At 67.1% G+C, this 55,241-nt stretch carries 51 protein-coding genes, 1 tRNA gene and 1 pseudogene (1 of these 53 running past the window's edge); 26 read left to right on the forward strand and 27 right to left on the reverse strand.

Going from position 1 to position 55,241, the window contains the following annotated elements:
- Positions 1–3: 3 nt before the first annotated feature.
- Positions 4–79 (reverse strand) — tRNA-Ala (locus AC3WMR_RS16465).
- A gap of 381 nt (positions 80–460) precedes the next feature.
- Here AC3WMR_RS16465 and AC3WMR_RS16470 point away from each other — a divergent pair.
- A complete protein-coding gene (locus AC3WMR_RS16470) occupies positions 461–1,516 on the forward strand; it encodes an aldo/keto reductase (protein ID WP_492264152.1) in 1,056 nt (351 codons plus the stop codon).
- Positions 1,517–1,651: 135 nt separating this feature from the next.
- Here the strand turns inward: AC3WMR_RS16470 and lnt are convergent, their stop codons facing one another.
- The 5 genes from lnt to miaB form a co-directional block, all read right to left on the reverse strand.
- Positions 1,652–3,286: an apolipoprotein N-acyltransferase gene (gene lnt / locus AC3WMR_RS16475; protein WP_492264151.1), complete on the reverse strand. Its 1,635-nt coding sequence runs from the start codon at positions 3,284–3,286 to the stop codon at positions 1,652–1,654.
- Positions 3,283–4,173: a CorC family transporter gene (locus AC3WMR_RS16480; RefSeq protein WP_492264150.1), complete on the reverse strand. Its 891-nt coding sequence runs from the start codon at positions 4,171–4,173 to the stop codon at positions 3,283–3,285. Before AC3WMR_RS16480 ends, lnt begins: the two co-directional genes overlap by 4 nt.
- Before the next feature lie 153 nt (positions 4,174–4,326).
- On the reverse strand, positions 4,327–4,800 hold the full coding sequence (gene ybeY, locus AC3WMR_RS16485) for an rRNA maturation RNase YbeY (RefSeq protein ID WP_175194078.1): 474 nt from the start codon (positions 4,798–4,800) through the stop codon (positions 4,327–4,329).
- Positions 4,790–5,815 carry a PhoH family protein gene (locus AC3WMR_RS16490; RefSeq protein WP_025137311.1) on the reverse strand — a complete coding sequence of 342 codons (1,026 nt, stop codon included), beginning with the start codon at positions 5,813–5,815 and terminating at the stop codon, positions 4,790–4,792. The genes ybeY and AC3WMR_RS16490 overlap by 11 nt, the downstream gene beginning before the upstream one ends.
- Complete coding sequence (gene miaB / locus AC3WMR_RS16495; protein WP_492264149.1) at positions 5,812–7,251, reverse strand: tRNA (N6-isopentenyl adenosine(37)-C2)-methylthiotransferase MiaB; 1,440 nt, start codon at positions 7,249–7,251, stop codon at positions 5,812–5,814. Before miaB ends, AC3WMR_RS16490 begins: the two co-directional genes overlap by 4 nt.
- A 166-nt stretch (positions 7,252–7,417) precedes the next feature.
- On the opposite strand from miaB, the gene AC3WMR_RS16500 reads away from it, so the two are divergent.
- Positions 7,418–8,179 (forward strand): phosphatase PAP2 family protein, encoded by a 762-nt coding sequence (locus tag AC3WMR_RS16500; protein ID WP_492264148.1) that lies wholly within the window; start codon positions 7,418–7,420, stop codon positions 8,177–8,179.
- Positions 8,180–8,286: 107 nt separating this feature from the next.
- Here the strand turns inward: AC3WMR_RS16500 and AC3WMR_RS16505 are convergent, their stop codons facing one another.
- The 5 genes from AC3WMR_RS16505 to yajC all read right to left on the reverse strand — a co-directional run bounded on the left by AC3WMR_RS16505 (position 8,287) and on the right by yajC (position 13,424).
- Positions 8,287–9,000 (reverse strand): alanyl-tRNA editing protein, encoded by a 714-nt coding sequence (locus AC3WMR_RS16505; protein WP_492264147.1) that lies wholly within the window; start codon positions 8,998–9,000, stop codon positions 8,287–8,289.
- A 60-nt stretch (positions 9,001–9,060) separates the two neighbouring features.
- A complete protein-coding gene (locus AC3WMR_RS16510) occupies positions 9,061–9,738 on the reverse strand; it encodes a VOC family protein (protein ID WP_492264146.1) in 678 nt (225 codons plus the stop codon).
- A gap of 365 nt (positions 9,739–10,103) precedes the next feature.
- On the reverse strand, positions 10,104–11,039 hold the full coding sequence (gene secF / locus AC3WMR_RS16515) for a protein translocase subunit SecF (protein ID WP_492264145.1): 936 nt from the start codon (positions 11,037–11,039) through the stop codon (positions 10,104–10,106).
- 51 nt (positions 11,040–11,090) lie between these two features.
- Positions 11,091–12,971, reverse strand: a complete 1,881-nt coding sequence (gene secD / locus AC3WMR_RS16520) for a protein translocase subunit SecD (RefSeq protein ID WP_492264144.1) — start codon at positions 12,969–12,971, stop codon at positions 11,091–11,093.
- A gap of 111 nt (positions 12,972–13,082) precedes the next feature.
- Positions 13,083–13,424: a preprotein translocase subunit YajC gene (gene yajC, locus AC3WMR_RS16525; protein ID WP_006390891.1), complete on the reverse strand. Its 342-nt coding sequence runs from the start codon at positions 13,422–13,424 to the stop codon at positions 13,083–13,085.
- 382 nt (positions 13,425–13,806) lie between these two features.
- On the opposite strand from yajC, the gene relB reads away from it, so the two are divergent.
- Together relB and AC3WMR_RS16535 are read left to right on the forward strand one after the other, a co-directional pair.
- On the forward strand, positions 13,807–14,103 hold the full coding sequence (relB, locus tag AC3WMR_RS16530; RefSeq protein ID WP_492264143.1) for a type II toxin-antitoxin system RelB family antitoxin: 297 nt from the start codon (positions 13,807–13,809) through the stop codon (positions 14,101–14,103).
- Positions 14,090–14,370, forward strand: a pseudogene (locus tag AC3WMR_RS16535) (type II toxin-antitoxin system RelE/ParE family toxin). Before relB ends, AC3WMR_RS16535 begins: the two are co-directional and overlap by 14 nt.
- Positions 14,371–14,443: 73 nt before the next feature.
- Here the strand turns inward: AC3WMR_RS16535 and tgt are convergent.
- The 3 genes from tgt to AC3WMR_RS16550 form a co-directional block, all read right to left on the reverse strand.
- On the reverse strand, positions 14,444–15,580 hold the full coding sequence (gene tgt, locus AC3WMR_RS16540; RefSeq protein WP_025137318.1) for a tRNA guanosine(34) transglycosylase Tgt: 1,137 nt from the start codon (positions 15,578–15,580) through the stop codon (positions 14,444–14,446).
- A complete protein-coding gene (gene queA / locus AC3WMR_RS16545) occupies positions 15,577–16,632 on the reverse strand; it encodes a tRNA preQ1(34) S-adenosylmethionine ribosyltransferase-isomerase QueA (protein WP_492264142.1) in 1,056 nt (351 codons plus the stop codon). Before queA ends, tgt begins: the two co-directional genes overlap by 4 nt.
- Before the next feature lie 180 nt (positions 16,633–16,812).
- Complete coding sequence (locus AC3WMR_RS16550) at positions 16,813–17,649, reverse strand: IclR family transcriptional regulator (protein WP_492264141.1); 837 nt, start codon at positions 17,647–17,649, stop codon at positions 16,813–16,815.
- Positions 17,650–17,727: 78 nt separating this feature from the next.
- Here AC3WMR_RS16550 and AC3WMR_RS16555 point away from each other — a divergent pair, with 78 nt between their 5' ends.
- The 5 genes from AC3WMR_RS16555 (at position 17,728) to upp (ending at position 22,955) form a co-directional block, all read left to right on the forward strand.
- Positions 17,728–18,741, forward strand: a complete 1,014-nt coding sequence (locus tag AC3WMR_RS16555; protein ID WP_492264140.1) for an LLM class flavin-dependent oxidoreductase — start codon at positions 17,728–17,730, stop codon at positions 18,739–18,741.
- An 81-nt stretch (positions 18,742–18,822) separates the two neighbouring features.
- Entirely contained in the window at positions 18,823–19,329 is a 507-nt protein-coding gene (locus AC3WMR_RS16560) for a flavin reductase family protein (protein ID WP_492264139.1), read from the forward strand.
- A 65-nt stretch (positions 19,330–19,394) separates the two neighbouring features.
- Positions 19,395–20,546: an ABC transporter substrate-binding protein gene (locus AC3WMR_RS16565; RefSeq protein WP_492264138.1), complete on the forward strand. Its 1,152-nt coding sequence runs from the start codon at positions 19,395–19,397 to the stop codon at positions 20,544–20,546.
- 180 nt (positions 20,547–20,726) lie between these two features.
- The gene (gene dacB, locus AC3WMR_RS16570) at positions 20,727–22,175 is read left to right on the forward strand and encodes a D-alanyl-D-alanine carboxypeptidase/D-alanyl-D-alanine endopeptidase (protein ID WP_492264137.1); all 1,449 of its coding nucleotides are present in this window, start codon (positions 20,727–20,729) and stop codon (positions 22,173–22,175) included.
- Positions 22,176–22,316: 141 nt separating this feature from the next.
- On the forward strand, positions 22,317–22,955 hold the full coding sequence (upp, locus tag AC3WMR_RS16575) for a uracil phosphoribosyltransferase (protein ID WP_175194101.1): 639 nt from the start codon (positions 22,317–22,319) through the stop codon (positions 22,953–22,955).
- A gap of 113 nt (positions 22,956–23,068) precedes the next feature.
- Here upp and cysG read toward each other — a convergent pair whose 3' ends face one another.
- Positions 23,069–24,484, reverse strand: coding sequence for a siroheme synthase CysG (gene cysG / locus AC3WMR_RS16580; protein WP_492264136.1), 1,416 nt, complete (start codon positions 24,482–24,484; stop codon positions 23,069–23,071).
- Between the two features lie 522 nt (positions 24,485–25,006).
- Here cysG and AC3WMR_RS16585 point away from each other — a divergent pair.
- The 7 genes from AC3WMR_RS16585 to AC3WMR_RS16615 all read left to right on the forward strand — a co-directional run bounded on the left by AC3WMR_RS16585 (position 25,007) and on the right by AC3WMR_RS16615 (position 30,225).
- Positions 25,007–26,317: a CmpA/NrtA family ABC transporter substrate-binding protein gene (locus AC3WMR_RS16585; RefSeq protein ID WP_492264135.1), complete on the forward strand. Its 1,311-nt coding sequence runs from the start codon at positions 25,007–25,009 to the stop codon at positions 26,315–26,317.
- Positions 26,318–26,405: 88 nt separating this feature from the next.
- Positions 26,406–27,248, forward strand: a complete 843-nt coding sequence (gene ntrB / locus AC3WMR_RS16590) for a nitrate ABC transporter permease (RefSeq protein WP_492264228.1) — start codon at positions 26,406–26,408, stop codon at positions 27,246–27,248.
- Positions 27,249–27,252: 4 nt separating this feature from the next.
- A complete protein-coding gene (locus AC3WMR_RS16595; protein ID WP_492264134.1) occupies positions 27,253–28,125 on the forward strand; it encodes an ABC transporter ATP-binding protein in 873 nt (290 codons plus the stop codon).
- Positions 28,126–28,255: 130 nt separating this feature from the next.
- Positions 28,256–28,981, forward strand: a complete 726-nt coding sequence (locus AC3WMR_RS16600; protein ID WP_492264227.1) for a hypothetical protein — start codon at positions 28,256–28,258, stop codon at positions 28,979–28,981.
- Positions 28,982–29,064: 83 nt separating this feature from the next.
- Positions 29,065–29,382 (forward strand): ElaB/YgaM/YqjD family protein, encoded by a 318-nt coding sequence (locus AC3WMR_RS16605; protein WP_025137331.1) that lies wholly within the window; start codon positions 29,065–29,067, stop codon positions 29,380–29,382.
- A 69-nt stretch (positions 29,383–29,451) separates the two neighbouring features.
- Complete coding sequence (locus AC3WMR_RS16610; RefSeq protein ID WP_025137332.1) at positions 29,452–29,865, forward strand: phage holin family protein; 414 nt, start codon at positions 29,452–29,454, stop codon at positions 29,863–29,865.
- 3 nt (positions 29,866–29,868) lie between these two features.
- Positions 29,869–30,225: a hypothetical protein gene (locus AC3WMR_RS16615; RefSeq protein ID WP_025137333.1), complete on the forward strand. Its 357-nt coding sequence runs from the start codon at positions 29,869–29,871 to the stop codon at positions 30,223–30,225.
- A 122-nt stretch (positions 30,226–30,347) separates the two neighbouring features.
- Here the strand turns inward: AC3WMR_RS16615 and ubiD are convergent, their stop codons facing one another.
- Positions 30,348–31,892 (reverse strand): 4-hydroxy-3-polyprenylbenzoate decarboxylase, encoded by a 1,545-nt coding sequence (gene ubiD, locus AC3WMR_RS16620; RefSeq protein WP_025137334.1) that lies wholly within the window; start codon positions 31,890–31,892, stop codon positions 30,348–30,350.
- An 82-nt stretch (positions 31,893–31,974) separates the two neighbouring features.
- On the opposite strand from ubiD, the gene AC3WMR_RS16625 reads away from it, so the two are divergent.
- Positions 31,975–32,790, forward strand: coding sequence for a lytic transglycosylase domain-containing protein (locus tag AC3WMR_RS16625; RefSeq protein WP_175220510.1), 816 nt, complete (start codon positions 31,975–31,977; stop codon positions 32,788–32,790).
- A 254-nt stretch (positions 32,791–33,044) separates the two neighbouring features.
- Here the strand turns inward: AC3WMR_RS16625 and AC3WMR_RS16630 are convergent, their stop codons facing one another.
- Positions 33,045–34,205 carry a pyridoxal phosphate-dependent aminotransferase gene (locus AC3WMR_RS16630; protein WP_492264133.1) on the reverse strand — a complete coding sequence of 387 codons (1,161 nt, stop codon included), beginning with the start codon at positions 34,203–34,205 and terminating at the stop codon, positions 33,045–33,047.
- 44 nt (positions 34,206–34,249) lie between these two features.
- Here AC3WMR_RS16630 and AC3WMR_RS16635 point away from each other — a divergent pair, with 44 nt between their 5' ends.
- The 4 genes from AC3WMR_RS16635 to AC3WMR_RS16650 all read left to right on the forward strand — a co-directional run bounded on the left by AC3WMR_RS16635 (position 34,250) and on the right by AC3WMR_RS16650 (position 39,252).
- On the forward strand, positions 34,250–35,149 hold the full coding sequence (locus tag AC3WMR_RS16635; protein WP_492264132.1) for an FAD-binding protein: 900 nt from the start codon (positions 34,250–34,252) through the stop codon (positions 35,147–35,149).
- Between the two features lie 137 nt (positions 35,150–35,286).
- Complete coding sequence (locus AC3WMR_RS16640) at positions 35,287–37,575, forward strand: NADP-dependent malic enzyme (RefSeq protein WP_492264131.1); 2,289 nt, start codon at positions 35,287–35,289, stop codon at positions 37,573–37,575.
- Complete coding sequence (locus tag AC3WMR_RS16645; protein WP_492264130.1) at positions 37,556–38,788, forward strand: patatin-like phospholipase family protein; 1,233 nt, start codon at positions 37,556–37,558, stop codon at positions 38,786–38,788. The genes AC3WMR_RS16640 and AC3WMR_RS16645 overlap by 20 nt, the downstream gene beginning before the upstream one ends.
- Positions 38,785–39,252, forward strand: a complete 468-nt coding sequence (locus AC3WMR_RS16650; RefSeq protein WP_025137340.1) for a barstar family protein — start codon at positions 38,785–38,787, stop codon at positions 39,250–39,252. Before AC3WMR_RS16645 ends, AC3WMR_RS16650 begins: the two co-directional genes overlap by 4 nt.
- A gap of 86 nt (positions 39,253–39,338) precedes the next feature.
- Here AC3WMR_RS16650 and AC3WMR_RS16655 read toward each other — a convergent pair whose 3' ends face one another.
- Positions 39,339–40,070 (reverse strand): 16S rRNA (uracil(1498)-N(3))-methyltransferase, encoded by a 732-nt coding sequence (locus AC3WMR_RS16655; RefSeq protein WP_492264129.1) that lies wholly within the window; start codon positions 40,068–40,070, stop codon positions 39,339–39,341.
- 71 nt (positions 40,071–40,141) lie between these two features.
- A complete protein-coding gene (locus AC3WMR_RS16660; RefSeq protein ID WP_492264128.1) occupies positions 40,142–40,582 on the reverse strand; it encodes a hypothetical protein in 441 nt (146 codons plus the stop codon).
- Between the two features lie 248 nt (positions 40,583–40,830).
- Here AC3WMR_RS16660 and tkt point away from each other — a divergent pair, with 248 nt between their 5' ends.
- The 4 genes from tkt (at position 40,831) to AC3WMR_RS16680 (ending at position 47,122) form a co-directional block, all read left to right on the forward strand.
- Positions 40,831–42,867 (forward strand): transketolase, encoded by a 2,037-nt coding sequence (tkt, locus tag AC3WMR_RS16665; protein ID WP_175219147.1) that lies wholly within the window; start codon positions 40,831–40,833, stop codon positions 42,865–42,867.
- Between the two features lie 15 nt (positions 42,868–42,882).
- A complete protein-coding gene (gene gap / locus AC3WMR_RS16670; protein WP_183004509.1) occupies positions 42,883–43,893 on the forward strand; it encodes a type I glyceraldehyde-3-phosphate dehydrogenase in 1,011 nt (336 codons plus the stop codon).
- Positions 43,894–43,988: 95 nt separating this feature from the next.
- Positions 43,989–45,182 (forward strand): phosphoglycerate kinase, encoded by a 1,194-nt coding sequence (locus tag AC3WMR_RS16675; RefSeq protein ID WP_175194123.1) that lies wholly within the window; start codon positions 43,989–43,991, stop codon positions 45,180–45,182.
- Between the two features lie 248 nt (positions 45,183–45,430).
- Positions 45,431–47,122, forward strand: a complete 1,692-nt coding sequence (locus AC3WMR_RS16680) for a SulP family inorganic anion transporter (RefSeq protein WP_492264127.1) — start codon at positions 45,431–45,433, stop codon at positions 47,120–47,122.
- Positions 47,123–47,185: 63 nt separating this feature from the next.
- On the opposite strand, the gene fabI is transcribed toward AC3WMR_RS16680, so the two are convergent.
- The 8 genes from fabI to AC3WMR_RS16720 all read right to left on the reverse strand — a co-directional run bounded on the left by fabI (position 47,186) and on the right by AC3WMR_RS16720 (position 54,800).
- Positions 47,186–47,959, reverse strand: coding sequence for an enoyl-ACP reductase FabI (fabI, locus tag AC3WMR_RS16685; protein WP_492264126.1), 774 nt, complete (start codon positions 47,957–47,959; stop codon positions 47,186–47,188).
- Entirely contained in the window at positions 47,956–49,140 is a 1,185-nt protein-coding gene (locus AC3WMR_RS16690; RefSeq protein WP_492264125.1) for an acetate/propionate family kinase, read from the reverse strand. Before AC3WMR_RS16690 ends, fabI begins: the two co-directional genes overlap by 4 nt.
- Before the next feature lie 54 nt (positions 49,141–49,194).
- Positions 49,195–50,139, reverse strand: a complete 945-nt coding sequence (locus AC3WMR_RS16695; RefSeq protein ID WP_492264124.1) for a phosphate acetyltransferase — start codon at positions 50,137–50,139, stop codon at positions 49,195–49,197.
- Complete coding sequence (locus AC3WMR_RS16700) at positions 50,136–52,592, reverse strand: DUF3141 domain-containing protein (protein WP_492264123.1); 2,457 nt, start codon at positions 52,590–52,592, stop codon at positions 50,136–50,138. Before AC3WMR_RS16700 ends, AC3WMR_RS16695 begins: the two co-directional genes overlap by 4 nt.
- Before the next feature lie 185 nt (positions 52,593–52,777).
- Complete coding sequence (locus AC3WMR_RS16705; RefSeq protein ID WP_492264122.1) at positions 52,778–53,176, reverse strand: VOC family protein; 399 nt, start codon at positions 53,174–53,176, stop codon at positions 52,778–52,780.
- Between the two features lie 19 nt (positions 53,177–53,195).
- A complete protein-coding gene (yfcF, locus tag AC3WMR_RS16710; protein WP_175219155.1) occupies positions 53,196–53,831 on the reverse strand; it encodes a glutathione transferase in 636 nt (211 codons plus the stop codon).
- 94 nt (positions 53,832–53,925) lie between these two features.
- The gene (locus AC3WMR_RS16715; protein WP_025137354.1) at positions 53,926–54,255 is read right to left on the reverse strand and encodes a DHCW motif cupin fold protein; all 330 of its coding nucleotides are present in this window, start codon (positions 54,253–54,255) and stop codon (positions 53,926–53,928) included.
- A gap of 59 nt (positions 54,256–54,314) precedes the next feature.
- The gene (locus AC3WMR_RS16720) at positions 54,315–54,800 is read right to left on the reverse strand and encodes a GNAT family N-acetyltransferase (protein WP_025137355.1); all 486 of its coding nucleotides are present in this window, start codon (positions 54,798–54,800) and stop codon (positions 54,315–54,317) included.
- Between the two features lie 213 nt (positions 54,801–55,013).
- On the opposite strand from AC3WMR_RS16720, the gene AC3WMR_RS16725 reads away from it, so the two are divergent.
- Positions 55,014–55,241, forward strand: partial view of a DnaJ C-terminal domain-containing protein gene (locus AC3WMR_RS16725; RefSeq protein WP_492264226.1) — the 5' portion only. Its footprint extends 720 nt past the window's final position; 228 of the gene's 948 nt are visible here — the first part of the coding sequence; it begins with the start codon at positions 55,014–55,016; its stop codon lies off the right edge, out of view.

Here is a 55,241-nt window from a genome sequence, read left to right on the forward strand (position 1 = left end):
GACTGGTGGAGGTAAGCGGGATCGAACCGCTGACCTCTTGCATGCCATGCAAGCGCTCTCCCAGCTGAGCTATACCCCCTGGTCACAACCGGCTCTAAAATCCTTCAACGTTTTCACGATTTCTGGCGCTTTTCAGTGCCGTTTTTCGTGGTTCGTTGCCGGTTTTGTTTAGTGCCGTTGGCGAAGAAACGAGATTATGCACGAACTAAATGGGGTGTGCAAGTCGATGTGATGCAAAAAATGAAAAAGTTGAGAGGTTTTTTGATTCAAGGGGACGTATGAGTGGCGACCGCGTCCCGATCGATGCGCATCGGCGGCGTTTCCTGGCGTTCGGAAACGCCCGCGGATGCCGCGATGATCCCCGGAAAATCAAGGGCTTGGCCGAGTGCTATCGTGGATGCTGGGGGCCAGCGGTGTCCGGCCCCGCCATGATGTCTTGCCGGCAGGAGATTTTTTTCGCATGAGCACAAAGACTTCTTTTCCCACGCGTCCGTTGGGGCGCAGCGACATGTCCATCACCCGCATCGGGTTGGGCGCCTGGGCCATGGGCGGCAACGACTGGGCGATCGGCTGGGGGCCGCAGGACGACACGGATTCCATCGCGGCCATCCGCTTGGCAGTCGATCGCGGCATCAACTGGATCGACACCGCCGCCGTTTACGGACTGGGGCATTCCGAGGAAATCGTCGGGCGCGCGCTGGCGCAGATGAGTCCCGGCGAGCGGCCCTACGTGTTCACCAAGTGCGGCCTGACGTGGTCTGCCGACCAGCGGCAGGCGACTCCGCGGCGCAACGGCGCGCCGGCCAGCATCCGCCGTGAAATCGAAGGCTCGCTGCGCCGCCTGGGCGTCGAACGTATCGATCTCTACCAGATGCACTGGCCCGCGGGCGACGGCACGCCGCTCGAAGCCTATTGGCAGGAACTGCTGGATCTCAAGCAAGCGGGCAAGGTGCGCGCGGTGGGCCTGTCGAACCACAACCTGGCGCAGTTGCAGGACGCCGAAGCACTGGGCCACGTGGAATCGTTGCAACCGCCGTTTTCGGCGATCCAGCGCAGCGCCGCCGCCGACCTGATTCCGTGGTGCGCGCAGAACGGCACCGGCGTCATTGTCTACAGCCCGATGCAATCGGGATTGCTCAGCGGCGGCTTTACCGCCGAGCGCGCGCAGGCCTTGCGCCAGGACGACTGGCGTTCGCGCAGCCCCGAATTCAAGGCGCCCAACCTGGCGCGCAACCTGGCCCTGGCCGAAGCCTTGAAACCCATTGCCGAACGCCATGGCGCCACGCAGGCGGCGGTGGCCATCGCCTGGACACTGGCGTGGCCGGGCGTCACGGGCGCCATCGTCGGGGCGCGCAATGCAGCGCAGGTCGATGGCGTGGTGGGGGCTGCCGAACTGGAGCTGGATGCCGATGACATGGCGCGCATTGCCAACGCCATCGAACTGACGGGCGCGGGCTTCGGGCCGCTGCGTCCGGAAGACGACAGCGGCGCGTTGCCGGCCAATCTGTTTGCTTGAACGGAATGCCTGAAACCGTTGCACGGCCCGCTGGAAGGCGGGTCGGGCACCCAAGATGACGGGCAAAAAAAGAACGCGCAAATAAAGGCGGGCAAAGACGGCGGGCAAAGACGGCGGGCGGACGCCCGCGCGAAATCAGCCGCGCCGCGTGCGGCGGTTGGTGCCGAAGGCGGCGATCAGCGCCAGGCCGATCAGCGCCAGGGCCGACTTGTCGCCAAAGCGCGCGTAAGGCGTCAGCCCCGTCATGCCCTGCACCACGACCGGCAGCACCCCCGGCTGCAACGGCGCGAGCTGGGCCGCGACATGGCCCTTGGCATCGATGGCTGCGGTGATGCCGGTGTTGGTGGCGGTCAGCATGGGACGGGCGGTTTCGATGGTGCGCAGGCGCCCGATCTGCAAGTGCTGGCGCAAAGCCCAGGAATCGCCAAACCAGCCCAGGTTGCTGACGTTGACCAGGATGGTCGCGCCCGGTTCGCCGTTGGGACCCGACTGCAGCGCGGGCAGCAGGTCGGGGCCGAACAGGTCTTCGTAGCAGATGTTGAAGGCGATGTGCTGGCCGCCCACGGCGAACGGCGTCTGGCGTTCGGGGCCCCGGTCGAAGTCGCCCAGCGGAATGTCGAGCATGTCGACGAACCAGTGAAAGCCCGGCGGCACGTATTCGCCCCACGGCACGAGGTGGCGCTTGTCGTAGCGCATGGCGGTTGCGCCGCCCAGCAATTGCATGGCCGGCGTCTGGCCGTCAAAGCCCAGCACGCTGTTGGTGTAGCGGTCGCGGCCGTTCACCACGTCGTGCACCGGCACGCCCATGGCGACCACGGCGTTCTGCCGCGCCGCGACCTGGCGCCAGGTTTCCCACACGCGCGGATCGAGCTGATCCTGGAAGACCGGCATCACCGTTTCCGGCAGGATGATCATTTGCGGCGCCGGCACGCCCGGCGCGGGCGGCAGGGCCGCCAGTTCCAGGTGGCGCCGGATGCTTTGATCGAGCAGCGCGAGGTCGAATTTCTGCGATTGCTCGATGTTGCCCTGGACCAGCCGCACGTTCAGCGGCTCGCCGCTGGGGGCGGACCAATCGATGCGCGACAGCGGCCAGCCCACGGCAACCAGTGCCAGCGCCACGCCGGCTGACAGTGCACGGCGGCCATCGCGGGCCTGTTTTTGGTCGCCCACCGGCCGCCACAGGCTGGCGATGGCGGCGGCCGCGAACGCCGATACGAACGCCATGCCGTGCACGCCCAGCAGCGGCGCCCAGCCGGCAATGGGGCTGTCGACTTGCGCGTAGCCGATGTTCAGCCACGGGAAGCCGGTAAGCAGCACCGCGCGGACCCACTCGAAGCCGGCCCACAGCGCACCCCAGGCCAGCGTGGCCGACAGCACGCGGGCCGGCGTGGAATCGTGCGCCAGCGGCGCATAGCGCCGCGCCAGCGCGCCCGCCGTGGCCGGAAACAGCGCCAGGAAGGCGGACAAGGCCAGCACGGCGGCCACGGCCAGCGGCGCGGCCAGGTCGCCGTAGCGATGCAGGCTGATGAAGATCCAGTACAGGCCCAGCGCGTAGGTCACGAAGCTGAACAGCCAGCCTCGCCCCCAGGCCTGGCGGGCCGTCGGGGCGTACAGGGTGACGCGGGCGGCCACCGCCAGCGCCAGGATCTGCGTGATGGCCAGCGCCCAATCGGGCAGCGGGCCGGGCGCAAAGGTCAGGGCATGGACGGCGCCAGCCAGCGTCAGGCCGGCGGCGCCGCGCAGGAGCCGGCTGCGAGTGCTGCGGGTCATGCGTTGTCAGTGGGGGAAACGTTGCGCGCGGCCGTGCCACGCTTGACGCGCAGCCAGATGGCGCGGCGCGCGTCGCCGCGGGCCACTTCCAGCTTCAGGCCGTCGAATTCGGCGGTATCGCCGCGGCGCGGAATACGGCCCAGTTGGCCGCCCATCCAGCCGCCGACGCTGTCGTATTCGTCGTCGGGCAACTGGCAGCCGAACACGTCGTTGAAGTGCGAGATGTCGGTGGCGGCAAGCACGCGCCACTGGTTTTCGCCTTCGGGGAAGATCGAGTCTTCTTCGGTTTCGTCGAATTCGTCTTCGATGTCGCCGACGATCTGTTCGAGCACGTCTTCCATGGTGACCAGGCCCGAGATGCCGCCGTGCTCATCGATGACGATGGCCTGGTGGTTACGGCTGGCGCGGAATTCGTGCAGCAGCACGTTCAGGCGCTTGGATTCGGGAATGAACACGGCCGGGCGCACCAGCGTGCGCACTTCGATGCCGGGTTCCAGCATGCAGCGCAGCAGGTCTTTGGCCAGCAGGATGCCGATGATGTTGTCGCGGTCGCCTTCGTACACGGGGAACCGCGAATGCGCGGTTTCGATCACCGAGGCCACCAGGTAGGGAATGGGCTGCGTGACGTCGAGCAGGTCCATGCGCGAACGCGGAACCATGATGTCGCCGACGGTGCCCTCGGACACGGCCAGCGCGCCCTTGATCATCTTGTAGGACTCCGCGTCGAGCAAGTTGCGGTCGTGTGCGGCTTCCAGGATGGCCTTGATGCCTTCACGGTCCTCGGGCTCGCGGCGCACAAGGGAAAGCAGGCGGTCTAGAAGGGATTTGGTGGCGGGTTTGGCTGAGCGAGCAGGGGTCGCTTCGGGAGCAGGGTAAGGGTCAGACATCGTCCGGGAGGACAAGTTATGGAGGGGCCAGCATAACCGAAACTGGCGCCCGATTTGTAACGCCGAGTCCGAAAATGGGGGTAACCGACGCGATCTGCGCCTTGTAGGACGCCATTTCACGCCGATTTGTCAGGGTTGACCCCAGGCCCGGTATCAAGGGGCGAAATAGGGGTCGGCGATACCCATGCGGGCCAGCGTGGCGGTTTCCAGCGCTTCCATGCGGCGGGCGTCGCGCGCCTTGATGTGGTCGTAGCCCAGCGAATGCAGCACGCCGTGCAGCGTCAGGTGGGCGGCGTGGTCCAGGAGCGCCTTGCGTTGTTCGCGGGCCTCGCGCACCAGCACCGGCACGCACATCACGATATCGCCGCGGGCTACGCCCAGCGGGTCCACGCCGTATTCGAACGTCAGCACGTTGGTGGCGTAGTCGCGCTGGCGGAAATCGCGGTTCAGGCGGCGGCCTTCGGCAGCGCCCACCAGCCGCAGGCTGAGCTCGGCGGCCGAGAATTCGACCAGGCCGTCCTCGGCCGCGGCGGCCAGCGCCCGCTCGGCCCAGCGGCGCAGGCGCCAGCGGGGCAGGCGGGGTTCTTCGACCCCATACTGGACGGAAAGGGACAGATCAGGCGTCATTTTCGGAAGCGCGATCGTAGGCGTCGACGATGCGGGCCACCAAGGGGTGGCGCACCACGTCGCGGCTGGTGAAACGGGTGGTGGCAATGCCCTGCACGTCGTGCAGCACCTTGACCGCGTGCGCCAGACCGCTGTCCTGGCCGCGCGGCAGGTCCACCTGCGACGGGTCGCCGGTGATGACGGCCTTGCTGCCGAAGCCGATGCGGGTCAGGAACATCTTCATCTGTTCCGGCGTGGTGTTCTGCGCCTCGTCCAGGATGACGAAGGCGTGATTCAGGGTGCGGCCGCGCATGTAGGCCAGCGGCGCGATCTCGATGGTCTGCTTTTCGAACAGGCGCTGCACCTTCTCGAAGCCCATCAGGTCGTAGAGCGCGTCGTACAGCGGTCGCAGATAGGGGTCGACCTTCTGCGCCAGGTCGCCGGGCAGAAAGCCCAGGCGTTCGCCGGCTTCGACCGCCGGGCGCGTCAGCACCAGGCGCTGCACGGTGTCGCGTTCCATCGCGTCGATGGCGCAGGCCACCGCCAGCCAGGTCTTGCCGGTGCCGGCCGGGCCCACGCCGAAGGTGATGTCATGCTTGAGGATGTTGTTCAGGTAGTCGCGCTGGCGCGGTGTGCGCGGGCGCAGGTCGCTGCGCTTGGTACGCAGGGCGATGCCGTCGCTTTCGTCGTCCAGCGCGGGCAGCGGGTCGGCCTCGTGGACCGGCGCTTCCTGCAGCTTGTCTTCCTGGCGGCCGACACCGATCTCGACCAGGCCCAGCTGGATGTCGTCGACCGACAGCGCGCGGTGCACCGCTTGCTCGTGAAAGCGCCGCAGGACGCGTCCGGCCAGTTCGGCACGTTCGCCTTCGATGGTGACGCGGCTGCCGCGGCGCGACAGTTTCACGCCCATGCCATCGGCCAGCTGGCGCAGGTTTTCGTCCAGCGGGCCGCACAGATTGGCCAGGTGGGTGTTGTCGCCGTCCAGGGTGACGACGGCGGGCATGCTGCGGCGGGCGCGGGGGCGGGAAGTGGTCATTCGGCCTCTTGGGGAACGCGGTCGACGTCAGCCACCCGGGCGCGCAGCGAATTGGTGTGCGCTTCGGTGATGATGACGTCGACCATTTGTCCGATGAGCCGCGCGGGCGCGGCGAAATTGACGATGCGGTTGTTCTCGGTGCGGCCCATCAATTCGTTGGGATCGCGGCGCGAGGGGCCTTCGACCAGCAGGCGCTGGCGGGTGCCGACCATGTTGCGGGCGATGGTGGCCGCCTGCTCGTTGATCAGCGCCTGCAGGCGTTGCAGGCGGCGCAGCTTGACGTCTTGCGGCGTGTCGTCTTGCAGGTCGGCTGCCGGCGTGCCGGGACGGCGCGAATACACGAACGAGAACGAGGTATCGAAGCCCACGTCTTCGATCAGCTTCATGGTCTTTTCGAAGTCTTCCTCGGTTTCACCGGGAAAGCCCACGATGAAGTCCGACGACAGCGTCAGGTCGGGGCGCGCCGCGCGCAGGCGCCGCACCACCGATTTGAATTCCAGCGTGGTGTAGCCGCGCTTCATTCCCGCCAGCACGCGGTCGCTGCCGGCCTGCACCGGCAGGTGCAGGAACGACACCAGCTTGGGCAGGCGCGCGTAGGCGTCCACCATGCGCTGGGTCATTTCCTTGGGATGCGAGGTCGTGTAGCGGATGCGTTCGATACCGGGGATCTCGTGCACGTATTCCAGCAGCATGGCGAAATCGGCGATCTCGTCGCTGTCGGCCATGCGGCCGCGATAGGCGTTCACGTTCTGGCCCAGCAGCGTCACTTCCTTGACGCCCTGGTCGGCCAGGTCGGCCACTTCGATCAGCACGTCGTCGAACGGGCGCGAGACTTCTTCGCCGCGCGTGTAGGGCACGACACAGAAGCTGCAGTACTTGCTACAGCCTTCCATGATGGACACGAAGGCCGTGGCGCCGTCGACCCGCGGGGGCGGCATGTTGTCGAACTTCTCGATTTCCGGGAAGCTGATGTCGACCTGCGAACGGCCTTGTTCGCGGCGGCGCTTGATCAGGTCGGGCAGGCGGTGCAGGGTCTGCGGGCCGAACACCACGTCCACATAGGGCGCGCGCTTGACGATGGCCTCGCCTTCCTGGCTGGCCACGCAGCCGCCCACGCCGATCACCAGGTTCGGGTTGGTCTTTTTCAGGTGCTGCACGCGGCCCAGGTCGGAAAAGACCTTTTCCTGGGCCTTCTCGCGCACCGAACAGGTGTTGAACAGGATGACGTCGGCGTCTTCCGGGTTGTCGGTCAGTTCCAGTCCCTGGTCGCCGCGCAGCACGTCGGCCATCTTGTCCGAGTCGTACTCGTTCATCTGGCAGCCGAAGGTGCGGATATACAGCTTGCGGGGCGCGCCGGTGGCGGCGTCGGGGGACAGGGCGGCGGCGGGGGCGCCGTCGGGCGCGGCGTGCGCGCGCTTGAGGGAAGTTTCTTGCATATTGATCGCCGTGACGGGTGTAGATCCCGGGGGCAGAAGAAGGGAAAGGCGGAATTTTACCCCTTGCTGCAAATTTCCTTCTTGGATTGGTCACCCGGGGCCGTTACGATAGCTGGCCTTCGCCGATTCCCTTTCCGATAATAATTATCTTTACGTCAACGGTCCGATGACGCCGAATCCTCTCATGCCCCCCGTGGCCGCGCCCACGGCCGTTGCTCCGGCTGCCGCTGCCGACGAATTCCGCAATCCGCTGTCCACCCGCGCGTGGCTGCTTGCTGGCGCCTTGCTGGCGCTGATCGCCGCCGCCAGCGCCTTGTGGATCGACCTGCCGCTGGCGGTCTGGATCCGGCATTCGGTCAGCGACGGCGTCAACGAATCGTTCGAATGGATCGGCGAACTGGGCGAAAGCGGCCGCTACATCGGCGTGGCGCTGGCGTTCTACATCGTTGGCCTGGCCGGCCTGGCGCGCGGCTGGAGCAACCCGGTGCGCATGAGCTTTGCCAGCATGGCGCGCGGCAGCCTGCTGATGCTGTCCACCATGGCGGTGGGCGGGCTGATCGTGCTGATCCTCAAGCGTTCCGTGGCGCGGGCCCGGCCCGAGCTGTTCTTCGAAAAAGGCATCTACGGGCTGGGCGAATCGTTCTCGCGCGCCCAGCAGTTCAATTCCTTTCCGTCCAGCCACACCTACGCGGCCTTTGCCGTGGCGGTGGTGCTGGGCATCCTGGCGCCGCGCTGGCGCTGGGCCTTCCTGTCGCTGGGAGCGCTGGTTGCCGTCAGCCGCCTTGTGAACCTGGATCACTACCTGTCCGACGTCATGACCGCCGCCGGCATCGCCATCGCCGTCGGCCACCTGCTGGCCCCGCGCATCCTGTGCAGCCGCTATCAGTGGCCGCTGCGCGCGCCGTGGCGCTGGTGGAAAAAAGGCTGAACCGGCCAGCGAGCGAGACCTTCGCCGGAAAAAAAGGCTGCCGTCCTGGCAGCCTTTTTCTTGGGGGGGCGAGATCAACGCCTACGCGCGGGTCCGGTGCGTGGCGCTCAGGCGAAGGCGACGACCACGCGCCGGTTGGTGCGGCTTTTCTTTTCGATCTTGGTGACCGTGATCGGGCCGATTTCGCCCGTGTTGGCCACGTGCGTGCCACCGCAAGGCTGGCGGTCCACGCCGGGGATCTCGATGATGCGGATGCGCGCCGTGCCGGCGGGCGGCGCGGCGCCCACCGTGCGCACCAGGTCGGGCTGGGCGGCCAGTTCCTCGGGCGTGATGGCGTTGACGGCCACGTCGGTGCGGGCGTTGATCAGCGCGTTCAGGCGTTCGGTCAGGTCGACCTTGTCCAGCGTGGATTCGGGCAGGTCGAAATCGATGCGCGCCGAGTCGGGCGAGATGCTGCAGCCGGTGACGGGCGCCGGCACCAGCGACCCCAGCAAGTGCAGACAGGTATGCAGGCGCATCAGCTTGTGGCGGCGCGCCCAGTCGATGGCGACGCTGACGCGGTCGCCCACTTGCGGCAGTGCGGCGCCTTCGGCGGGCACGTGCAGGATGCGGCTGCGATCATCGGCGTAGACCGTGTCGGCCAGCGCCAGCACCTGGCCGCCCGGCAAGGTCAGGGTGCCGCTGTCGCCCGCCTGGCCGCCGCTGCGGGCGTAGCAGACGGTCTGGTCCAGTTCGATGCCTTCGGGGGTGACTGCGGTGACCGTGGCCTCGCACTGCTGCAGATAGGGTTCGTCGTCGAAGCGCTTGATGGGGGCGGTCATGGGGTGTCTCTCGTTCTGTTGTGGGGTGGGGCAGGGCCGGCAGGCGTCAGGGCCTGGACCCTATGTGAGGGTCTTTACGCCCTGGGCGGTTTCAATGCGGGCTTGCAGGCGCGGCGGGCCGTCGGCCTGCTCGACGGTGATCAGGTGATCGGCGCCCAGCCATGCCAGCCCCTGGCGCAGCAGGGCGGCGCGCGGATGGGTGCCGGCCAGGGATTGCAGCGTCAGCGCCTGGCGGGGCAGGCTGACGCCGGGATAGGCTTCCACGTCCCATTGGATCAGGGTGGGCAGCAGGCCGTCGCCTGCGGCTTGGTCGCCGTCGCGCCAGGAAGGCAGGCTGCCGTCGTCCGGCACGGTCAGGCGCCAGCGCAGGTCGCCGCGCGTCATGGGAATGGCGGGCGCGATGCGGTCGGGGTGCCGGGCCTGCCAGTCGGACAGGTCGTCAGGCGCCGTGACGCGCGCCGCCCAATGCGCCAGGAACGGGCCGTCGGCCAGGCGTGCGCGCAGGGCGGGCTGGTCCAGTCCGAACCAGCGCGGCCGCTGCGGCGCCGGCGCATCGGGGTCGATGGCGATGACTTCCAGGTACACGCCGCCCGCCATGCCCAGCACCCGGTTGTGGGTGCCCATGCGCGGATGCGCGCCGCCGCCCGCGGGCGCAATGCCCAGCAGGTCGGCCACATGGCGGGTGCCGCTGTCCAGGTCGGCGGCGGCGACGGCGAGATGATCGAGGACGAGTTTCATGGCGCCTATGGTATCGAATACAAGGGACACCGTACCCGTACACCTGGGCGGGGGCGGTCAGTACAGTGGTGCCAGGAGGCTAGCCAATGCCTGCCGTAACTGCGTTGACGAAATCCTGCCTAGGGCGTAGCCCCGAATTTGGGATATGTCGTGTTGGGTAAGATTTGAGGCCGTTGCGACGTCCGTTCGAGAAGGACCATGTCAACGTGCCCGCTTCACGCATGACAGCTATTTCCTGTTGGATTGTTGGAGGAAGACCAGAATATCTTCAAGCTGAATTGCGGGCTATTCGTAGCGACCGCAACTCCTCCGCCCATAAAAAAACCCGCCGCAATGCGACGGGTTTTTCTTCAGGGGCGGAAAGATCAGGCGGCTTCGCCTTCCTCGCCTTCCTTCTTGACCGGCTTGATCAGGTCTTCGCGCTTGACGCCCATCCACATGGCCAGCGCGGCGGCGACGAACACCGACGAGTAGATGCCGAACCAGATGCCGATGGTCAGGGCCATGGCGAAGTAGTGCAGGGTGGGGCCGCCGAAGAACAGCATGGCCAGCACCATCATCTGGGTCGAGCCGTGGGTGATGATGGTGCGCGAGATGGTCTGCGTGATGGCGCTGTTGATGACTTCGTGCACATCCGCCTTGCGGTACTTGCGGAAGTTCTCGCGGATCCGGTCCATGATGACCACGGATTCGTTCACCGAGTAACCCAGCACCGCCAGCACGCCCGCCAGCACCGACAGCGAGAATTCCCACTGGAAGAAGGCGAAGAAGCCCAGGATGATCACCACGTCGTGCAGGTTGGCGATCACGCCGGCGACGGCGAACTTCCATTCGAAGCGAAAGCCCAGGTACACCATGATGCCGATGACCACGACCAGCAGCGCCATCAGGCCGTTGTGCAGCAGTTCCTGGCCCACCTGCGGGCCCACGAACTCGACCCGGCGCAATTCCACGCCCTGGTCCGCGGTCTTCAGGGCGGCCATGACGGTCTCGCTCTGGGTGGCCGAGGTCTGGCCTTCCTGCAGGGGCAGGCGGATCATGACGTCGTGCGAGGTGCCGAAGTTCTGCACCTGGAAATCGGTGTAGCCCAGCCTGGAGACCACGCCGCGCACGTTTTCAAGCTGCGCCGTCTGGGCGTAGTTGACTTCCATGACCGTGCCGCCGGTGAACTCGATCGACAGGTGGAAGCCGCGCGTAAGGATGAAAAAGACCGCCGCCACGAACGTGACGAGGCTGATGATGTTCAGCACCAGCGCGTGGCGCATGAACGGGATGGTGCGGTGAATCCGGAAAAATTCCATTTTTTGCCCTGGCTTGTCGGTGGCGGGCGGCGTGGCCGCCCGCACTCATGTTCAGTTGGTCTTCGGCTTCCAGACTTCGCCGATGGAAATCGACGTGAGCTTCTTCTTGCGGCCGTACCAGAGGTTGGCCAGCGCGCGCACGCCCACGACGGACGAGAACATCGAGGTCAGGATGCCCAGGCAATGCACCACCGCGAAGCCGCGGATGGGACCGGAACCGAATGCCAGCAGGGCCAGGCCGACAATCAGCGTGGTGAGGTTGGAGTCGAGAATGGTGCCCCACGCGCGTTCGAATCCCTGGTGGATCGCCTGTTGTGGCGACGCCCCGGCGCGCAGTTCTTCCCGGATCCGCTCGTTGATCAGCACGTTCGAGTCAATGGCCATGCCCAGTGTCAGCGCGATAGCCGCGATGCCGGGCAGCGTCAGCGTGGCCTGCAGCATCGACAGCAGGGCCAGCAGCAGCAGCACGTTCAGGGTCAGGCCGACGGTGGAGAACACGCCGAACAGGTGGTAGTAGACGATGATGAAGACCGCGATGGCCAGGAAGCCGTACAACGTCGAATGGAAGCCCTTCGAGATGTTGTCGGCGCCCAGGCTCGGGCCGATGGTGCGTTCTTCGATGATCGACATCGGCGCGGCCAGCGCGCCGGCGCGCAGCAGCAGGGCGGTGTCGGCGGCTTCTTCCGAGCTCATGCTGCCCGAGATCTGCACCTGGCCGCCGGCGATTTCGCTGCGGATGACGGGGGCCGTCACGACTTCACCCTTGCCGTTCTCGAACAGCAGGATGGCCATGCGCTTGCCGATGTTGTCGCGGGTGACGTCGCGGAAGATGCGGGCGCCCTTGGAATCCAGCGTCAGGTGGACGGCGGCCTGCTGGGTCTGCGAGTCGCGGCCGGGCTGGGCATCCTGCAGGTTTTCACCGGTCAGGACGACTTGGCGGCGCACCAGGATGGGGCGGCCGTCGCGGTCGGAATAGCGTTCCAGGCCGAACGGCACCGAGCCGCCCAGCAGCGCGGCTTGCGCGGCGGGGGAATCGTCGACCATGCGGATTTCAAGCGTGGCGGTGCGGCCCAGCAGTTCCTTGGCCTTGGCCACGTCCTGCACGCCGGGCAACTGCACCACGATGCGGTCCGAACCCTGTTGCTGGATGACCGGTTCGGCCACGCCCAGCTCGTTGATACGGTTGTGCAGCGTGTTGATGTTCTGCTTCAGGGCCGAGTCCTGCACGCGGGTGACCGCGGCCGGATTCAGCGCGCCCATCAGCAGCAGCTTGCCGTTTTCTTCGCTTTCGGTGAATTCCAGGTCAGGCAGGCGGGTGCGCAGCGTCGAGATGGCGCGGTCGCGGTCCTGCGAGTTGGCGAAGGTGGCGGCCACGCCCATGCCCGAGCGTTCGACGCCGGCCACGTTGACCTTCTGGTCGCGCAGCACCGAGCGCACGTCGGCGGCCAGGGAATCGTAGCGGGCGGTCAGGGCGCCCTGCATGTCCACTTGCAGCAGGAAGTGCACGCCGCCGCGCAGGTCCAGGCCCAGGTACATGGGCTTGGGGGCGAACCAGCCCATCGCGCGCATCCAGGTGGGCGAGGCGGGCAACAGGTTCAGCGCCACGGTGTAGTGGGGGTCGCCCTGGACGGTATTGAGGGACTTGTCGATCAGGTCGCGCGCCTGCAGTTGCAGGTCGGTCGACGTGAAGCGGGCGCGCACGGTGCCGAGCGTGCCGTTCTGTTCGTAGTAGACCCCTTCGTTGGGGATCTTGGCGTCGGCCAGTACCTGCTCGACCCGGCTCAGCATGGCCGTATCCACCTTGATGGTGGCCTTGGCGCTGGAAACCTGGACGGCGGGGGACTCGCCGTAGAAATTGGGAAGCGTATAGAGCAGGCCAATAAAGACCGCAATCAGGACCGTAATGTACTTCCAGAGGGGATAGCGGTTCATTGCCGGCTACTTCATGTAAGAGTGATGAAAGGGCCGCCCGGGCGACAGGCGCGGCGGGCGGCGGAGCGGCGCCGCCTGACCCCGGGGCCCGGCGGCGCTCCTATGGGACGCTTACAGGGCCTTGATGGTTCCCTTGGGCAGAACGGTCGAGACCGACGACTTCTGCATGATGATCTCGACCGGCTTGTCGGCCAGTTCGGACACTTCGACGGTGACGTAGCTGTCGTTCACCTTGGTGACCTTGCCCAGCATGCCGCCGGCGGTGACGACTTCGTCGCCCTTGGCCAGGGCGGCGATCAGATTGCGGTGTTCCTTCTGGCGCTTCATCTGGGGACGGATCATCAGGAAGTAGAGGATCACGAACATCAGGATGATGGGCAGCATGCCCATCAGCGCATTGCCTTCCGGGGCAGCCTGGGCCACGACGAGGCTGGCGGTATCGATAGCGGACATGTAATTCTCCTGCGTATAGTCTGTTTGGGTTTGTTTGTATCGAGCTGTCGTCGATCTTGTTCTGCGCCCATCCCCGCGCGAGCCATGGATAGGGCAAGCCGACTATTGTAGCGAGGTTTAAGGCCCCCACGCCGCGGGCATTTAGACCCCCACGCCGCGCGCACTTCGTGCGCCAACTGCCCCTCGTGGGAGCTGCCCCGCCTTGGGGCGGCCCGGCGGCGGGGCAACTGTTCTAGCGTAGACCGTCATGTGGGGGCGGGATGGTGAATTAAAAGTCCCGGTCAGTGTCGCTCGTTATTGTGTCTGCAAAACGCGCTCATTTGGGGTCTTGCGTATCTCATTTGAGATACGCTGATTGGACGTTTTCCAACGGAAGTCTCCCATGCCCCAAACCTCGATGCTCCACGTGCGCGTGGATGACAAGCTCAAGGCCGATGCCACCGAAAAGCTGGCCGAATTCGGACTGACGATTTCGGATGCCGTGCGTATTCTGCTGACTCGCGTGTCCAAGGAAGGGGGCCTGCCCGCCGCGTTGACGACCGATGCGCAAGCTCACGACGTGTGGTTTCGCGCCAAGGTTCAGGAAGCGCTAGCTGATACCCGGCCGGGTATCCCCCACGAGCAGGTGATGGACGAAGCTCAGGCGCTTATCGACCGCAAGCGCCGTGCCAAGGCTTGAATGGTCGCCAACCGCGCGGGCCGATTTGCTGGCGATTGTCGATTACATCTCGGATGACAATCCCGATGCGGCGCAACGGCTGAAAGACGATATTGAACGAAGGCGAGGCAATTGCCGGCCCATCCCATGTTGTATCGTCCTGGCAAAATGCCCGGCACGCGCGAAATGGTGGTGCGTGCGAACTACATTGTTGTGTACGCGGCAGATGTGGCCATAGTGCGTGTCTTGCGGATTTTGCATGCCGCCCAGCAGTGGCCGCCGCAATAGCTGCCCGCTGCGTTCCGGTTCGGGATGCCCCACAAACACATGGCAAGACAAGGCCGGCGTCAGCCGGCCGTATCTATTCCACCCCGCGCGCCCGGTCGGCGGCAAATTGGGCGCGCCAGGCGTCGAAGCGGCCTTCGGCGATGGCTTCCCGCATTTCCTTCATGATGGTCAGGTAGAAGTGCAGGTTGTGCAGGGTGTTCAGGCGCGCGCCGGTGATTTCGTTGGCGCGTTGCAGGTGGTGCAGGTAGGCGCGCGAAAAGTGCGCGCAGGTGTGGCATTCGCAGCTGGGGTCCAGCGGGCGGGTGTCGTCGCGGTACTTGGCGTTGCGGATCTTGACGTCGCCAAAGCGGGTGAACAGCCAGCCGTTGCGCGCGTTGCGGGTCGGCATGACGCAGTCGAACATGTCCACGCCGCGGCTCACGCCCTCGACCAGGTCTTCCGGCGTGCCCACGCCCATCAGGTAGCGCGGCGCCTGGGCCGGCAGCTTGGGCGTGACGTGCGCCAGGATGCGCATCATGTCTTCCTTGGGCTCGCCCACCGACAGGCCGCCGATGGCGTAGCCATGAAAGCCGATGTCCTGCAGGCCGGCCAGCGACTCGTCGCGCAACGCCTCGTACATGCCGCCCTGGACGATGCCGAACAGCGCGTTCGGGTTTTCCAGGCGGTCGAATTCCTCGCGCGAGCGGCGTGCCCAGCGCAGCGACATGCGCATGGACCGGGCGGCCTCTTCGACGGTGGCGGGCCGGCCGTCGATTTCATAGGGCGTGCATTCGTCGAACACCATGACGATGTCCGAATTCAGCGAACGCTGGATACGCATGGATTCTTCGGGCGTCAGAAAGAGGCGCGCGCCGTCGATGGGCGAGGCGAACTTGACGCCTTCCTCGGTGATCTTGCGCATGCCCTGCAGACTGAACACCTGAAACCCCCCCGAATCCGTCAGGATGGGCTTGTCCCACTGCATGAAGCCGTGCAGGCCGCCGTGCTTTTCCATGATTTCCGTGCCCGGGCGCAGCCACAGGTGGAAGGTGTTGCCCAGCACGATCTGCGAGCCGATCTCCTTGAGCTCGTGCGGCATCATGGCCTTGACGCTGCCATAGGTGCCCACGGGCATGAAGATGGGTGTTTCCACCACGCCGTGGTTCAGCGTGATGCGGCCGCGGCGGGCGCCGCCGTCGGTGGCGAGCAGTTCGAAATTCAGTCCGGTCATGGGGCAGGGGATTCGATGAACATGGCGTCGCCATAGCTGAAGAAGCGGTAGCGCTGGGCCACGGCGTGGGCGTAGGCGCGGCGGATCGGCTCGACGCCGGCCAGCGCCGACACCAGCATCAGCAAGGTCGACTGGGGAAGATGGAAGTTGGTGACCAGGGCGTCGACGACGCGGTACGGGTAGCCAGGGGTGATGAACAGGCGGGTGTCGCCCTGGGCGGCGGCCAGCGGCAGGCCGGGGGCCGTGCGGCCTTCGGTCTGCGCGGCGGCGGATTCCAGGGCGCGCACGCTGGTCGTGCCCACCGCGATGACGCGGCCGCCCTTGGCGCGGGCCGCGGCGATGGCGTCCACGGTGGCTTGCGGCACGGTGAACCACTCGGCGTGCATGATGTGGTCGGCCAGGTTGTCCACGCGCACGGGCTGGAAGGTGCCGGCGCCCACGTGCAGGGTGACGAAGGCGCGGTCCACGCCCAGGGCCGTCAGGCGGTCCAGTGTGGGCTGGTCAAAGTGCAGGCCGGCGGTGGGGGCGGCGACGGCGCCGGGTTCGCGGGCGTAGACGGTCTGGTAGCGGTCGTCGTCGCCGGCGTCGGCCTCGTGCGTGATGTAGGGCGGCAGCGGCGTGGCGCCGTGCGCATCCAGCAGGTCCAGCACCGGGCCGGGAAAGCGGATGTCGAACAGTTCGCCTTCGCGGCCCAGCACGGTGGCGTCGAAGGCGTCGGCCAGGCGCAGCACCATGCCGGGGCCGGGCGACTTGCTGGCCCGCACGTGCGCCAGGGCGCGGTCGGTGTCGGTGATGCGTTCGACCAGCACTTCGATCTTGCCGCCGGTAGCCTTGTGGCCGGCCAGGCGCGCCTTGATCACGCGGGTGTCGTTGAACACCAGCAGGTCGCCGGGGCGCAGCAGCCCTTCCAGGTCGGCGAAGCGGCGGTCATGGAGCTGGCTGGCGCCGTCCAGGTGCAGCAGCCGGCTGCCCGTGCGCTGGGCGGCGGGCGTCTGCGCGATGAGCTCGGGCGGCAGCTCGTAGTCGAAGTCGGAAACGGTAAGGGCTTGCACGGGATATCGGTATCAGGGGGCGGGCGTGGCGAAGGTCGCAGCAAGGGCGCCGGGCCGCCGGCAATGGGGCGGCGAAAAAACGAGTCAGGCCCGGGGGCCGGCTCTGGGGCAACTCGCTATTGTAAAGGGGCTGGGAAAAAGGGCGGTTGGCCGGGGCGGCCACGCCCAGGCCCCCCCGGTTCAGCGTCCGCCGCGCCAGCCCAGCCGGCGCGAGCAATCGGCCGCCGCTGCGGCCAGCGCGCGCAGCGGCGCGCCGTCCGGCGACAGGTCGAAGCCGCCGTGCAGGCCCAGGCCGGTGATGGCCCCGGCCAGTTGGCCCTGGGCGTCCAGCACCGGCAGCGCGGCCGAGTCGATGCCGTGCAGCAGGTGGCCGCTGACGCAGGCGTAGCCGCGTTCGCGGGTGGCGAGCCAGCGTCGGCGCAGGACGGCGGCAGGGTCGGCAACATCGGCCGTGGCCAGGGCGGGGCCGGCGGGATCGCCCAGCAGGCCCGCCGGGTCGGCGCCCTGGCGCTGCGCCGCATCCCATTCCTGCAGGGCGCGTGGCAGCGCCAGCGCCTCGGGCAGCCAGGCCGCGAAGACGCGCCCGGTGGCACTGTTGAGCAGCGGCAGCACCGAGCCGACCCGCACGTTCACCGTGACGGGCAGGCGGGCGTCGCGCCATTGCACGATGGTGGGGCCGTGCTGGCCCCAGATGGAAATGAAGACGGTCTGGCCGATGGCCGCGCTCAGGTCTTCCAGGCAGCCGGCCGCCAGTTTCACGAAATCCACCTCGGCCAGCGCGGCCAGCCCCGTATGCAGGGCCTGCGGCCCCAGCCGGTAGCGGGCGCTGGCGGGGTCCTGCTCGACATAGCCGCGCCGCTCCAGCGACACCAGGTAGCGGTGCGCCTTGGCGCGCGGCATGTCCAGGCTGCGGCCCAGTTCCGACACCGACACGGGGCCGCCCAGCTCGGCCAGCCGGGTCAGGACGTCCAGGGCGATTTCGGCGGACTGGATCCCGGTGCTGCTCTCTGTTGACATCAGTTCGTCTCTTATTAGAATACGCGTATCACTAAAAAATACATCAGCGCGCCGCCGCGGACAAATACGGAGACAACCATGAAGCTGTCCATCTTCTCGGTCCAAGACCATTACCCCGACCAGTCCCGCAGCCTGGGCCAGCTGTACAGCCAGGTGCTGGAGCAGGCCCGCCAGGCCGAACAGTGGGGGTACGACACCTTTTGGGTGGCCGAGCACCACTTCCATGAATACGGTGCGGTGCCCAATCCGGCGGTGTTCCTGGCGGCCCTGTCGCAGCAGACGACGCGCCTGCGGCTGGGCACGGCGATTTCGATCCTGACCTTCCACAACCCGCTGACGGTGGCGGAAAACTATGCCTTGGTGGATCAGCTTTCGCAAGGCAGGCTGTCGTTGGGCGTGGGCTCGGGCTACCTGAAGCACGAGTTCGAGGGCTACGACGTCGACCCCGCCGTCAAGCGCGAGCGTTTCGACGAAAACCTGATGCTGGTCGAGCGGCTGCTGTCCGGCGAACGGGTCAGCTACGAAGGCAAGTTCAATCGCATTCACGAGGTCCGGCTGAACGTGCAGCCGGTGCAGCAGCCGGTGCCCGTCTACGTGGCGATCCTGCGCCGCGAGGCCGCCTACCACGTGGGCCGCCAGGGGCGCCGCATGCTGTTCGTGCCCTACGCCGCGGTCGACAACTTCGAAGAGATCGGCCTGATGATGCAGGACTACCGCCGCGGCCTGGCCGAAGCCGGCATCGAAGACGCCACCGGCATGGCGGCCGTGGCGCTGCACACCCACGTCGCCGCCACCGACGACGAGGCCCGCGTACGCGCCGCCCGTGCTTTTGACCTGTATGTGGCAACGCGCCTGTACGCCCGCAAACAGGTCTACGACGACATCATCGCCAGCGGCCTGTCGCTGTTCGGCTCGCCCCGCACCGTGGCCGACAAGCTCGCACGGCTGGCCGACATGGGCCTGGACCACGTGATGAGCCTGCACAATTTCGGCCTCATGCCGCAGGACCGGGTGCTGGATTCGATGCAGCGCCTGATGGACGAGGCCCTGCCGCTGTCGGGTGTGCGCCGGGCTGCCGTCCAGCCGGCCTGACGGCGGTACGCGTGCCTTCCCGGGCACGCGCGCTTTTGCCCGCAAGACCGTCCCGCCCTCGCCGAACCGCCGGAGCCCCCCATGACCTGCGCCACCCTTGATCTCAGCCCCGTTCGCCTGCGGCAGGCGCTGGGGCGCTACGCCACCGGCGTCACGGTGGTGACCGCCGCCGGCGCCCAGGGGCCCATCGGCCTGACGGTCAATTCCTTCGCCCCGGTGTCGCTGGACCCGCCGCTGGTGCTCTGGAGCCTGCGCCGCGCCAGCATGCATTACGGCGATTTCATGGCGCAGGGCGGCTTTGCCATCCATGTGCTGGGGGCGCCCCAACGCGACCTGGCGCGGGTGTTTTCGCAGCCGGTGGCCGACCGTTACGCAGGGCTGGACTGGTATGTGGGGCAGGACGGTATCCCGGTGTTCGACGCCTGCGCCGCGCGCTTCGAGTGCGCCACTCGTCAGGTCCTGGAAGTGGGCGACCACGCCGTGCTGATCGGCGAGGTGCTGCGCCTGCACGCTCCGGACGACGACGGCGGGGCGCTGGTTTTCCATAAGGGCGCTTTCCTGCCGCAAGCGGGGGTTCCCGTCGTATAACGCTTTCACGCCGTAGCGGATCGGCAAGACGCATAACGATATCCGCGCCCCAAAGGAGACGACGCATGACCCCCCGTTGCACATTGAAGGCCGCGTTGGCGGCCCTGCTGGTCGCGGCCGCCGCACCCGCGTTGGCCCAGGTGAAGATCGGCGCCACCCTGTCCACCACCGGCCCCCAGGCCTCGTTGGGCATCCCTGAACGCAACACCATCAGCCTGCTGCCCACGGAGATCGGTGGCGTGAAGGTGGAATACGTGGTGCTGGACGACGCGTCCGACACCACCCGGGCGGTCAGCAATTCGCACAAGCTGATTTCCGAGAACAAGGTCGACCTGATCGTCGGCTCGACCACCACCCCCAACACCATGGCCATGCTGGACACGGTGGCCAGCGGCGCCACGCCGGTGATCACGTTGGCGTCGTCGGCCCGCCTGATCGACCCGGTGGACGATAAGCGCCGCTGGGTCTTCAAGACGCCGCATTCCGATTCCCTGATGGCCGAAGGCATCGCCCGCCACGCAGCCGCCAACGGCGTGAAGAAGCTGGCCTTCATCGGCTTCAACAACGCACTGGGCGAAACCTTCTGGGTGGAAGTGGAAAAGGCGGCCAGGCAGCACGGCATCGAGATCGTGGGCCGCGAAAGCTTCGCGCCCACCGACACGTCGGCCGTGGCGCAGACCCTGAAACTGGTCGGCGCCGCCCCGGACGCCGTGGTGGTGGGCGCGTCCGGCACGCCGGCCGCGATGCCAGCCCGGGCGCTGCGCGAGCGCGGCTTCCAGGGCAAGATCTATTTCAACCACGGCGTGGCCAACAACGACTTTCTGCGGGTGTGCGGCACGGCCTGCGACGGCGCCTGGGTCCCGGTGGGGCCGGTGATGGTGGCCGACCTGCTGCCCGAGAGCAATCCGGTCAAGGCCACGGCGCGGGCCTTCGCCAAGAAGTACGAGGCGGCCAACGGCCCTGGCAGCGTGTCCCTGTTCGCCGCCTATACCTGGGACGTGGGCTTGCTGCTGCAACAGGCCATCCCCGTGGCGCTGAAGTCGGCCAAGCCGGGCACGCCGGAATTTCGCGCGGCGCTGCGTGACGCACTGGAAAACGTGAAGAACCTCCCGACGGCCACCGGCGTGGTCAACATGAGCGCCACCGACCACAACGGCCTGGACGAACGCGCGCTGGTCATGGCGACCGTGGCGGGCGGCAAGTGGAAACTGCAGTAGCCGCCTGCGCTTGACGGGCGGCACGGTTGCCGGCCGATCGACGGCCTGGGCCGCCCGGATGCCGCCGAATCGTCCCGAACGGGGCGGCTCGGCGCGGGGCATCGACCCGCCGCCACCCGTAACCGTCCCAGGTTTTGTATGCTCTCGGTTTCGCGGGACAGGCAACCAGGTGGACAGGGCATGACAGGATCAGGGAAAAAGCGGTGGAGCGGGCCGGCGCGATGGCTGGCTGGCGGGTTGCTGGCCCTGGCCGCCGGCAATGCCTGCGCGCAGGTGCCCGGCCTGCCGCCCAGCGTGGTCAACGCCTGGAAGGCCACCAAGCTGCCTGACAGCGCCCTGTCGCTGGTGGTGCAAGAGGTCGGCGGTCCGCGGCTGGCGACCCTGAACGCCAAGGAAGCCCGCAACCCGGCATCGGTGATGAAACTGGTCACCACCTGGGCGGCGCTGTCCGAACTGGGGCCCAATTACGTCTGGCGCACCGATTTCATGACCGAGCCGGGCGCCCGGCCGGACGCCCGCGGCGTGTTGCCCGGTCCGCTGTACCTGCGCGCCGGCGGCGACCCGCAATTCCTGATGCAGGACCTGTGGGCGCTGCTGCGCGAATTGCGCCTGCGCGGGGTCAAGCAGATCAACGACCTGGTGATCGACCGCAGCATTTTCGGCCAGGTCGCGACCGACCCCGGCGCCTTCGACGGCGCGCCCGACCGTGCCTACAACGCCAGCCCCGACGCGCTGATGGTGGGCTTTGGCGCCGTGCGCATCCTGTTCAGCCCCGATCCGGCCGCCAATAAATGGGTGCCGTTGATCGACCCGCCGCTGCCCGGCCTGAAGATCGAAGGCAAGGTGGACTGGAGCGACGTGCGCTGCCCCGGCGCGCCCGTGGTCCAGACCGACCCCGTCATTACCCAGCAGGGCGTGACGCTGCGCGTCAGCGGCAAGGTGGCCGGTTCCTGCGGCGAATTCAGCCTGTACCGCCTGGCGCTGTCGCAGAACGACTATGCCACCGAAGTCTTCCGCATGCTCTGGAAGGAACTGGGCGGCACCTTCAAGGGCCAGGTCCGCACGGGCGTGGTGCCCGGCGACGCCGTGGTGCTGGCCTCGCACGATTCGCCGACCCTGGCCGAAGTGATCCGCCAGATCAACAAGCGCAGCAACAACGTCATGGCGCGCACCCTGCTGTTGACCCTGGGCGCCGAGCGCGGCCGCCGGCCCGCGACGGTGCTCAGCAGCGAGACCGTGGCCAAGGGCCTGTTGGCCAAGCAGGGCCTGGACATGCCGGAACTGGTGATCGACAACGGCGCCGGCCTGTCGCGCGAAGCGCGGGTGTCCGCCGACAGCCTGGCGTCGATGCTGACCGTGGCCTGGAACTCGCCGGTCATGCCCGAGTACATTTCATCCTTCGCGATCGCAGGCGTGGACGGCACGGTGCGCCGCCGCCTGAAGGGCGACGGCATTGCCGGCATGGCCCACCTGAAAACCGGATCGCTGCGCGACGTGCGCTCGATCGCAGGCTATGTGCTGGGGGCCAGCGGCAAGCGCTTCGTCGTGGTCAGCATCGTCAACCACGAACAGGCGGGTGCCGTGCGGGCGTTCGACGACGCCCTCATCGCCTGGCTGGCTGAACAATAGCGCGGGCAGGATGGGCGCGCCGCGGCGCGCCCATCCGCCGCGTTTCCCATAAACCGATTACGATTCTCAGGCGCGCACCGCGTGACGGTGGCGCCTGAGGCGAAACACCCTGTCTATCAATAATTCTGGAGATTTACGCACATGCCCGTGCACGAAATCCGCCATCCGCTGATCCGCCACAAGCTCGGGATCATGCGTCGCGCCGACCTCAGTACCAAGAGCTTCCGTGAACTGTCGCAGGAAGTGGGCGCGCTGCTCACTTATGAAGCGTCCAAAGACCTGCCGCTGGCCCCCGCCACGGTCGAAGGCTGGTGTGGCTCGGTGCAGGTCGAGAAGATCGCCGGCAAGAAAGTCACCGTGGTGCCCATCCTGCGGGCCGGCATCGGCATGCTGGACGGCGTGCTCAGCCTGATCCCCGGCGCCAAGGTCAGCGTGGTGGGCGTGGCCCGCAACGAAGAAACCTTGGAGGCCCATACCTACCTGGAACGCCTGGTGGGCGAGTTGGATCAGCGCCTGGCCCTGATCGTCGACCCGATGCTGGCCACCGGCGGCTCGATGGTCGCCGCGATCGACCTGCTCAAGCGCGCCGGCTGCAAGGAAATCCGCGCGCTGGTGCTGGTGGCCGCGCCGGTCGGCATCGACGCGGTGCTGTCCAAGCACCCGGATGTGCATATCTACACGGCATCCATCGACGACGGCCTGAACGAGCACGGCTACATCATGCCGGGCCTGGGCGATGCGGGCGACCGCATTTTCGGCACGACGCAAAAGACGGACTGATGCCGTCTTTCCGGGGCCTGTTCGCCGTGGCCCCGGCCTGCTTTCATTGATGGGGCCTCAAGAACCGCGGGGCCCAAGCGGAACAGGTTGACGCGTCCCGAACGGGACGGGCCCTAGGCCGCCAGCCGCTGCGGCGCCCCTTCCAGGTGCTCGCCAAACCAATGCAATGACTGTGCCAGTCCGGCCACTTCGCCCACGATCAAGAGGGCGGGGGACCGGATGGCATGGGCGCGCGCCAGTTGCGGCAAGTCCTGCAACGAACCCGACAGCACGCGCTGTTCGGGGCGGCTGCCGTTTTCGACCAGGGCGAACGGCGTCTGCGGCGCACGGCCGTGGCGTATCAGGCGCTGCGTCAGCAGCTCCAACTGCCCCACACCCATATAGAAGGCCAGGGTCTGCTTTTCGCGGGCCAGGGCCGGCCAATCCAGGTTGTCTTCGTCTTCGCGGCAGTGCGCCGTCACCAGGCGTACGGACTGGGCGTGTTCCCGGTGCGTCAGCGGAATGCCGGCGTAGGCCGCACAGGCCAGCGCGGCGGTGATGCCGGGCACGACCTCGTAGCGCACGCCGTAGGCGCGCAGGTGTTCGAGTTCTTCGCCGCCACGGCCAAAAATGAATGCGTCGCCGCCTTTCAGCCGTACCACCCGGCGGCCGGCGCGTGCGTGTTCGACCAGCAGCGCATGAATGCGCGCCTGCGTGGCGTGATGGTCTTCGCCCGGCAGCTTGCCCACCGAAATGCGTTCGGCATCGCGGCGCGCCAGCGACATGATGTCATTGCTGACCAAGCGGTCGTACAGAATCACATCGGCTTCGTTCAGCGCGCGCAGCGCCTTCAGCGTCAAGAGGCCCGGGTCGCCGGGGCCGGCGCCCACCAGCACGACGCTGCCTTCGGCCGGCGCCAGCGGCTGGGCCAGCGCGGCGTTCAGGGCGGCCTCGGCCGCGTCCGGTTGCTGCTGGCGCAGCAGGCCGGCCACGGGGCCGTCCAGCAGCCAATCGTAGAAGCGGCGGCGTGCGCCCAGGTCGGGGTGGCCGGCGCGGATGCGTTGGCGGTAGCGTTCGGCCAGCCCGGCCAGGTGGCCCAGGGTGTGGTCGAACAGGGATTCGATGCGTTCGCGCAGGCGCCGCGCCAGCACCGGGGCCACGCCCGACGACGAAATGGCGACGATGACCGGCGAGCGGTCGACGATGGATGGCACCTGAAACGACGACAGTTCAGGGTCGTCCACCACATTGCTGAAAATTCGGCGGGACTGGGCGGCCTCGGATACGGCGGCATTGACGCCGCGGTCGTCGGTGGCGGCAACCACCAGCCATACGCCATCCAGCCACGCCGGGTCGAACGGGCCGGGCAGGTGGCGGATGTGGCCCTGGGCCCGCAGATCCGCCAGGGCGGGGGTCAGGTCCGGCGCACCCACGGCCACGTCGGCATGAGCTTCCAGCAAGGCCAGCGTCTTGCGCTCGGCCACGGCGCCGCCGCCCACGACCAGCACGGGCCGGTCTTTCAGGTCGGCAAAAATCGGGAAAAGCTTCATTACGCAGCCTCGGGCGCACCCGGCAGAAGGTCAGTCGATCATAGGGATGGGGTTTCATCCTCACAACTTCTGATTTCTTGAATCCATATAGCCATAACTTATTTGGCACGCCCGTCCAGCGTGCCTGCCGGGGTAGCTCATGCAAGTTCCATGCCCAGGCGCAGGACGCGGGGCTGGCGGGGGCAGCGGCTGACCAGGGCGCGAAAAATCGCACGTCGATGGTGCGCCGCCGCATGACCGGCGCACCAAAGTGGATCACTCGGGGCGTCGCGGCGGTGGCGTGAGGCCTGCGAGTTTTCGGGATAGCCACCCTCAAAACCAGCGCCGGCGCGGGTCGCCAACGCGTCGTACCGTACCGGCCTCGGGTTGGCACAGCGATTGCTTACGGGTTGATGGGGGCGCCGCGTGCGGCTCGCCCACGCCAAGCGCCGCGATTCGCGGCAGGGAACAACGACGTTCCGCAGCGCCGACGGGTTGTTCCCGCAGGGCGCGCGGGACGTTTTTTTTTGCCAGGAGCCCCGTATGACGCAACCGAAGACGCCTGTGAAACCCCTTCTGTCCGACGCCGCCTGCGGTTCGGCCAGCCCCGCCAGCAGCGGCCGCCGCCAATGGCTGGCGGGCACCGCGCGGGCGCTGGCGGGCGCCAGCCTCCTGTCGCTGGTCGATCCCCTGGTGCGGGCCGGCGCCTGGGCCGCGGGCAGCGATGCGCCCGAGAAGCCCGAGGTCAAGATCGGCTTCATTCCGTTGACCGACTGCGCGTCTGTCGTCATGGCTTCGGTGCTGGGCATCGACAAAAAGCATGGCGTGACCATCACGCCGTCCAAGGAAGCGTCCTGGGCGGCGGTGCGCGACAAGCTGCTCAATGGCGAGCTGGACATGGCCCACGTGCTCTACGGCCTGATCTATGGCGTGCAGATGGGCGTGGGCGGGGCGAAGAAGGACATGGCCGTGCTGATGAACCTGAACCAGAACGGCCAGGCCATCACGCTGTCGAACAAGCTGCTGCAGGCCGGCGTGCGCGACGGCGAATCGCTGGCCAAGGTCATGGCGTCCGACAAGCGTGAATACACCTTTGCCCAGACCTTCCCGACCGGCACGCACGCGATGTGGCTGTATTACTGGCTGGCCGCGTACGGCATCGATCCGATGAAGGACGCCAAGGTCATCACCGTGCCGCCGCCGCAGATGGTCGCCAACATGCGGGTGGGCAATATGGATGGCTACTGCGTGGGCGAGCCGTGGGGCGCCCGCGCCATCCTGGACAAGATCGGCTTCACGGCCGTGACCACCCAGGCCATCTGGACCGACCACCCCGAAAAGGTGCTGGGCACCAGCGCCGACTTCGTGGCGCGCAACCCGAATACGGCGCGCGCGGTGACCGCCGCCATCCTGGAAGCGGGCAAATGGATCGACGCCTCGCCGGCCAACCGCCAGAAGACCGCCGAGACCATTGCCGCCAAGTCCTACGTCAACACCGACGCCAGCGCCATCGTGGGCCGCATGCTGGGCCAGTACGACGACGGCCTGGGCAAGCAGTGGAACGACGAGCACGCGATGCGCTTTTCGGGCGACGGCGCGGCCAACTTCCCGTATCTGAGCGACGGCATGTGGTTCCTGACCCAGCACAAGCGCTGGGGCCTGCTCAAGGATCACCCCGACTACCTGGCCACGGCGCGCCAGGTCAACCGCATCGATATCTACAAGCAGGCCGCCCAGGCCGCCGGCATTGCGCTGCCTGCCAGCGAAATGCGTACGTCCAAGCTGATCGACGGCGTGGTGTGGGACGGCAGCAACCCGGCGGCCTACGCCGACGGTTTCAAGGTCAAGGCCTGAGCGCCGGTTCGCGATAAGGAGCAACACCATGTCTAGCGTGACGAATAGGGAAGGGGGCGCCTTGGCGGGCGGCACAGCGGGGGCGGCCATGGCCGGGACCGCCGCGACGGCAGGCGCAGGCGCCCGTGCCAGGCTCTGGGCAGACGCCGGGCGCGACTACCTGGAAGCCGCGCTGCGCGCCGTGGTCGGCCCGGTGGCCGGCTTCGCGCTGTTCGTGCTGGTGTGGCAGGTGGTGGCCATGCGCATTCCCGAGATTCCCACGCCGGGGGTGACCTGGCATGCGGCCGTCACCTTGTTTGCCGATCCGTTCTACGACAACGGCCCGAACGACAAGGGCATCGGCTGGAACCTGCTGGCGTCCTTGCAACGGGTGGGCATCGGCTTCGGGCTGGCCGCGCTGATCGGCATTCCGGCGGGCTTCGCCATCGGCCGCTATGCGCCGGTGCGCGCCATGTTCTCGCCCATCGTGAGCCTGCTGCGGCCCGTGTCGCCGCTGGCGTGGCTGCCGCTGGGCCTGTTGCTGTTCAAGGCCGCGAACCCGGCGGCCATCTGGGCGATTTTCATCTGTTCGATCTGGCCCATGATCATCAACACCGCCGTCGGCGTGTCGCGCGTGCCGCAGGATTACCTGAACGTGGCGCGGGTGCTGAACCTGTCGGAATGGAAGGTCACCACCAAGGTGCTGCTGCCGGCGGTGCTGCCCTACATGCTGACCGGCGTGCGGCTGTCGATCGGCACCGCGTGGCTGGTGATCGTGGCCGCCGAGATGCTGACGGGCGGTACCGGCATCGGCTTCTGGCTGTGGGACGAATGGAACAACCTGAAGGTCGAACACATCGTCATCGCCATTTTCGTGATCGGCATCGTCGGCCTGATCCTGGAAACGCTGCTGGTCGCGCTGGCCCGCCGCTTCACCTACACCGAGGAATAGCGCCATGAAGAAATTCGTACGCATCGAACGCGTGGGCCAGACGTTCACCACCCACAAAGGCGCTTTCGTGGCGCTGCGCGATATCGACCTGACCGTCGGGCAGGGCGAATTCATCACGCTGATCGGCCACTCGGGCTGCGGCAAGTCCACCTTGCTGAACCTGATCGCCGGCCTGACGCGACCCACCCGCGGCGTGCTGCTGTGCGCCGAGCGCGAGATCACCGGGCCCGGCCCGGACCGCGCGGTGGTGTTTCAGAACCATTCGCTGCTGCCCTGGCTGACGTGTTTCCAGAACGTGCATCTGGCGGTGGAGCGGGTCTTTGGCGCCACCGAAAAACGCGCCCAGCTGGCCGACCGCACCCGTGCTGCGCTGGACCTGGTGGGGCTGTTGCCCGCACAGAACAAGTTGCCGCGCGAGATATCCGGCGGCATGAAGCAGCGCGTGGGCATCGCCCGCGCCCTGGCGATCGAGCCCGGCGTGCTGTTGATGGACGAACCGTTCGGCGCCCTGGATGCGCTGACCCGCGCCCATCTGCAGGACGAGCTGCTCAAGATCGTGGCCAAGACGCGCACCACCACCATCATGGTCACGCACGACGTCGACGAGGCCGTGCTGCTGTCGGACCGCATCGTCATGCTGACCAACGGGCCGGCAGCGACCATCGGCGAGATCCTGCCGGTGCCGCTGCCGCGGCCGCGCGACCGCGTGCGGCTGGCCAACGATCCGGTCTACCTGTCGTGTCGCGCCGGGGTGGTCGACTTCCTGCATCGCCGCCATGGCAATCCGGAACGGGCCCAGCCCGCGGCCTTGGCCAGCGTGCCGGCGCCCGAGGCGCAGGTGCCGGCCGTGACCGAGGCGTCCCGCGCCGCTGCCTAGCCCGTCGGGAAAAGGGTGCTCGGACTGACACGTTCGGTCATGCGGCGCTTTTGCCAACCGGTGTAGTATCAAGCCACCCGGCCGCGCACAGCGGGCGGCGTTTTCTGGATTTCTGGAGTGGCTTGTGGCTTTGCGAAAATTGGCATCCCTGATATTGGTGGCGGGCGCGTTGGGCGCGGCCGGCGTGGCGCAGGCGGGCGTGTGCGACGCGAAGTTCATGCACGACGGCGGCGCGGTCCAGCTCACCGGCTCGGGCAACATCGCGCTTGGCGCTGATCTGACCTTCACCGAGGTTACAAAAAGCAATGGCGACAACTGCCGCGCACGCGTGCAGGGCGTGGCCCGTTTCAGCTATGCGGGCCTGCCGCCGGGCAAGTCCAACCTGGATTACCTGATGACCGTCAAAGGCGGCCAGGCCACCTTTCTCAAGTACGCTTCCGCGGGCGAAGCGCCCAAGCCTTCCGAAGGCCAGTTCGACCTGCGCATGCTGGGCCTGTTCGCGTACGACGGCAAACTGAATGCCGGCCAGAAGCTGCCCGGTTCGTCCTTCCGCCTGAAGATCGGCAAGGAAGCGCCGGTGGGCGGCCAGCCCAGCACCACGGTGCGCATCGGCGAGAAGGCCGTCGGCCGCGCCACCGCCATCAGCACGGCGTTGGGCCAGCAGTCCTGCCATCCCATTTCGTACACCCGCAACTCCGATCCCACCATGGCCACCTTCCAGGGCCTGACCATTCCCATTCCCGGCATGAACACCACCGTCACCGATTGGTATTGCCCGGCGGTGAACCTGGTCATGAAGCAAGACATCGATCAGGGCGGCGTCAAATCCGCCGTTGAGATTACGCAAATCAAGTAGCACACGGTAGCAAGCCGGCCGTGCCCGCCGCGGGGCGGCTGGTATGATGGTTTCGTCATAGACACACAACAGGAGCTCAAAACATGGCCACGAGAAAATCCGAAGAAGTCGCAAAAGAAAAACTCATCGACAGTGTCAAGACCAGCCTGAACGACGCTGAAAGCCTGCTGCGCGAAGCCGCCAGCAGCACGGGCGACAAAGCCACCGAACTGCGCGAACGCGCCATGACCTCGCTCAAGCGCACCCGCGAAGCCCTCTACGAAGCCCAGGACGCAGTGCTCGAGCGCGGCCGCAAAGCCGCCCGCGCCACCGACGACTACGTGCATGACAATCCCTGGCAAGCCATCGGCATCGCAGGCGTGACCGGCCTGCTGCTCGGCTTGCTGATCAGCCGCCGCTGATAGGCAGGGACGTCCCGGGCGGGCGGCGCAGGCGTTTTGCCGCGTCTCCCGCCCGGTGTCCTTTCAGCCATGGGTCTACGCAAATCTGTCTTTGGCGTGGCGTCCAGCCTGGTCGGGCTGATGCGCACGCGCCTGGAATTGCTGGCGCTGGAAGCGTCCGGCGAAAAAGCGCGCCTGCTCAAGTTGTTGGGCCTGGCATTTGCCGCGTTGCTGTTTTTGACGCTGGCGGTGCTGGTTTTCACCATTACCGTCGCGGTGGCGTTCTGGCCCACCGAAGACCGCTACCTGGCCCTGGGCCTGTTGGCGGCTTTCTACCTGGTGGTTGGCGTCGTGCTGCTGCTGGTGGTGCGCCATGGGCTGCTGTATGGCCCGCCGCCGTTCGCGGCCACGCTGGAAGAGCTGGGCCGCGACGCGGAACTGCTTGAACGCGTGCGCGATGCCCAGGACGACGACGATCGGGCGCGCCGGCGCGAGGAGGGCTGAACCATGACGAAACGGTCTCCCGCTGTCGACCGCGCGGTACGCATCGAACTGCTGCGCGCACGCGCCGCGATCGAACGCGAATCGCTGGCCCAGGGCATCGTCTCGGCCGGGCGCAAGCTCGAGCCGGCGGCGTTGTTCAAGAGCTTTCTGCCGGGCCTGTCGTCCGGCGGCGCTTCGCGCTGGGCCATGCAGGCCATTGGCCTGGCACGGCGCTATCCGCTGATCAGCTCGTCGGTGTCGGCCATGTTCATGCGCGGCGGCAAGAAGTCCAAGCTGCTCAAGCTGGCCGGTGGCGCGCTGGTGGGATGGCAACTGTTCAAGCTCTGGCAAGATTCCCGCCAGGACGACGACGGTCGTTGAGTTGCTCGCTCTTCTGCCCCGCTCTTCGCTTCAAACATAAACCCCGCCTTCGCAGGCGGGGTTTGTGTTTGGGGGGCACCCGCTTGCAGGTCGGCCGCGCTTGGCCGCCGGCAAGCACAGACCTACAGGCCCAGTTGGCCCCACATGTCGTCCACGCGCTTCTTGACGTCGGCGTCCATGGCGATGGGCGTGCCCCATTCGCGCTGGGTTTCGCCGGGCCACTTGTTGGTAGCGTCCAGGCCCATCTTGCCGCCCAGGCCTGATACCGGCGAGGCGAAGTCCAGGTAGTCGATGGGGGTGTTTTCCACCAGCAGCGTGTCGCGCACCGGGTCCATGCGGGTGGTCATCGCCCAGACCACTTCCTTCCAGTCGCGCGGGTTGATATCTTCGTCGACCACCACGATGAACTTGGTGTACATGAACTGGCGCAGGATGCTCCACAGGCCGAACATGACGCGCTTGGCGTGGCCGGCGTACTGCTTGCGGATCGAAACCACGGCCAGGCGGTAGCTGCAGCCTTCGGGCGGCAGGTAGAAGTCGACGATCTCGGGCAGCTGGCGGCGCAGCAGCGGCACGAACACTTCGTTAAGCGCCACGCCCAGCACGGCGGGTTCGTCGGGCGGCTTGCCGGTGTAGGTGGAGTGGTAGATCGGGTTGCGGCGCATGGTGATGCGCTCGACGGTGAACACCGGGAACCAGTCCTGTTCGTTGTAGTAGCCGGTGTGGTCGCCATAGGGGCCTTCCAGCGCCATTTCGTAGCCGGTATCGGGCGGCGGGTTGACGCCGTCGGGCACGGTGGGGGCGATGGCTCGGGGGTCGGACGAGGGCAGCAGATGGCCTTCGAGCACGATTTCGGCCCAGGCCGGCACCGACAGGTTGCTGCCCAGCGCCTGGGCAACTTCGGTGCGCGAACCGCGCAGCAGGCCGGCGAACTGGTATTCGGACAGGCTGTCCGGCACCGGGGTCACCGCGCCCAGGGTGGTGGCGGGGTCGGCGCCCAGGGCCACGGCGATGGGGAAGGGCGTGCCGGGATGGGCCAGCGCATGGTCGCGGAAGTCGAGCGCGCCGCCGCGGTGCGACAGCCAGCGCATGATCAGCTTGTTGGGGCCCAGCAGCTGCTGGCGGTAGATGCCCAGGTTCTGGCGCTTGGCGTTGGGGCCGCGGGTGATGACCAGGCCCCAGGTCAAGAGCGGCGCCACGTCGCCGGGCCAGCAGGTCTGGATGGGCAGGCGGTTCAGGTCCACGTCCTTGCCTTCCCAGACGATTTCCTGGCAGGCGGGGCTCTTGACGTTCTTGGGGCTCATGTCCCACAAGGCCGATTTCAGCATCGAGACCTTGGCCAGCGCATCGCGCAGGCCCTTGGGGGCCTCGGGTTCGCGCAGGGACGCCAGCAGTTCGCCGATGTCGCGCAGGGCGCTGACGTCGTCGGCGCCCATGCCGCGGGCCACGCGGGACGGCGTGCCGAACAGGTTGGCCAGCACCGGCATCTCGGCGGGCTTGCCGTCGTGCAGGGCTTTTTCGAACATCAGGGCCGGGCCCTCGGCGCGCAATACGCGGTCGGAAATTTCAGTCATTTCCAGGCGCGTCGAGACGGGCGCGGCGATGCGTTTGAGCTCGCCCATGCGTTCGAGTTGAGCGAGGAAGTCTCTAAGGTCGCGGTATTTCACTACAGATCCCGGCGATTTGGTTACATTTTGGGGAGAAAGAGAGGTTAACATTGACTCCCTCTTTTTTAACGCAGGAGGTTTTATGCCCGATGCGTCAGTGGCCAGCCTGTTCAGGAACATGGCCCAAGGAGTGCACCAATATCTTGCCGAATCCCTGCGCATCTGCTCCGTCTACCTGGGCATTGCAGTGATCGTGACGGTAAGCATGGGATTCGCCCTGCCTGGTTTGCGCGACCAGGCATTGCAAGTGCACAAAGCCTTGTTGACCGCCCTAGCGCCTTCATCCATGCAGACCGGCGTCGAATCCGACACCGGGTCCGAGTTCGGCGATTCCTCGTCGGCGATTGCCATGGCCGTCCCTACCGCGCCTTCCAGCAATGCCACCGGCATGCTGGGGCCTGCCCGCGCGGCGCCCGCCGCGCCCAAGAAGCCCGCCCTGGTCGCGACCGGGCCGCAGGCGGAAGCGTTGCGCAACTATATCTCGCGCAAGTACAAGGTCGCGTATGACGCGACCGGTCCGCTCCTGAATACCGTCTACAAGGTCGGCCGCGAGAAGCAGCTGGATCCGCTGCTGTTGCTGGCCGTGATCGCGATCGAGTCCCGCTACAACCCGCTGGCTGAAAGCCATGTGGGGGCGCAGGGGCTGATGCAGGTGATGACCAGCGTGCACCAGGACAAGTTCGATGCGGTGGGCAAGAACCCGCTGGATCCCGGGGCCAATATTGCCGTGGGCGCGACGATTCTGCGTGACTGCATCAACCGGCGTGGGTCGGTGGATGGCGGGTTGGCGTGTTATGTCGGGTCGACCGGGCCGGATGACAACGGCTATGGGGCTAAGGTGCAGGCGGAGCGGCGGCGGTTGGCGTTGGCTTCTGGAATTGCTTTGGCTCGGGATTGATTGTTTTTTTGTTGCGTGGGTGCTTCGTAGGCCGCCCGTGCCGAGCTACCGGTTTCGAGAATTGTGATGCCGCCAGGCTGGGGCGGGGGCGCTGCGCGCTGGTGGGGATCGTTGTCCGGTTTGAGTGCGAGTCGAGGGGCGATTGCTTCTCTGTTTTCCGGCCTCTGTGACGGATTGGTGAGGCTGTTTTTTGCTTGGGTGCTTGTTTTGTCGTGCGAGCTTGTTGAAGGCGGCCTGTTGGCCGCCTTTTTGTTTTAGCGGGCCAGTAGCTTGGTCATGCGTGCGACGGCTTCTTCCAGGCGGTCCAGGCCGGTAGCGTAGGAGAAGCGCATCGTGTGGTGGCCGTGGGTGGGGCCGAAGTCCAGGCCGGGGACGGCGGCGATGCCGGCCTCCAGCAGGAGGCGTTGGGAGAAGGTGGCGCTGTCGGTGCCGAAGTCGGTGATGTCGGCGTAGATGTAGAAGGCGCCGTCGGGTTTGACGGGGACTTTGAGGCCCAGGCGGTCGAATTCGGGCAGCAGGTAGTCGCGGCGTTGCTTGAAGGCTTCGCGGCGGTGTTCGAAGGTGCGCAGGGCGTCGGGGGTGAAGCAGGCCAGGGCGGCGTGCTGGGCCAGGGTGGGGGCGCAGATGGCGAGGCTGGCGGCGATTTTTTCCACCGGGGCGACCATGTCTTCGGGCACGATCATCCAGCCCAGGCGCCAGCCGGTCATGTGGAAGTATTTCGAGAAGCTGTTGATGACGATGATGTCGTCGTCCAGCGTCAAGGCCGAACGCGGCAGGCCTTCGTAGGACAGGCCCAGATAGATTTCATCGACGATGGCAAAGCCGTTGCGGGCGCGGACCTGGGCCAGCAGGTCGGCCAGTTCGCGGGGGTCGATGGAGGTGCCGGTGGGGTTGCTGGGCGAGGCGACCATGACGCCCTGGGTGGCCTCGGTCCAGTGCTGGGCGACGTCCTGGGCGGACAGCTGGAAGCGCTTGTCGGCCGAGCTGGGAATCAGGCGCGGCACGCCCCCCGCGGCCAGCACGAAGTTGCTGTTGGCGGGGTAGGACGGGTCGGGCATGAGGACTTCGCCGCCCGCGTTGACCAGCGCGGCGCAGGCCAGGGTCAGGGCGCCGGACGCGCCGGCGGTGACGATGACGCGTTTGGGATTGATCGTGGCGCCGAACTGGTCGTGGTAGAACTGGGCGATGGCCTCGCGCAGCGGCATGATGCCGGCGGGGGGGCTGTAGCCGCTCTGGCCCGCCTGGGCGGCGCGCTGCAGCGCTTCCACGACCTGGGGCGGCGCGGTAAAGTCCGGTTCGCCGATACCGAGGCTGATGATGTCCTTGCCGGCCGCCTGCAGGGCTTGCGCCTGCTTGAACAGCTCGACGACCTGGAAGGTCAGGAAATCGTGGGTACGGGCGGCAAGGCGGGGCATCGGATTCTCGAAGGCGTTTTGAAGCGGAAAAAGGAATTGTATTCATGCAGCCATCCCGGCGCGCTTTCCTGATGGGCCGACGGCCCGTCCTGACCCCCTGGGCCACGTTCCTGCAACGCCTGGGGCTGTCATGCCAGGGGGCGGTGCAGGACCTGGGCGAGACGGGCGGCGAAGGGCCGCGCGCGTTGTTGACGCCGGTGCGCGAGGCCGACGTGGCCCACGCTCGCACGCTGTGTGCGGAATACGGGGTGGTGATGGCGCTGGACGACGCGCAGGGGCCGTTCGAACCCGCCTACGGGCCGTTGTTGCGGCTGGACCCCAGCCGCCTGGCGGGGCTGGCACGGCTGACCGGGCCGACGCCGCGCTGGCGGGCCCAGCCGGGCGTGCCGCTGGCCGCGCTGGCGCAGGCGGGGCTGACGCAGTTCGACGGGCTGCCGGGCGCGATGACACTGGCGCAGTGGCTGGCGGCCCCGGCGTTGTGGCCCACGGGGCAGTGCGTGGCGTCCGGCGTGCTGGCGGTGGACCTGGTGCTGGCGGATGGCGTGGAAGAAACGTTGGGGCCGTTTGGCGCGGCCGACGTGCAGCCGCTGCGGTCGACGACGGTGCAGCGCCTGGTGCCGGCCTTGTTCCAGCTATCGGGCGGGGCGTTTGCCACCGACTACCGGCCGGGGCTGCGCTGGCCGGCGCGCTACCGCCTGGATGCACTGGCGCCCGAGGCGCCGGCCACGGTCAACCTGGCCCATCTGCTGCTGGGGCATGGCGGCACGTTGGCCTGGGTGCAAAGCGTGACGCTCGAGGCCCGGCCGGCCTTGGCGACGGACGTGCTGCCGATCGACCCGGGCGCGTCGTCACAGACCGTGTCGCAGCGGCGGATCAAGGCGCTGTTCGATCCGTATGGGCGTTTTCCCGAATTCCAGGACTCACCGAATAGCGACAATTTGTAAGCCAGGGGTAAGATGGGCGGCGCTTGCGGCAAAGGGGCAAGCGCACGCCGAAGGGTGCAGGGAACGTTTCGCGCCGTTCGCCATCGGAATAGAATTGCCCCCTTTCGTGTTCCTCACTCTAGCCAGTAGCCGCCCCTATGGATGCCAACCTTCGCAAAGCCGCCCTTGAATATCACGAGCACGGCCGCCCCGGCAAAATCTCGGTCACGCCGACCAAGCAGCTCACCAACCAGCGCGACCTGGCCCTGGCGTATTCGCCCGGCGTGGCGGCGGCCTGTGAGGAAATCGTGGCGGACCCGGCCAATGTGTTCCGCTACACGGCCCGCGGCAACCTGGTGGGCGTGATCACCAACGGCACCGCGGTGCTGGGCCTGGGCAACATCGGCGCGCTGGCCTCCAAGCCGGTGATGGAAGGCAAGGCGGTGCTGTTCAAGAAGTTCGCCGGCCTGGATGTGTTCGACATCGAAATCAACGAAACCGACCCGGACAAGCTGGTCGAGATCATTGCCGGCCTGGAAGCCACCTTCGGCGGCATCAACCTCGAAGACATCAAGGCGCCGGAATGCTTCACGGTCGAGCGCAAGCTGCGCGAGCGCATGAAGATTCCCGTTTTCCACGATGACCAGCATGGCACCGCCATCTGTGTGTCGGCCGCCTTCATCAACGGCCTGAAGGTCGTGGGCAAGGAAATCGACAAGGTCAAGGTCGTGACGTCCGGCGCGGGCGCTGCCGCCCTGGCCTGCCTGGACCTGATGGTGGACTTGGGCCTGCCGCTGGAAAACATCTGGGTGACCGACATCGAGGGCGTGGTCTATGAAGGCCGCACGACGCTGATGGACCCGGACAAGGCGCGCTTCGCGCAAAAGACCGACGCGCGCAAGCTGGCCGAGGTGATCGAGGGCGCGGACGTCTTCCTGGGCCTGTCGGCCGGCGGCGTGCTCAAGCCGGAAATGGTCGCGGCCATGGGCTCGCGTCCGCTGATCCTGGCGCTGGCCAACCCCACGCCGGAAATCCTGCCCGAGCTGGCCCATTCGGTGCGTGACGACGTGGTGATGGCCACCGGCCGTTCGGACTACCCGAACCAGGTCAACAACGTGCTGTGCTTCCCGTACATCTTCCGCGGCGCGCTGGACGTGGGCGCCACCACCATCACGCGCGAGATGGAAAAGGCGGCGGTGTATGCCATCGCCCAACTGGCGCAGGAAGAACAGAACGAAGTGGTCGCGGCGGCCTACGGCACGTTCGATATTTCGTTCGGTGCTGAATACCTGATTCCCAAGCCGTTCGATCCGCGCCTGATCGTGCGCATCGCCCCGGCGGTGGCCAAGGCTGCGATGGACGGCGGCGTGGCCACGCGTCCGTTGGCCGACCTGGAAGCCTACGAAGAGCAGCTGCAGCAGTTCGTGTACCACTCGGGCGCGTTCATGAAGCCGCTGTTCTCGGCGGCCAAGCGCATCGTGCGCGAAGGCGGCCCGGCGCGCATCGTGTTCGCCGAGGGCGAAGACGAACGCGTGCTGCGCGCGGTGCAGGTGGTGGTGGACGAAGGCCTGGCCCGTCCGATCCTGGTGGGCCGCCCGTCGGTGCTGCTGACCCGCATTGAAAAACTGGGCCTGCGCCTGCGCCTGGGCGAAGACGTCGAAGTCACCAACCCCGAATACGACGAACGCTTCCACCAGTACTGGACGACGTACTGGGAATTGATGTGCCGCCGCGGCATCACCAAGGAAATGGCACGCGTGGAAATGCGCCGCCGCATGACGCTGATCGGCGCGATGATGGTGCGCCTGGGCGATGCCGACGGCATGGTCTGCGGCTCGGTCGGCGCGTACCACGATCACCTGCGTTTCGTGGATGAAGTGATCGGCCGCCGCGCTGGGCGCAACGTGTACGCCGCCATGAACATCCTGCTGCTCAACGAGCGCACGGTGGTGCTGGTGGACACGCACGTGAACGATGAACCCACGGCCGAGCAGATCGCCGAATTCACCATCGCCGCGGCCAACGAAATGCAGCGCATGTTCCTGGCGCCCAAGGTCGCGCTGCTGTCGCGGTCGAATTTCGGGTCGGGCAGCTCGGCGTCGGGCGCCAAGATGCGCCGCGCGCTGGAACTGGTGCGCGAAGCCGCCCCCGAACTGGAAATCGACGGCGAAATGCACGGCGACTGCGCGCTGGACGCAGCGCTGCGCATGCGCATCCTGCCGTCGTCCACGCTCAAGGGCGACGCGAACCTCCTGGTGTGCCCGAACGTGGATTCCGGCAACATTGCCTACAACCTGCTCAAGACGGCGGCGGGCGGCAACGTGGCGGTGGGCCCGTTCCTGCTGGGCGCCAATGCGCCGGTGCACATCCTGACCTCCAGCTCGACCGTGCGCCGCATCGTCAACATGACCGCGATGACTGTGGTCGATGCCAACACGCCGCGTTGAAGTCGCTCCGGCCGGCCCGGCGTGCCCGCGCACGCCGACCGGCCTGGTCCTGACCGGGGGCGGCGCGCGCGCCGCCTACCAGGTGGGCGTGCTCAGCGCCATCATGGAACTGCTGGACCCGGACTGGCATTCGCGTTTCAAGAACCCCTTCGACATCATCTGCGGCACCTCGGCCGGCGCGATCAACGCCGCGGCGCTGGCGTGCCGGGCCGAAAGGCCGCACCTGGGCGTGCGCCGCATCCGACGCCTGTGGTCGTCGCTGAACACCGACATGATCTACCGGGCCGACGCGCCCGGCCTGATCCGCACGGGCGTGCGCTGGCTGGGCCTCTTGTCGCTGGGCTGGATGTATTCGGGCCTGACCCGCAAGCGGCCGCAGTCGCTGCTGGACAACAGCCCGATGCAGGCATTGCTGGGCCGGGTGCTGAACTTCGACAGCCTGCAATCCAATCTGGAAAGCGGTGCGCTGTCGGCGTTGGCGATCACCGCGTCGGGCTACACCAGCGGCGAGCACCTGACGTTCTACCAGGCCCACACGCCCATCGAACCCTGGCACCGCTACCTGCGGCTGGCCATTCCCACGCCCATCACGGTCGACCACCTGATGGCGTCGTCCGCCATTCCCTTCGTGTTTCCCGCCCGGCAGATTCCGGTGCACGGCAAAGGCGAATGGTGCGGCGACGGGTCCATGCGGCAACTGGCGCCGATCAGCCCCGCCATCCACCTGGGCGCGCACCGGGTGCTGGTGATCGGCACCGGTTTCCGCGACGATACCCACCCCGAGCATCGCGAGGACGCACCGCCTTACCCGTCGCTGGCCCAGGTGGGCGGCCATGCCCTGTCCAGCATCTTCCTGGATGGCTTGTCGATGGACGTCGAACGCCTGGAACGGATGAACTACCTGGTGGACCATGCCGTGCCCCGGGAGGGCGACGAGGTCAATGTGCGCCGCATCCAGGTGCTGACGATCACCCCCAGCCGGTCGCTGGATTCGCTGGCGCTGGAACACCTGGACGATATGCCGACCCAGGCCCGTGCCCTTTTTCGCGTACTCGGTGTATCGTCCGACCCAGGCCGCCCCGGCGGCGGCGCGCTGATGTCCTACCTGTTGTTCGAATCCAGCTACACCAAGCGATTGATCGATCTGGGTTATGCCGATACGATGCAGCGTACCGATGAAGTGATCGCCTTTTTCAAGGAGGCACAGGCATGACGCGCAATGCCCAATCTACCCTGCAGCGGCAGTTGAAGCGAGGTGGAGCGCTGGCTCACGACGGGCTGGACAAAAAGGCCGTGGTCGAGGCCGCGCATGAGCTCGGCCTGCCCCTGTTCGTCGCCAATTGCGATCCTGCCCGCAGCCGTTCGGCGGTGTTGCGCGCCATCGCCAAGGCGGTGGATTTCCCCGAGTACTTCGGCGGCAACCTGGACGCGCTCTACGATTGTCTGTGCGACACCGTGCTGGATCACAAGATCGGCGTGGTGCTGTGGCTGTACAAGCTGCATTCGGGCGACCCCGCCCTGGAAGAAGACGCCGCCCGCATTGAATCGGTGTGCGCGGACGCCGCCGAATTCGCCCACGAAAACGGCCGCATCTTTGCGTATGTCGTGGAACATGCGGGCAAGCACCCGGATCCGGAACCCGGCGTGGCCGCCGCGCCTTACGGCGAAAACGACTGATTTCAGTCGTGGCAGCCCGATAGGCTTGCCGGATACTCCGCCGGCGTCAGCGATGCCGGTTGTGTTTTCTATCCCTTTTTATCCCGTTACCAGCCCAGCAGGGCGGCCGCCGCAGCGATCAGGGCCAGGCCGGCCGTTTCGGTGCGCAGCACGCGCGGCCCGAACCTGACGGCCTGCACGCCGGCTTCGCGGGCCTGGGCCAATTCCTTGTCAGACCAGCCTCCTTCGGGGCCGACCAGCAGCGTCAGCGACGCGAGGCCGGGCGTGCCCTGCAACAGGCCGGCCAGGTCGGTGTCGGCATCGGGATGGCACAACAGCCGCGGGCCGTCGGCCGGCAACGCCAGCCAGTCGGCCAGGGAGAGAGGGGCGTCGACCGTCATCAGGCGGTTGCGGCCGCATTGCTCGGCGGCCGACTGCGCGATGCGCTGCCAGTGGGCCACCCGCTTGTCCAGCCGTGGGCCCGACAACTGCAGCACGCTGCGCTGCGCGGCGATGGGGCAGACCCGGGCGGCGCCCAGTTCCACGGCTTTTTCCACCACCCAGTCCATTTTGTCGCCGGACGGCAGGCCCTGCACCAGGGTGATGCGGCCGGCCAGCTCGGCCTCGCGGGGATCGAAGGCGCCCAACTGGGCAAAGCCGGCCTTGCCGTCAATGTCCAGCGTGGCGGGGTATTCGCCGCCCTGGCCGTTGAACAGCACGACGCTTTCACCGGCGCGCAGCCGCAGCACTCTCAGGGCGTGGTGCGCCAGGGCATCCGGCAGGGCGATGCAGGCGCCGGCGGACAGGGGAGCGTCGCAGAAAAAGCGGGGAACGGACATGGGGCGTGCGGTGGGGTCGAAAAATGAAACGAAGGGCAGGCTGCCGGCACTGGGGCGGCCCGCAGCCCAGGTCACTTGAGCGCGTAGCCTACCACTTTGGTTCCCCATTCGATGAAGAGCGGGGCGTTCGAGGTGAGGTTCAGGGCCAGCAGGGACAGGAAGCCGATGGTCATTTTCTTGTCCAGGCGCAGGAACTGGCTGCGTAGTTCGGCCAGATCTTCGTGAGTGGCGAAACGCTTGAGTTCTTCACGGTTGGGCAGTTGTGCGATGTGCGCCATGATCTGGTCGATCTGCTCGCGGGTGGCGAGCTTGGCCACCTCGCGCTCGAATTCCTCGCGTGAGACGAAATAGGCCCGCGCTTCGTCGAGTATGCGCTTGGCAAGGTCGGCCTCTCCCTGGATGCGGGCATGTTCCAGGGCCTGCGCGACGGCGATGGCGCGATCTTCGCCCAGCGCAGTGCGCAAGGCGAAAATGCCTTCTACGGGAATGGTGAGGTTCAGCATGCTGCTCATGATAGAAGCTTCCAACGGCCAGATATGCCAGCCATCATGAATCTCGGACCGTCTCGCCGCAATTGTGGCTTCTACGCCCGTCATCCCCGCCGGACTGGGCGCATTCCCCCGAGAATGCGCCTAATTGGCTCGTGCCGGCGCCCGATGGCAGGGGGGTAGGCCCCGGATGCTAAAATCTTTTGCTTCGCAACCTACTCAACTGGCCCCCATTTCCTGCTTGGGCGCGCCAGCTTCAAAGAGCCTTCCGAATGAGCAATCCGACCGCCCCTAAACTTGCCTTGGCGGATGCCATCCGCGCCCTCGCGATGGATGCCGTGCAACAAGCGAACTCCGGGCACCCGGGTGCTCCCATGGGCATGGCGGAAATCGCCCAGGCCCTCTGGATCGGCAACCTGCGCCACAATCCCAAGGATCCCGCCTGGGCCAACCGCGACCGCTTCGTGCTGTCCAATGGCCACGGCTCGATGCTGATCTACGCCCTGCTGCACCTGACGGGCTACGATCTGCCGATCGAAGAACTCAAGAATTTCCGCCAGCTGCATTCCAAGACGCCGGGCCACCCCGAAGTGGGCATCACCCCGGGCGTGGAAACCACCACCGGCCCGCTGGGCCAGGGCCTGGGCAATGCCGTGGGCATGGCGCTGGCCGAAGCGCTGCTGGCCGCCGAATTCAACAAGCCCGGCCATACCATCGTCGACCATCACACCTACGCCTTCACGGGCGACGGCTGCCTGATGGAAGGTATCTCGCATGAAGTTTGCTCGCTGGCCGGCACGCTCAAGCTGTCCAAGCTGGTCGTGCTGTACGACGACAACGGCATTTCCATCGACGGCCACGTCGAGCACTGGTTCGCCGACGACACCGCCAAGCGCTTCGAGGGCTACGGCTGGAACGTCATCCGCGGCATCGACGGCCACGACGCCGCCGCCGTGGACGCCGCCATCAAGGCTGCCCGCGCGCAATCGGAAAAGCCCACGCTGATCGTCTGCCGCACCGTCATCGGCAAGGGTTCGCCCAACATGGCCGGCACCCACAACGTGCACGGCGCCCCGCTGGGCAAGGACGAAATCGCCGCCACCCGCGCCGCGCTGGGCTGGTCGGCCGAACCCTTCCAGATTCCGCAAGACGTGTACGACGGCTGGGACGGCCGCAAGACGGGCGCCGCCGCGCAGGCCGAATGGCAGTCGGCGTTCGACGCCTATGCCGCCGCGTTCCCGGCCGAAGCCGCCGAGTTCACCCGCCGCATGAAGGGCGAAATGCCCGCCGGCTACGCCGAACAGTTCCAGGCGTTCCTGAACAGCACGCTGGAAAAGGCCGAAACCGTCGCCACCCGCAAGGCTTCGCAGTTCGCGATCACGGCGCTGGCCGCCGCGCTGCCGGAAATGCTGGGCGGCTCGGCCGACCTGACCGGCTCGAACTTCACCGACTGGAAGGGCGTGGCTGCCGTTCGCGCCGGCGACAAGGGCATCCAGTTCGGCCGTCACATCAACTACGGCGTGCGCGAATTCGGCATGGCCGCCATCATGAACGGCGTGGCCCTGCACGGCGGCTACCTGCCGTTCGGCGGCACGTTCCTGACGTTCTCGGACTACTCGCGCAATGCCATCCGCATGGCCGCGCTGATGAAGCAGCGCGTGGTGCACGTGTTCACGCACGATTCGATCGGCCTGGGCGAAGACGGTCCCACCCACCAATCGATCGAGCACGCGGCCAGCCTGCGCCTGATCCCCAACCTGTCGCTCTGGCGTCCTTGCGACACGGCCGAAACCGCCGTGGCCTGGAACGCCGCCGTGACGCGCCCGACCAGCATCGGCATGGACGTGCATGACGGCGGCCCGACGGCCCTGTTGCTGTCGCGCCAGAACCTGCCGTTCGTGCCGCGCGATGCCGCCACCGTGGATGCCATCGCCCGCGGCGGCTACGTGCTGCGTGATGCCGAAGGCGCCCGCGCGGTCATCATCGCCACCGGTTCCGAAGTGGCCATCGCGCTGGACGCGCAGGCCCAGCTGGCCAAGGACGGCATCGCGGTGCGCGTGGTTTCCATGCCCAGCACCGACGTGTTCGATCGCCAGGATGCCGCCTGGAAGCAATCGGTGCTGCCCAAGGGCCTGCCGCGCGTGGCTGTCGAAGCCGGCGTGACCGCCTTCTGGCATAAATACGTGGGCCTGGAAGGCGCCGTGGTCGGCATCGACCGCTACGGCGAGTCCGCTCCGGCCGGCGCGCTGTTCAAGTTCTTCGGGCTGACCGCCGACAAGGTGGCCGAGACCGTCCGCCAAGTTTTGTAAAAAAGGAGCTTAGTCATGACTATTCGCGTCGCCATCAACGGTTACGGTCGCATCGGCCGCAACATCCTGCGTGCCCACTACGAAGGTGGCAAGAAGCACGATATCGAAATCGTCGCCATCAACGACCTGGGCGATCCCAAGACGAACGCCCACCTGACCCGCTACGACACCGCCCACGGCAAGTTCCCGGGCAAGGTCGAAGTCGACGGCGAATTCATGGTCGTCAACGGCGACAAGATCCGCGTGCTGGCCAACCGCAACCCGGCCGAGCTGCCCTGGGGCGAGCTGAAGGTCGACGTGGTGCTGGAGTGCACGGGCTTTTTCACGAGCAAGGAAAAGGCCGGCGCCCACATCAAGGGCGGCGCCAAGAAGGTCATCATTTCGGCTCCGGGCGGCAAGGATGTTGACGCCACCGTCGTGTTCGGCGTGAACCACGGCGTGCTCAAGGCCGAGCACACCGTCATCTCGAACGCCTCGTGCACCACCAACTGCCTGGCCCCGCTGGTCAAGCCGCTGCACGACAAGCTGGGCGTGGAAAACGGCCTGATGACGACCGTGCACGCCTACACCAACGACCAGGTCCTGACCGACGTCTACCACGAAGACCTGCGCCGCGCGCGTTCGGCAACGATGAGCATGATCCCGACCAAGACCGGCGCCGCCGCTGCGGTGGGCCTGGTGCTGCCGGAACTGAACGGCAAGCTGGACGGCTACTCGATCCGCGTCCCGACCATCAACGTGTCGCTGGTCGACCTGTCGTTCGTGGCCAGCCGCGACACGACCGTGGAAGAAGTGAACGGCATCCTGAAGGCCGCCTCCGAAGGCGAACTCAAGGGCATCCTGGACTACAACACCGAACCCCTGGTCTCGGTGGACTACAACCACAACCCGGCCTCCAGCACCGTTGACGCGTCGCTGACCAAGGTCTCGGGCCGCCTGGTCAAGGTGTCGTCCTGGTACGACAACGAATGGGGCTTCTCGAACCGCATGCTCGACACCACCGTCGCGCTGATGTCGGCCAAGTAAGCATCGCTGTCAGGCCGAAGGGGACGAACGGGTTTTCCGCCCAAGCGGAAAGCGGGTTCGTCCCCTTTGTTCGCCAACTGTAGGAAGCAAAGCATATGTCCAAGGTCAATACCCTGTCCGCGCTGGCCAAGGCCGGCGCCCTGTCCGGCAAGCGCGTGTTCATCCGCGCCGATCTGAACGTGCCGTTCGATGACGCCGGCCGCATTTCCGAAGATACCCGCATCCGCGCCTCGGTGCCCGGCATCCGCCTGGCGCTGGACGCCGGCGCCGCGGTGATGGTCACCTCGCACCTGGGCCGCCCGAAAGAAGGCGTGCTGACCGAGGCCGATTCCCTGGCCAAGGTGGGCCAGCGCCTGTCCGAGCTGCTGGGCATGCCGGTGCCGCTGGTGCAGAACTGGGTCGACGGCGTGAAGGTCGAGCCGGGCCTGGTGGTGCTGCTGGAAAACTGCCGCGTGAATGTCGGCGAAAAGAAGGACGACGAGGCGCTGTCGCGCAAGATGGCGGCGTTGTGCGACGTGTACGTGAACGACGCATTTGGCACGGCGCACCGGGCCGAGGCCACGACGCATGGCATCGCCCGCTTTGCGCCGGTGGCTTGCGCGGGCCCGCTGCTCGAAGCCGAACTGGATGCGCTGGGCCGTGCGCTGCACGAACCCAAGCGTCCGCTGGTGGCGATCGTGGGCGGCTCGAAGGTGTCGACGAAGCTGTCGATCCTGCAGTCGCTGGCCGACAAGGTGGACCAGCTGGTGGTGGGTGGCGGCATTGCCAATACGTTCATGCTGGCGGCCGGACTGTCGATCGGCAAGTCGCTGGCGGAACCGGACCAGGTGGACCAGGCGCGCGCGGTGATCGAGCTGATGAAGCAGCGCGGCGCGGATGTGCCGATTCCGGTGGATGTGGTGTGCGCGAAGTCCTTCGGGGCGGATGCCGAGGCGACGGTGAAGGCGGCCGACGCGGTGGCGGCGGACGACATGATCCTGGACATCGGCCCGCAAACGGCCGAGCAGCTGGCCGCGATCCTGAAGCAGGCCGGCACGATCGTCTGGAATGGGCCGGTCGGCGTGTTCGAGTTCGATCAATTCGCCAACGGCACGAAGGTGGTGGCGCAGGCGATTGCCGACTCGGACGGGTTTTCGATCGCCGGTGGCGGCGATACGTTGGCGGCGATCGCCAAGTACGGGATTTCCGAGCAGGTGGGCTATATCTCGACTGGTGGCGGTGCTTTCCTGGAGTTCCTGGAAGGCAAGACCTTGCCGGCGGTGGCCGTGCTGCAGGAGCGGGCCAAGTAAGCGCACGACTTGGTATCTGCTTGATGAAAGCCGCTCCTTATGGGGCGGCTTTTTGTTGCGCCCACGACGCGACGCAATCGGGAACTTGATAAATGGGATAAATGGCTAAGGAAATCAATTCCTTTTTGGAGTGAAGTGGCGGCGCCGGCTTGATCTGACGACAGGTAATGGGGACGTGGACTGGTGTAGCCTTGTCGCTCGCCCGCTCGCCGCGGTTTTTCCTGTTTTTCACCCTGCCTTGCCGTTCCATGAATCTACGTTTTCTTCCTGGCCTGAATAATTTTCGCGGCATCACGCGGCAGTCCGCTGGCCGTGACGTGACGGCCGGCCTGAGCGTGGCGGCGGTGGCGTTGCCGGTGGGGCTGGCCTACGCGGCGATGATGGGGGTGCCGCCGGTGGCGGGGTTGTGGGCGGCGATCGCGGGGATGTTGGGGTACGCGTTGTTCGGGTCGTCGCGCACGCTGATCGTGGGGCCGGACACGGCCACCTGCACGCTGATCGCGGCGACGCTGACGGGCATGGCGTTGACGACGCCCGAGGACCGGCTGGTGGCGGCGACGGGTATTGCGTTGACGGTGGGCGTGGGCTGCCTGGTGGCGCGGGTGCTGCGGCTGGGGGTGTTGGCGAATCTGCTGTCGCGGCCCGTGCTGATCGGCTATATGGCGGGGGTGGCGGTGACGCTGGCGCTGTCGCAGCTGAGCGGGTTGACGGGGGTGGGGCTGCGCAACAGCGGGCTGGTGCATCCGTTCCTCGAGCTGTCGCGGCGGATGTCCGAGATCCGCATTCCGACCCTGTGCCTGGGCGTGGCCTCGTGCCTGTTGCTGGTGGCGGTCAAGCGCTGGCGGCCGACGTGGCCTGGGCCGATCCTGCTGGTGGTGGGGGCGTGCTTGCTGTCGTGGCTGTTCGATTTTCCCAGCCTGGGCATCGCGGTGGTGGGTGAGGTGCCGGCGGGCTTGCCGGCGTTGAGCCTGCCGCTGCGCCTGGAAGGGGTGGACAACATTCTGCTGGGCGCGGCCGGGGTACTGGTGGTGAGCTTTTCCAGCGGCATCGTGACGGCGCGCAGTTTCGCGGCGCGCACCGGCGAGCACGTGGACCCGAACCGTGAACTCGTGGGCTTTGGCGCGGCCAATGTGATGGCAGGCCTGTTCCAGGGCTTCGTGGTGACAGGGGCCGATTCACGCACGGCGGTGGGCCTGGCGGCGGGCGGTTCGTCGCCGCTGGTGGGCGTGAGCGCGGCTGCCGCCCTGGCGGTGGTGGTGGGCCTGCTGAGCGCGCCGTTGTATTGGCTGCCGCAGGCGGTGCTGTCGGCGATTCTGTTGTTGGCGGCGGTCAGCCTGTTCGATGGGCAGGCCTTCCTGCGGCTGGCCCGCATTTCGCGCATCGAGCTGGCCTTCGGCATCCTGGCAGCGGTGGGGGTGGTGGGCTTTGGCGTGCTGCAGGGGGTAGCGGTGTCGGTGGGCGCGACGCTGCTGTACGCCATGTATGTGTCGGGCAATCCGCGCGATGCGCTGCTGGGCCGGCTGCCGGGCGAATCGGTGCTGGGCAAGATGCACTTGAATCCGCAGGCGCAGCCGGTGCCCGGCACGGTGATCTGGCTGTTCGAGTCGTCGGTCTGGTTCTTCAATGCCGATGCATTCCGCCGCCGGGCGCGTGAGGTGATCGAGCAATCGGGCGACGCGACCTGGTTCGTGCTGGATGCCGAGGCGATGACGCAGGCGGATGCCGACGCGATCGAAGCGCTGTATGAATTGCGGCGCGCGCTACGCGACCGCGGCATGGTGCTGCTGGTGGCGGGCGGCCACGGCCAGTTCCGCATGGCGCTGGACCGCAGCGGCCTGGCCGACCGGATCGGGCGCGACAAGATCTTCGCCAGCCCCGAGCAGGCGGTCGAGGCGATCGAGCGCTGGCGCCAGGGGCCGGCACCCGACACGCTGGCGTGATGTCGGACCCGGCATCTGCCGGCCCGAGCGGGGCGGCCAGAGTCCCTAGTCAGCCCGGCCTCGCTAATCGATGATGTGATACCCGCCGTCGATGTACAGGGTCTGTCCGGTCATGAGGCGGGCGGCATCGGTGGCGAGCCAGGCGGTGGCCTCGCCCACATCGTCGATCGATACCAAACTGCGCGCCGGGGCCTTGGCCTGGGCCCGGTCCAGCAAGGCGTCGAACTCATGGATGCCCGAGGCGGCGCGCGTTTTCAGCGGGCCGGGTGAAATGGCGTGCACGCGAATGCCCTGTGGGCCGAGTTCGGCGGCCAGGTAGCGGGTGGCCGATTCCAGCGCGGCCTTGACCGGACCCATCATGTTGTAGTGCTCCACCACCATCTGCGAGCCGTAGTAGCTCATGCAGAACAGTGCGCCGCCGCCCGGCATCAGGGGCTCGGCCAGCTTGGCCATGCGGATGAACGACCAGCACGAGACGTCCATGGCCTGCAGGAAGCCGGCGCGCGAGCAATCCGTGACGCGGCCATGCAGGTCGTCGCGCGGGGCGTAGGCAATGGAGTGCAACACGAAGTCCAGGCCGCCCCATTGTTCCGTGATGCGGTCGAACACGGTTTCCAGCTGGCCGTCCTGCAGCAGGTCCAGCGGCATCAGCAGGGACGCATCCACTTGCCGTGCCAGCGGTTCGACGTGCGGCCGCGCCTTGTCGTTCAGGTAGGTCACCGCCAGTTCCGCGCCCAGGGCGCGAAAGGCCTTGGCGCAGCCCCAGGCGATGGAGTCGGCGTTGGCGATGCCGGTGACGAGGCCGCGCTTGCCGGCCAGGGGAAGCGGGGCGTTCATCGTTGTTTCACCAGGTCCAGGGTGTGCTGCGCGATGACGAGTTCTTCGTTGGTGCGCACGACGTAGACGCCGATGCGGCTGTCGTCGCTGGAGATGCGCGGGCCGTGGTGGGCGTTGCGTTCGGGGTCGAGCTTGATGCCCAGCCAGCCCCAGTGTTCGCTGATGGCGCGGCGGATCTCGGCCGAGTTCTCGCCCACCCCGGCGGTGAAGACGATGCCGTCGATGCCATTCATGGCGCAGCCCAGTCCGATCATGCCTTCGGCCACGCGCCAAGCGAAGTACGACAGCGCCAGCTTGGCCGACGGCGCGTCGCTGGCTAGCAGTTCGCGCATGTCGTTGCTGATGCCGGACAGGCCCTTCATGCCGCAGTCGTGATACAGCATGTGCTCGATTTCGTCGTGCGTCATGCCTTGTTCCATCATCCACAGCACCACGCCGGCATCCAGGCGGCCGGGGCGCGTGCCCATGGGTAGGCCTTCCAGGGCGGTAAAGCCCATCGTGCTGTCCACGCTCTTGCCCTGGTGCATGGCGCAGGCGGAAACGCCCGAGCCCAGGTGCGCGGCGACGATCTTGCCCATGGCGATCTCGGGCAGCACCTGGCGCAGGCGCTGGGCAATGTATTCGTACGACAGGCCATGAAAGCCATAGCGGCGCACGCCTTGCTGGTACAGCTTGTCGGGCAGGGCGTAGCGGTCGGCGACGTCGGAATGGCTGCGGTGGAAGGCGGTGTCAAAGCACGCCACCTGAGGAATCCAGGGGCGCCGCTCGCGGATCACGCGGATGGGGGCCAGGTTGTTGGGCTGGTGCAGCGGCGCCAGCGGCGTGTAGGCCTCGAGCCGCGCCAGGATGGCGTCGTCCACGATCACCGGTTCGGACAGGTCCGGGCCGCCGTGCACCACGCGGTGCCCCACGGCCAGCGGCGCGCCGCCCAGGTGGCCGCTCAGCCAGGTGCCGACCACTTCCTGGCCGTTGGGTACGTCGGGGGCGTGGCTGGGCGCGATGTCCCGTTCCACCAGCGTCTGGCCGGCGGCATCGCGCACCCGCAGGCGCGGGTGGCTGGTGCCGATGCCTTCGAGCTGGCCGCCCAGCCGCGGGGCCAGGGCCGCTTTGTCGTCGATGTTGTACAGGTAGAACTTGATGCTGGAACTGCCGGCGTTGATGACCAGGATGGTGTCGGACATGGGCAATGGCCTTTCGATGCAACGGACAAGGGGCAGGGCCGAAGCCCCGGCGCGCTAAGCCAGCGGACGGGCCTGCTGTTCGGCCAGGTGGTGCGCGTAGATCGCGGCCACGGCGCAGGACGCCAGGCGCGAGCGCGGGCTGTCCGCGCGGCTGGTCAGGATGATGGGCACGCGCGCGCCCAGCACGATGCCGGCGGCCTCGGCGTTGGCCAGGAAGGTCAGGTTCTTGGCCAGCATGTTGCCGGCTTCCAGGTCGGGTACCACCAGCACCTGGGCCACGCCGGCCACCAGCGAGCGAATGCCCTTGATGCGGGCGGCATCGGGGCTGATGGCGTTGTCCAGCGCCAGCGGGCCGTCCAGCACGCCGCCGGCGATCTGGCCGCGGTCGGCCATCTTGCACAGCGCGGCGGCCTCGATGGTGCTGGGAATGCTTGGGGTGACCTGTTCCACCGCCGACAGGATCGCCACGCGCGGCTCGCCCAGGCCCAAACCATGGTGCAGGTCGATCACGTTGCGGATGATGTCGGCCTTGGTTTCCAGGTCGGGAAAGATGTTGATGGCGGCGTCCGTGATGAACAGCGGCTCGGCGTAGGTGGGCACTTCCATGATGAACACATGGCTGATGCGCCGGCCACTGCGCAGGCCCGTGGTGCGCGCCACCACTTCGTGCATCAGTTCGTCGGTGTGCAGGCTGCCCTTCATGAGCAGCGACGCTTCGCCGCTGCGCACCAGCGCCACGGCGGTTTCGGCCGCGGCGTGGCTGTGCGGCACATCGACGATGCGGGCATCGCCCAGGTTCAGCTTGAACTGCGCGGCCGTGTCGCGGATCTTGCGTTCCGGGCCCACCAGGATGGGCCGCAACAGGCCCAGGTCACGCGCTTCCAGCGCGGCCGACAGCGACGGTTCGTCGCAGGGGTGGGCGATGGCGCACAGCGCGGCGTCCAGCGTTTGCGCGCGTGCGATGAGCTTGTCGTAATGCGTGGAGGTGGGCAGACTCATTCGGATTCGACTCGGGCGGGTTGACGGGCGCTCGTGGTCTTCTTCACGGCGGATTTTTTCGTGGCGGTCTTGCGGGCAGCGGCTTTCGTGGGAGCGGCCTTCGCAGCAGGCTTGGCGGTGGCTTCGGTGGCCTGGGCGGCAGGCTTGCCCTTGGATTCAACCGCTTTGACGGCCTTGGCCGGTGCGCGCCGAGTCTTGGCGGGAAGGGCGGCGGCCGGGGCATCCTGCCGGGCGGCCGCAATGCGCTTACGCGCGGCGGGCGCGGCAAGGCGCTGCGCGGCGCGTTCCGCGGTCACGAAGATCTGCTCCATTTCCGCCAGGCTCTGGCGTGCGGCCGGGCTCAGCGGCTCGGCGGCTTCCAGCACGTGCTTCATCGTGTCCAGCGCTTCTCGGATCGCGTCGGGCGGCGCGTCTTGCAGCAGGCGCGGCATGGTCTGCAGCACCGCAGCGGAATCCAGCCGCATCATCATGGCCTGGTCGCGCACGATGTCCTTGAATTCCTGCAGCGTCATGGCGTTGCCCGCTTCGGCGCGCATCTTGCGGATCAGCGCGAAGCTGCGTTCGTCCAGCCCGCCCTCGGCGCCGGCCACGTACAGCAGCATGCGGATGGCGGCCACGCGCAGGCCGCCTTCCTGCAGCAGCGAACGCAGCTCGGTGGCGCGTTCTTCCATGAAGCGGCGGTGTTCCGGCGACACGCCGGGGTGGCGGCGGGGCAGGCCGTCCTTGCCGCCCAGGCCGGCCAGGTCCTGCACCAGCGGCGAACCGTAGACGCTCATGAAGGTGCGCTCGTCGGCCGAATCGCGCAGCTCCTGGAAGATGTTCAGGCTGGTCTCGATCAGGTTCGAGAACATCTCCTGGGCGATCAGGAACGGGTTGGTGGGCGAGACCGGCTGGCGATGCTCGCGCACCTGCTCGGCCACCTGCGCGATCGGCGCGATGAGCGGATTGCGGTCGGACACCAGCTCGTAGGGCAGGCGCAGCGGATGCAGGCGCTGGCTCCATTCAGCCGATTGCGGCGTGACCGTGGCGCGCACCCAGGGCTGCACGAAGCTGCGATACATGCCCAGGTTGATGTCCGAGATGCGGGCAACGGCCTTGAAGCGGCGGTCGTCGTCTTCCTTGCGGTCGACGATGGCGCGTACGTCGTCCATTTTGCGCTGCTCGAACGACAGCACGTAGTTGCCGTAGGCCAGGTCGGCGTTGGGCATGTCCGGCGTCTTGTCGGTGATTTCGGCCTGGTAGATGCCCGGCGGCAGCACGTCGATCATGTCGATGTTCGACGTGAATTCCTGGTGCTCCTTGCGCGCTACGCTGCCGGACACGAAGATGCCCAGGTGGCCGATGCTTTCATGCACGGCGTAGACGATGGTCTGGTCGTGCGCCAGCACTTCGGCGTCGTCCTGGTACAGGTCGGGGATCCAGCCCAGGGCCTGCGGCGGCGGCGTAATGTTGTCGCCCTTGGAGCAGAACACCACGATGGGCGAACGGATGTTGCGCAGGTCGATGCGGATGCCGTCCGAGGTCACCAGGCCGGCGGTGGACAGTCGGTTGCCCACGAACAGGTTGTCGACGATGTACTGGATTTCCGGCCCGTTCAGGAAGACGTGGCCGCCCCACCATTTTTCGAAGCTCAGGTAGCGCCCGGCTTCGGTATCGACCTTGGAATACAGGTTGTACTGCTTGGACCACAGGGTGTTGGCGGGATTCAGGTTTTCGAAGTTCTGCACCAGCCAGGCGCCGTCGAAGGTGCCGTTGCCCAGGTCGCTGGTCAAGGCGGTGAGCCAGCTGCCGCCGAGCAGGCCGCCCGCATAGCGCATCGGGTTCATGCCGCGCCAGCCCGCCCAGTACGACAGCGGCGCGCCAGCGATGATGATGGGGCCGAACAGTTCGGGGCGTACCGCGGCCGTCATCATGATCTGCCAGCCGGCCTGGCAGTTGGCCACCACCACCGGCTTGCCTTCGGCGTCCGGGTGCAGCGCGATGATCTTTTCCAGGAAATGCGCCTCGGCCATCATCACGTCTTCGACGGTCTGGGTGGGCATGGGCCGCGGCAGGAAGGTGGCGAAATAGCAGGGGTGGCCGGCTCGCACGGCCACGCCGATCTCGCTTTCGGGCTTGAAGCCGCCGATGCCGGGGCCGTGCCCGGCGCGCGGGTCCACCACCAGGAAGGGGCGCTTGATGGGGTCGACCACCACGCCTTCGGGCGGCTTGATGCGCAGCAGGCCGTAATTGACCGGCCGTTCCAGCTCGCGGCCGTCCAGCACCAGCTCGTATTCCATGCTGAGCACGTTGGGGGCCCGCTTGGCCATGTGCTCGTGGTATTGGTTGCCGCGCTGGCGCATCACGTCGGCATAGAGCACGGCGCGCTGCCAGGCGTCCACAGCGTATTCATAGGCGGCCGTCCAGGGATTGAAGGACGGGGCGGGGACGCGATCGTTGCCGGATTCGGCCATGGCGATCTCCTGTAGGGATGCTGCCGACGACAAGGTTGCCGCCGGGCGGGTTCCCAGTGGAACCAGCTGACTTGACCCCCCCATTACACCTGATTGAATGTTGCGTCGCAACATGGGCGGGATTGATGCAAGTCAAACGCGGGGACTATCCGTCCCTGTTGGCCTTGCCGCGGCCCGGCGACGCGTCAGGACGCGTCGTGGCAGACGGCTTCGATGCGGTTGCCGCAAGGGTCCAGCAGGAACGCGGCGTAGTAACGCGGATGGTAGTGCGGCCGCAGGCCGGGCGCGCCGTCGTCGCGGCCGCCATGGGCCAGTCCGGCGGCGTGAAAGGCGTCGACCGCCGCGCGGCTGGTCGCCTTGAAGCACCAGTGGCGGCGCGCGCTGGCCACGGATTCGGTGGTATCGGCCAGGACGGAAAGATAGCTGTGCCCGGCGTCGCCGGGCCCACAGCGCTCGCCGTAGCCCAAGGCGTCGGGGCGGTCGTAGACCTTGACCGCGCCCAGCGCCTGCATGACGGCATCGTAGAAGGGCCGGGCGGTGTCCAGCCCCGCGACGGTCAGGGAGACGTGATCCAGCAGTTGCATGGCGGCTCCGGTGGCCGTGCTAGCCGCGGGCGGCCGCGTTGTGCTCGAGCCATTTGCGCACCGACGGGCGCTGCCACTGCGCGTCGGCGTAGTCGCGCAGCGGATCGGGCAGGCCGTCCAGCCACAGGCGCCGCAGCGCCACCGCCAGGTCGAGATCGGCCAGGCACCATTGGTCGAACAGCGTCGCCTGGCCCGCGCCGATCAGGGCGCTGGCCACGTGGATCAGCTTGGCCGCGGCCGCGTGGCCGGCGTCGGACAGGGGCTGGCCGGGCTGGTCGTAGAACACGGTTTCGGTGGGGCGTTCCTGGCGCAGGGCGGCCAGGTCGCTGCGCAGCCAGGCCTGCAACTGACGGGCGCGGGCGCGATCGCGCGGGTCGGCCGGATACAGCGCGGTACAGGCCGGCGCCGGATGCAGGTCTTCCAGGTACTCGGCGATGGCGGTCGATTCGGTCAGGTTGAAGTCGGCATGCGTCAGGGCCGGCACGCGCGCGGTCAGGGCGCGGCTCTGGTACGGCTGCATGCGTTGTTCGCCTGCGTCCAGGTCGATCGGGCGCACTTCGAAGGGCAGTTGTTTTTCTGTCAGCGCCACATAGGCCGACATGGCGTAGGGGCTGAGGAACTGGGAATCGACGAACAGCGTAAACGGGGCGCCCAAGTGCTTCTCCGGTGTGGCGGTGAGGGGAGGTTGCGTACAGGGTACGCAGGGTGAAGCGTAACGCAACTGAAATTCAGCGTGTCGCGCCGGCGCGTCAGTCGACGATGAAGAGCTTGGCGCCGGTGGCCGTGGACGAGCGGTGCGGCTCGGCCTGGTCGGCCACCTGGTAGCTCATGCCGGGCGTCAGCACGAAGCGGCGGCCGTCTTCCAGTTCGGTGTGCAGCTCGCCTTCCAGGCAGAACAGGATGTGGCCCTTGCTGCACCAGTGGTCGGCCAGGTAGCCGGCGGTGTATTCGACCATGCGCACGCGCACGTCGCCGAACTGGCGGGTGCGCCAGTAGGCCATGCCGGTGTCGCCGGGGTGTTCGGTGGCGTCGACTTCGGACCAGTCCGTGGTGCCGAAGGGAATGTTGCTCATCTTCATGGAATGTCCCTTGGGGGCGGGCGCCGCGGCAGCGCCCGGTATTGGAATGCGTGATTGGCTCAGGCGGCCAGCTTCTTTTGCCAGAACATGGCGCGGCCGGTGTCTGCGTCCAGCGAATAGCCTTCGAAGCCCAGCTTGCGGTACAGGCCCTGCGCCACGTCGTTGCCTTCCAGCACTTCCAGCGTGATCTTGCAGCAGCCCATCTGGCGGGCGCGGGTTTCCAGCGCGGCCAGCAACTGCTTGCCCACGCCCATGCCCTGGAAGCGCGGCGACACGCCCAGGTCGTGCAGGTTCACCAGCGGACGACAGGCGAACGTGGAAAAACCTTCCAGGTAGATCGCCACGCCGGCCGCCTGGCCGTCGACCCGGGCCAGCAGCGCGTGCGCGGTGGGGCGGCGCGCCAGTTCCGGGATCAGGTTTTGCTGCGCGTGTTCGGGCAGGGGCGAATTGCCGCCCATGGGGCCGCTGGCGTACTCGTTGAGCATGGCCAGCACTTGCGCGCCGTGTTCCGGGTTGTTGAAGTCGACGTCGATGATTTCCAGCACGATCGGTTCCTGTTCGTTGGCGGTGGCCTGGCGCAACGGGCGCGGGGCCGCCGGCCCGGCCTGCGCGACCGGGCGTAACCTGCAATTATGCGCGAAGCGGCAAACTTGGCGAATCGCATTGAAAAATCGGGCGTCAGCCCCTATCTTCTTTATGTTCAGGGCCGAATCCGGCGCGAGCCGCCTTTGGCTGCAACCCTAACCATGGGCTGGAAAATGGAGTTCAAGGACTACTACAGCATTCTTGGTGTGGAGCGCGGCGCCTCCGAAGACGAGATCCGGCGTTCCTACCGCAAGCTCGCCCGCAAATACCACCCCGACGTCAGCAAGGAAAGCGACGCCGAGGCGCGCATGCGCGACGTCAACGAAGCCTACGACGTGCTGCGCGACAAGGAAAAGCGCGAGGCCTACGACAACCTTGCCGCGGGTGTGTCGCCCGGCGGC

The sequence above is a fragment of the Achromobacter sp. FW305-C-28 genome (assembly GCF_058783235.1).

What these genes read in the sequence shown, in the direction of transcription:
- AC3WMR_RS16625 (WP_175220510.1), top strand. Translation starts at nt 31,975, where the DNA reads ATGCCCGATGCGTCAGTGGCCAGCCTGTTCAGGAACATGGCCCAAGGA.
- miaB (WP_492264149.1), bottom strand. Translation starts at nt 7,251, where the DNA reads ATGCAAGAAACTTCCCTCAAGCGCGCGCACGCCGCGCCCGACGGCGCC.
- AC3WMR_RS16595 (WP_492264134.1), top strand. Translation starts at nt 27,253, where the DNA reads ATGAAGAAATTCGTACGCATCGAACGCGTGGGCCAGACGTTCACCACC.
- AC3WMR_RS16695 (WP_492264124.1), bottom strand. Translation starts at nt 50,139, where the DNA reads ATGAGTCTGCCCACCTCCACGCATTACGACAAGCTCATCGCACGCGCG.
- AC3WMR_RS16655 (WP_492264129.1), bottom strand. Translation starts at nt 40,070, where the DNA reads ATGTCCGTTCCCCGCTTTTTCTGCGACGCTCCCCTGTCCGCCGGCGCC.
- AC3WMR_RS16480 (WP_492264150.1), bottom strand. Translation starts at nt 4,173, where the DNA reads ATGTCTGACCCTTACCCTGCTCCCGAAGCGACCCCTGCTCGCTCAGCC.
- secD (WP_492264144.1), bottom strand. Translation starts at nt 12,971, where the DNA reads ATGAACCGCTATCCCCTCTGGAAGTACATTACGGTCCTGATTGCGGTC.
- AC3WMR_RS16640 (WP_492264131.1), top strand. Translation starts at nt 35,287, where the DNA reads ATGGATGCCAACCTTCGCAAAGCCGCCCTTGAATATCACGAGCACGGC.
- upp (WP_175194101.1), top strand. Translation starts at nt 22,317, where the DNA reads ATGCCCGTGCACGAAATCCGCCATCCGCTGATCCGCCACAAGCTCGGG.
- secF (WP_492264145.1), bottom strand. Translation starts at nt 11,039, where the DNA reads ATGGAATTTTTCCGGATTCACCGCACCATCCCGTTCATGCGCCACGCG.
- AC3WMR_RS16660 (WP_492264128.1), bottom strand. Translation starts at nt 40,582, where the DNA reads ATGAGCAGCATGCTGAACCTCACCATTCCCGTAGAAGGCATTTTCGCC.
- tgt (WP_025137318.1), bottom strand. Translation starts at nt 15,580, where the DNA reads ATGACCGGACTGAATTTCGAACTGCTCGCCACCGACGGCGGCGCCCGC.
- AC3WMR_RS16510 (WP_492264146.1), bottom strand. Translation starts at nt 9,738, where the DNA reads ATGAAACTCGTCCTCGATCATCTCGCCGTCGCCGCCGCCGACCTGGAC.
- AC3WMR_RS16690 (WP_492264125.1), bottom strand. Translation starts at nt 49,140, where the DNA reads ATGTCCGACACCATCCTGGTCATCAACGCCGGCAGTTCCAGCATCAAG.
- yajC (WP_006390891.1), bottom strand. Translation starts at nt 13,424, where the DNA reads ATGTCCGCTATCGATACCGCCAGCCTCGTCGTGGCCCAGGCTGCCCCG.
- dacB (WP_492264137.1), top strand. Translation starts at nt 20,727, where the DNA reads ATGACAGGATCAGGGAAAAAGCGGTGGAGCGGGCCGGCGCGATGGCTG.
- AC3WMR_RS16560 (WP_492264139.1), top strand. Translation starts at nt 18,823, where the DNA reads ATGACCTGCGCCACCCTTGATCTCAGCCCCGTTCGCCTGCGGCAGGCG.
- ntrB (WP_492264228.1), top strand. Translation starts at nt 26,406, where the DNA reads ATGGCCGGGACCGCCGCGACGGCAGGCGCAGGCGCCCGTGCCAGGCTC.
- AC3WMR_RS16650 (WP_025137340.1), top strand. Translation starts at nt 38,785, where the DNA reads ATGACGCGCAATGCCCAATCTACCCTGCAGCGGCAGTTGAAGCGAGGT.
- AC3WMR_RS16705 (WP_492264122.1), bottom strand. Translation starts at nt 53,176, where the DNA reads ATGCAACTGCTGGATCACGTCTCCCTGACCGTCGCGGGGCTGGACACC.
- gap (WP_183004509.1), top strand. Translation starts at nt 42,883, where the DNA reads ATGACTATTCGCGTCGCCATCAACGGTTACGGTCGCATCGGCCGCAAC.
- ybeY (WP_175194078.1), bottom strand. Translation starts at nt 4,800, where the DNA reads ATGACGCCTGATCTGTCCCTTTCCGTCCAGTATGGGGTCGAAGAACCC.
- fabI (WP_492264126.1), bottom strand. Translation starts at nt 47,959, where the DNA reads ATGAACGCCCCGCTTCCCCTGGCCGGCAAGCGCGGCCTCGTCACCGGC.
- AC3WMR_RS16555 (WP_492264140.1), top strand. Translation starts at nt 17,728, where the DNA reads ATGAAGCTGTCCATCTTCTCGGTCCAAGACCATTACCCCGACCAGTCC.
- AC3WMR_RS16470 (WP_492264152.1), top strand. Translation starts at nt 461, where the DNA reads ATGAGCACAAAGACTTCTTTTCCCACGCGTCCGTTGGGGCGCAGCGAC.
- relB (WP_492264143.1), top strand. Translation starts at nt 13,807, where the DNA reads ATGCCCCAAACCTCGATGCTCCACGTGCGCGTGGATGACAAGCTCAAG.
- AC3WMR_RS16500 (WP_492264148.1), top strand. Translation starts at nt 7,418, where the DNA reads ATGACGCCGAATCCTCTCATGCCCCCCGTGGCCGCGCCCACGGCCGTT.
- AC3WMR_RS16645 (WP_492264130.1), top strand. Translation starts at nt 37,556, where the DNA reads ATGCCAACACGCCGCGTTGAAGTCGCTCCGGCCGGCCCGGCGTGCCCG.
- AC3WMR_RS16505 (WP_492264147.1), bottom strand. Translation starts at nt 9,000, where the DNA reads ATGACCGCCCCCATCAAGCGCTTCGACGACGAACCCTATCTGCAGCAG.
- AC3WMR_RS16550 (WP_492264141.1), bottom strand. Translation starts at nt 17,649, where the DNA reads ATGTCAACAGAGAGCAGCACCGGGATCCAGTCCGCCGAAATCGCCCTG.
- lnt (WP_492264151.1), bottom strand. Translation starts at nt 3,286, where the DNA reads ATGACCCGCAGCACTCGCAGCCGGCTCCTGCGCGGCGCCGCCGGCCTG.
- cysG (WP_492264136.1), bottom strand. Translation starts at nt 24,484, where the DNA reads ATGAAGCTTTTCCCGATTTTTGCCGACCTGAAAGACCGGCCCGTGCTG.
- AC3WMR_RS16680 (WP_492264127.1), top strand. Translation starts at nt 45,431, where the DNA reads ATGAATCTACGTTTTCTTCCTGGCCTGAATAATTTTCGCGGCATCACG.
- AC3WMR_RS16490 (WP_025137311.1), bottom strand. Translation starts at nt 5,815, where the DNA reads ATGACCACTTCCCGCCCCCGCGCCCGCCGCAGCATGCCCGCCGTCGTC.
- AC3WMR_RS16715 (WP_025137354.1), bottom strand. Translation starts at nt 54,255, where the DNA reads ATGAAGATGAGCAACATTCCCTTCGGCACCACGGACTGGTCCGAAGTC.
- AC3WMR_RS16630 (WP_492264133.1), bottom strand. Translation starts at nt 34,205, where the DNA reads ATGCCCCGCCTTGCCGCCCGTACCCACGATTTCCTGACCTTCCAGGTC.
- AC3WMR_RS16635 (WP_492264132.1), top strand. Translation starts at nt 34,250, where the DNA reads ATGCAGCCATCCCGGCGCGCTTTCCTGATGGGCCGACGGCCCGTCCTG.
- tkt (WP_175219147.1), top strand. Translation starts at nt 40,831, where the DNA reads ATGAGCAATCCGACCGCCCCTAAACTTGCCTTGGCGGATGCCATCCGC.
- AC3WMR_RS16615 (WP_025137333.1), top strand. Translation starts at nt 29,869, where the DNA reads ATGACGAAACGGTCTCCCGCTGTCGACCGCGCGGTACGCATCGAACTG.
- AC3WMR_RS16565 (WP_492264138.1), top strand. Translation starts at nt 19,395, where the DNA reads ATGACCCCCCGTTGCACATTGAAGGCCGCGTTGGCGGCCCTGCTGGTC.
- AC3WMR_RS16605 (WP_025137331.1), top strand. Translation starts at nt 29,065, where the DNA reads ATGGCCACGAGAAAATCCGAAGAAGTCGCAAAAGAAAAACTCATCGAC.
- AC3WMR_RS16700 (WP_492264123.1), bottom strand. Translation starts at nt 52,592, where the DNA reads ATGGCCGAATCCGGCAACGATCGCGTCCCCGCCCCGTCCTTCAATCCC.
- AC3WMR_RS16675 (WP_175194123.1), top strand. Translation starts at nt 43,989, where the DNA reads ATGTCCAAGGTCAATACCCTGTCCGCGCTGGCCAAGGCCGGCGCCCTG.
- AC3WMR_RS16610 (WP_025137332.1), top strand. Translation starts at nt 29,452, where the DNA reads ATGGGTCTACGCAAATCTGTCTTTGGCGTGGCGTCCAGCCTGGTCGGG.
- AC3WMR_RS16585 (WP_492264135.1), top strand. Translation starts at nt 25,007, where the DNA reads ATGACGCAACCGAAGACGCCTGTGAAACCCCTTCTGTCCGACGCCGCC.